The 55,163-nt window shown below is 61.6% G+C and carries 55 protein-coding genes and 1 pseudogene (1 of these 56 running past the window's edge); 18 read left to right on the forward strand and 38 right to left on the reverse strand.

The features are described 5' to 3' along the window. Window positions 1-427 precede the first annotated feature (427 nt). The 3 genes from C5L13_RS24280 to C5L13_RS24290 form a co-directional block, all read right to left on the reverse strand. Window positions 428-1,459 carry a serine hydrolase domain-containing protein gene (locus tag C5L13_RS24280; RefSeq protein WP_105385856.1) on the reverse strand — a complete coding sequence of 344 codons (1,032 nt, stop codon included), beginning with the start codon at window positions 1,457-1,459 and terminating at the stop codon, window positions 428-430. A gap of 171 nt (window positions 1,460-1,630) precedes the next feature. Further along, window positions 1,631-2,641, reverse strand: a complete 1,011-nt coding sequence (locus C5L13_RS24285; RefSeq protein WP_105385857.1) for an NADP-dependent oxidoreductase — start codon at window positions 2,639-2,641, stop codon at window positions 1,631-1,633. Window positions 2,642-2,699: 58 nt separating this feature from the next. Further along, the gene (locus C5L13_RS24290) at window positions 2,700-3,515 is read right to left on the reverse strand and encodes an oxidoreductase (protein ID WP_105385858.1); all 816 of its coding nucleotides are present in this window, start codon (window positions 3,513-3,515) and stop codon (window positions 2,700-2,702) included. A gap of 89 nt (window positions 3,516-3,604) precedes the next feature. Between C5L13_RS24290 and C5L13_RS24295 the strand changes: the two genes are divergently transcribed. Continuing rightward, window positions 3,605-4,036 carry a winged helix-turn-helix transcriptional regulator gene (locus C5L13_RS24295; protein ID WP_105385859.1) on the forward strand — a complete coding sequence of 144 codons (432 nt, stop codon included), beginning with the start codon at window positions 3,605-3,607 and terminating at the stop codon, window positions 4,034-4,036. A gap of 40 nt (window positions 4,037-4,076) precedes the next feature. On the opposite strand, the gene C5L13_RS24300 is transcribed toward C5L13_RS24295, so the two are convergent. Then, window positions 4,077-4,880 (reverse strand): potassium channel family protein, encoded by an 804-nt coding sequence (locus C5L13_RS24300; RefSeq protein ID WP_105385990.1) that lies wholly within the window; start codon window positions 4,878-4,880, stop codon window positions 4,077-4,079. Window positions 4,881-5,058: 178 nt separating this feature from the next. Between C5L13_RS24300 and C5L13_RS24305 the strand changes: the two genes are divergently transcribed. Both C5L13_RS24305 and C5L13_RS24310 read left to right on the forward strand, forming a co-directional pair. Next, window positions 5,059-5,325, forward strand: coding sequence for a hypothetical protein (locus C5L13_RS24305; protein ID WP_105385860.1), 267 nt, complete (start codon window positions 5,059-5,061; stop codon window positions 5,323-5,325). Next, window positions 5,325-5,564, forward strand: a complete 240-nt coding sequence (locus C5L13_RS24310) for a hypothetical protein (RefSeq protein ID WP_105385861.1) — start codon at window positions 5,325-5,327, stop codon at window positions 5,562-5,564. Before C5L13_RS24305 ends, C5L13_RS24310 begins: the two co-directional genes overlap by 1 nt. 72 nt (window positions 5,565-5,636) lie before the next feature. Here C5L13_RS24310 and C5L13_RS24315 read toward each other — a convergent pair whose 3' ends face one another. From C5L13_RS24315 to odc2, 5 genes are all read right to left on the reverse strand, one after another. Next, window positions 5,637-6,170, reverse strand: a complete 534-nt coding sequence (locus tag C5L13_RS24315) for an SRPBCC family protein (RefSeq protein WP_105385862.1) — start codon at window positions 6,168-6,170, stop codon at window positions 5,637-5,639. Then, entirely contained in the window at window positions 6,167-6,535 is a 369-nt protein-coding gene (locus C5L13_RS24320) for an ArsR/SmtB family transcription factor (protein WP_105385863.1), read from the reverse strand. Before C5L13_RS24320 ends, C5L13_RS24315 begins: the two co-directional genes overlap by 4 nt. Before the next feature lie 114 nt (window positions 6,536-6,649). Beyond that, on the reverse strand, window positions 6,650-7,297 hold the full coding sequence (locus C5L13_RS24325; RefSeq protein WP_245571460.1) for an OmpW/AlkL family protein: 648 nt from the start codon (window positions 7,295-7,297) through the stop codon (window positions 6,650-6,652). Window positions 7,298-7,603: 306 nt separating this feature from the next. Then, a complete protein-coding gene (locus C5L13_RS24330; RefSeq protein WP_105385865.1) occupies window positions 7,604-8,173 on the reverse strand; it encodes a GNAT family N-acetyltransferase in 570 nt (189 codons plus the stop codon). Window positions 8,174-8,269: 96 nt separating this feature from the next. After that, a complete protein-coding gene (odc2, locus tag C5L13_RS24335; protein ID WP_105385866.1) occupies window positions 8,270-9,403 on the reverse strand; it encodes an ornithine/lysine decarboxylase in 1,134 nt (377 codons plus the stop codon). A gap of 545 nt (window positions 9,404-9,948) precedes the next feature. On the opposite strand from odc2, the gene C5L13_RS24340 reads away from it, so the two are divergent. The 3 genes from C5L13_RS24340 to C5L13_RS24350 all read left to right on the forward strand — a co-directional run bounded on the left by C5L13_RS24340 (window position 9,949) and on the right by C5L13_RS24350 (window position 12,601). After that, window positions 9,949-10,842: a LysR family transcriptional regulator gene (locus C5L13_RS24340; protein WP_105385867.1), complete on the forward strand. Its 894-nt coding sequence runs from the start codon at window positions 9,949-9,951 to the stop codon at window positions 10,840-10,842. A gap of 92 nt (window positions 10,843-10,934) precedes the next feature. Next, window positions 10,935-11,579, forward strand: coding sequence for a DUF1007 family protein (locus C5L13_RS24345; RefSeq protein WP_105385868.1), 645 nt, complete (start codon window positions 10,935-10,937; stop codon window positions 11,577-11,579). Beyond that, window positions 11,573-12,601 carry a nickel/cobalt transporter gene (locus tag C5L13_RS24350; RefSeq protein WP_105385869.1) on the forward strand — a complete coding sequence of 343 codons (1,029 nt, stop codon included), beginning with the start codon at window positions 11,573-11,575 and terminating at the stop codon, window positions 12,599-12,601. The genes C5L13_RS24345 and C5L13_RS24350 overlap by 7 nt, the downstream gene beginning before the upstream one ends. A 1-nt stretch (window position 12,602) precedes the next feature. Here the strand turns inward: C5L13_RS24350 and C5L13_RS24355 are convergent, their stop codons facing one another. Further along, window positions 12,603-13,592: a zinc-dependent alcohol dehydrogenase family protein gene (locus C5L13_RS24355; protein ID WP_105385870.1), complete on the reverse strand. Its 990-nt coding sequence runs from the start codon at window positions 13,590-13,592 to the stop codon at window positions 12,603-12,605. A gap of 104 nt (window positions 13,593-13,696) precedes the next feature. Between C5L13_RS24355 and C5L13_RS24360 the strand changes: the two genes are divergently transcribed. Further along, window positions 13,697-14,605: a LysR family transcriptional regulator gene (locus C5L13_RS24360; RefSeq protein ID WP_105385871.1), complete on the forward strand. Its 909-nt coding sequence runs from the start codon at window positions 13,697-13,699 to the stop codon at window positions 14,603-14,605. Here the strand turns inward: C5L13_RS24360 and C5L13_RS24365 are convergent, their stop codons facing one another. From C5L13_RS24365 to C5L13_RS24380, 4 genes are all read right to left on the reverse strand, one after another. Continuing rightward, window positions 14,606-14,806: a hypothetical protein gene (locus C5L13_RS24365; protein ID WP_105385872.1), complete on the reverse strand. Its 201-nt coding sequence runs from the start codon at window positions 14,804-14,806 to the stop codon at window positions 14,606-14,608. After that, on the reverse strand, window positions 14,803-15,498 hold the full coding sequence (locus C5L13_RS24370; RefSeq protein WP_105385873.1) for a GNAT family N-acetyltransferase: 696 nt from the start codon (window positions 15,496-15,498) through the stop codon (window positions 14,803-14,805). Before C5L13_RS24370 ends, C5L13_RS24365 begins: the two co-directional genes overlap by 4 nt. A 105-nt stretch (window positions 15,499-15,603) precedes the next feature. Then, window positions 15,604-16,578 (reverse strand): pyridoxamine 5'-phosphate oxidase family protein, encoded by a 975-nt coding sequence (locus C5L13_RS24375; protein WP_105385874.1) that lies wholly within the window; start codon window positions 16,576-16,578, stop codon window positions 15,604-15,606. A 10-nt stretch (window positions 16,579-16,588) separates the two neighbouring features. Then, on the reverse strand, window positions 16,589-17,200 hold the full coding sequence (locus tag C5L13_RS24380; protein ID WP_105385875.1) for a glutathione S-transferase family protein: 612 nt from the start codon (window positions 17,198-17,200) through the stop codon (window positions 16,589-16,591). A gap of 113 nt (window positions 17,201-17,313) precedes the next feature. Between C5L13_RS24380 and C5L13_RS24385 the strand changes: the two genes are divergently transcribed. Beyond that, window positions 17,314-18,222 carry a LysR family transcriptional regulator gene (locus C5L13_RS24385; RefSeq protein WP_105385876.1) on the forward strand — a complete coding sequence of 303 codons (909 nt, stop codon included), beginning with the start codon at window positions 17,314-17,316 and terminating at the stop codon, window positions 18,220-18,222. 30 nt (window positions 18,223-18,252) lie between these two features. Here the strand turns inward: C5L13_RS24385 and C5L13_RS24390 are convergent, their stop codons facing one another. From C5L13_RS24390 to C5L13_RS24400, 3 genes and pseudogenes are all read right to left on the reverse strand, one after another. Beyond that, window positions 18,253-18,966: a tellurite resistance TerB family protein gene (locus C5L13_RS24390; protein WP_105385877.1), complete on the reverse strand. Its 714-nt coding sequence runs from the start codon at window positions 18,964-18,966 to the stop codon at window positions 18,253-18,255. 117 nt (window positions 18,967-19,083) lie between these two features. Further along, window positions 19,084-19,463 (reverse strand): annotated as a pseudogene (locus tag C5L13_RS24395) (GFA family protein). Between the two features lie 44 nt (window positions 19,464-19,507). Beyond that, window positions 19,508-20,158 (reverse strand): 2-dehydro-3-deoxy-phosphogluconate aldolase, encoded by a 651-nt coding sequence (locus tag C5L13_RS24400; protein WP_105385991.1) that lies wholly within the window; start codon window positions 20,156-20,158, stop codon window positions 19,508-19,510. Between the two features lie 168 nt (window positions 20,159-20,326). Between C5L13_RS24400 and C5L13_RS24405 the strand changes: the two genes are divergently transcribed. From C5L13_RS24405 to trhO, 3 genes are read left to right on the forward strand one after another with little or no spacing between them, the layout of a single operon-like run. Beyond that, window positions 20,327-20,824, forward strand: a complete 498-nt coding sequence (locus C5L13_RS24405) for a CYTH domain-containing protein (protein ID WP_105385878.1) — start codon at window positions 20,327-20,329, stop codon at window positions 20,822-20,824. Beyond that, on the forward strand, window positions 20,799-21,779 hold the full coding sequence (locus tag C5L13_RS24410; protein WP_105385879.1) for a CHAD domain-containing protein: 981 nt from the start codon (window positions 20,799-20,801) through the stop codon (window positions 21,777-21,779). Before C5L13_RS24405 ends, C5L13_RS24410 begins: the two co-directional genes overlap by 26 nt. 23 nt (window positions 21,780-21,802) lie before the next feature. Further along, window positions 21,803-22,747 carry an oxygen-dependent tRNA uridine(34) hydroxylase TrhO gene (gene trhO / locus C5L13_RS24415; RefSeq protein WP_105385880.1) on the forward strand — a complete coding sequence of 315 codons (945 nt, stop codon included), beginning with the start codon at window positions 21,803-21,805 and terminating at the stop codon, window positions 22,745-22,747. Between the two features lie 8 nt (window positions 22,748-22,755). On the opposite strand, the gene C5L13_RS24420 is transcribed toward trhO, so the two are convergent. The 7 genes from C5L13_RS24420 to C5L13_RS24450 form a co-directional block, all read right to left on the reverse strand. After that, the gene (locus C5L13_RS24420) at window positions 22,756-23,097 is read right to left on the reverse strand and encodes a nucleoside triphosphate pyrophosphohydrolase family protein (RefSeq protein ID WP_245571458.1); all 342 of its coding nucleotides are present in this window, start codon (window positions 23,095-23,097) and stop codon (window positions 22,756-22,758) included. 87 nt (window positions 23,098-23,184) lie between these two features. After that, a complete protein-coding gene (locus C5L13_RS24425) occupies window positions 23,185-23,577 on the reverse strand; it encodes a GFA family protein (RefSeq protein ID WP_105385881.1) in 393 nt (130 codons plus the stop codon). Window positions 23,578-23,769: 192 nt separating this feature from the next. After that, the gene (locus tag C5L13_RS24430) at window positions 23,770-25,965 is read right to left on the reverse strand and encodes a bifunctional diguanylate cyclase/phosphodiesterase (protein ID WP_105385882.1); all 2,196 of its coding nucleotides are present in this window, start codon (window positions 25,963-25,965) and stop codon (window positions 23,770-23,772) included. Window positions 25,966-26,078: 113 nt separating this feature from the next. Next, the gene (locus C5L13_RS24435; RefSeq protein WP_105385883.1) at window positions 26,079-26,855 is read right to left on the reverse strand and encodes a MetQ/NlpA family ABC transporter substrate-binding protein; all 777 of its coding nucleotides are present in this window, start codon (window positions 26,853-26,855) and stop codon (window positions 26,079-26,081) included. 55 nt (window positions 26,856-26,910) lie between these two features. Beyond that, entirely contained in the window at window positions 26,911-27,579 is a 669-nt protein-coding gene (locus C5L13_RS24440; RefSeq protein ID WP_105385884.1) for a methionine ABC transporter permease, read from the reverse strand. After that, window positions 27,569-28,606 carry a methionine ABC transporter ATP-binding protein gene (locus tag C5L13_RS24445; RefSeq protein ID WP_105385993.1) on the reverse strand — a complete coding sequence of 346 codons (1,038 nt, stop codon included), beginning with the start codon at window positions 28,604-28,606 and terminating at the stop codon, window positions 27,569-27,571. The genes C5L13_RS24440 and C5L13_RS24445 overlap by 11 nt, the downstream gene beginning before the upstream one ends. A gap of 345 nt (window positions 28,607-28,951) precedes the next feature. Next, a complete protein-coding gene (locus C5L13_RS24450) occupies window positions 28,952-30,355 on the reverse strand; it encodes a GH1 family beta-glucosidase (protein WP_105385885.1) in 1,404 nt (467 codons plus the stop codon). Window positions 30,356-30,540: 185 nt separating this feature from the next. On the opposite strand from C5L13_RS24450, the gene C5L13_RS24455 reads away from it, so the two are divergent. Continuing rightward, a complete protein-coding gene (locus C5L13_RS24455) occupies window positions 30,541-31,467 on the forward strand; it encodes an HD-GYP domain-containing protein (RefSeq protein ID WP_105385886.1) in 927 nt (308 codons plus the stop codon). Window positions 31,468-31,480: 13 nt separating this feature from the next. On the opposite strand, the gene C5L13_RS24460 is transcribed toward C5L13_RS24455, so the two are convergent. From C5L13_RS24460 to C5L13_RS24490, 7 genes are all read right to left on the reverse strand, one after another. Then, on the reverse strand, window positions 31,481-32,653 hold the full coding sequence (locus C5L13_RS24460) for a Gfo/Idh/MocA family protein (protein ID WP_105385887.1): 1,173 nt from the start codon (window positions 32,651-32,653) through the stop codon (window positions 31,481-31,483). Between the two features lie 51 nt (window positions 32,654-32,704). Next, a complete protein-coding gene (locus C5L13_RS24465) occupies window positions 32,705-33,118 on the reverse strand; it encodes a DUF2442 domain-containing protein (RefSeq protein WP_105385888.1) in 414 nt (137 codons plus the stop codon). Beyond that, complete coding sequence (locus tag C5L13_RS24470) at window positions 33,111-33,338, reverse strand: DUF4160 domain-containing protein (protein ID WP_105385889.1); 228 nt, start codon at window positions 33,336-33,338, stop codon at window positions 33,111-33,113. Before C5L13_RS24470 ends, C5L13_RS24465 begins: the two co-directional genes overlap by 8 nt. A gap of 67 nt (window positions 33,339-33,405) precedes the next feature. Next, the gene (locus C5L13_RS24475; protein ID WP_105385890.1) at window positions 33,406-34,458 is read right to left on the reverse strand and encodes a sugar phosphate isomerase/epimerase family protein; all 1,053 of its coding nucleotides are present in this window, start codon (window positions 34,456-34,458) and stop codon (window positions 33,406-33,408) included. Between the two features lie 81 nt (window positions 34,459-34,539). After that, entirely contained in the window at window positions 34,540-35,487 is a 948-nt protein-coding gene (locus C5L13_RS24480) for a substrate-binding domain-containing protein (protein ID WP_105385891.1), read from the reverse strand. Between the two features lie 85 nt (window positions 35,488-35,572). Continuing rightward, entirely contained in the window at window positions 35,573-36,574 is a 1,002-nt protein-coding gene (locus tag C5L13_RS24485) for an ABC transporter permease (protein ID WP_105385892.1), read from the reverse strand. Continuing rightward, window positions 36,574-38,097, reverse strand: a complete 1,524-nt coding sequence (locus tag C5L13_RS24490; protein ID WP_105385893.1) for a sugar ABC transporter ATP-binding protein — start codon at window positions 38,095-38,097, stop codon at window positions 36,574-36,576. Before C5L13_RS24490 ends, C5L13_RS24485 begins: the two co-directional genes overlap by 1 nt. Before the next feature lie 325 nt (window positions 38,098-38,422). Here C5L13_RS24490 and C5L13_RS24495 point away from each other — a divergent pair, with 325 nt between their 5' ends. Next, entirely contained in the window at window positions 38,423-39,859 is a 1,437-nt protein-coding gene (locus C5L13_RS24495) for a pyridoxal phosphate-dependent decarboxylase family protein (RefSeq protein ID WP_105385994.1), read from the forward strand. A 119-nt stretch (window positions 39,860-39,978) separates the two neighbouring features. Here C5L13_RS24495 and xylA read toward each other — a convergent pair whose 3' ends face one another. The 5 genes from xylA to C5L13_RS24520 all read right to left on the reverse strand — a co-directional run bounded on the left by xylA (window position 39,979) and on the right by C5L13_RS24520 (window position 46,996). Further along, window positions 39,979-41,289, reverse strand: a complete 1,311-nt coding sequence (xylA, locus tag C5L13_RS24500; RefSeq protein WP_105385995.1) for a xylose isomerase — start codon at window positions 41,287-41,289, stop codon at window positions 39,979-39,981. A gap of 172 nt (window positions 41,290-41,461) precedes the next feature. Continuing rightward, window positions 41,462-42,916, reverse strand: a complete 1,455-nt coding sequence (xylB, locus tag C5L13_RS24505) for a xylulokinase (RefSeq protein WP_105385894.1) — start codon at window positions 42,914-42,916, stop codon at window positions 41,462-41,464. 95 nt (window positions 42,917-43,011) lie between these two features. Beyond that, complete coding sequence (locus tag C5L13_RS24510; RefSeq protein WP_105385895.1) at window positions 43,012-44,034, reverse strand: LacI family DNA-binding transcriptional regulator; 1,023 nt, start codon at window positions 44,032-44,034, stop codon at window positions 43,012-43,014. A 148-nt stretch (window positions 44,035-44,182) separates the two neighbouring features. Continuing rightward, window positions 44,183-45,763, reverse strand: coding sequence for a DHA2 family efflux MFS transporter permease subunit (locus tag C5L13_RS24515; protein WP_170117318.1), 1,581 nt, complete (start codon window positions 45,761-45,763; stop codon window positions 44,183-44,185). 18 nt (window positions 45,764-45,781) lie between these two features. Further along, complete coding sequence (locus C5L13_RS24520; RefSeq protein WP_170117323.1) at window positions 45,782-46,996, reverse strand: HlyD family secretion protein; 1,215 nt, start codon at window positions 46,994-46,996, stop codon at window positions 45,782-45,784. Between the two features lie 133 nt (window positions 46,997-47,129). Between C5L13_RS24520 and C5L13_RS24525 the strand changes: the two genes are divergently transcribed. Together C5L13_RS24525 and C5L13_RS24530 are read left to right on the forward strand one after the other, a co-directional pair. Then, the gene (locus C5L13_RS24525; RefSeq protein WP_105385897.1) at window positions 47,130-47,831 is read left to right on the forward strand and encodes a TetR/AcrR family transcriptional regulator; all 702 of its coding nucleotides are present in this window, start codon (window positions 47,130-47,132) and stop codon (window positions 47,829-47,831) included. Between the two features lie 94 nt (window positions 47,832-47,925). Beyond that, window positions 47,926-48,681, forward strand: coding sequence for a TerC family protein (locus C5L13_RS24530; protein ID WP_105385898.1), 756 nt, complete (start codon window positions 47,926-47,928; stop codon window positions 48,679-48,681). A gap of 36 nt (window positions 48,682-48,717) precedes the next feature. On the opposite strand, the gene C5L13_RS24535 is transcribed toward C5L13_RS24530, so the two are convergent. Further along, entirely contained in the window at window positions 48,718-49,263 is a 546-nt protein-coding gene (locus C5L13_RS24535) for a glutathione peroxidase (protein WP_105385899.1), read from the reverse strand. Window positions 49,264-49,448: 185 nt separating this feature from the next. On the opposite strand from C5L13_RS24535, the gene C5L13_RS24540 reads away from it, so the two are divergent. The 3 genes from C5L13_RS24540 (at window position 49,449) to lysS (ending at window position 54,471) form a co-directional block, all read left to right on the forward strand. After that, window positions 49,449-51,221 carry an SLC13 family permease gene (locus C5L13_RS24540; protein WP_105385997.1) on the forward strand — a complete coding sequence of 591 codons (1,773 nt, stop codon included), beginning with the start codon at window positions 49,449-49,451 and terminating at the stop codon, window positions 51,219-51,221. A gap of 117 nt (window positions 51,222-51,338) precedes the next feature. Continuing rightward, window positions 51,339-52,796 (forward strand): glutamate--tRNA ligase, encoded by a 1,458-nt coding sequence (gene gltX / locus C5L13_RS24545; protein WP_105385900.1) that lies wholly within the window; start codon window positions 51,339-51,341, stop codon window positions 52,794-52,796. A 175-nt stretch (window positions 52,797-52,971) separates the two neighbouring features. Continuing rightward, a complete protein-coding gene (lysS, locus tag C5L13_RS24550) occupies window positions 52,972-54,471 on the forward strand; it encodes a lysine--tRNA ligase (protein WP_105385998.1) in 1,500 nt (499 codons plus the stop codon). Between the two features lie 162 nt (window positions 54,472-54,633). Here the strand turns inward: lysS and C5L13_RS24555 are convergent, their stop codons facing one another. Then, window positions 54,634-55,163, reverse strand: partial view of a hypothetical protein gene (locus tag C5L13_RS24555; protein ID WP_105385901.1) — the end only. Its footprint extends 868 nt past the window's final position; only the last 530 of its 1,398 coding nucleotides appear in the window; the start codon falls outside the window, past its right edge; the stop codon is at window positions 54,634-54,636.

Consider the following 55,163-nt stretch of genomic DNA (forward strand, 5'->3'; position numbering starts at 1 on the left):
CCGAACGGCAGTTCTCACCGGCCACAACCGCCGCCACAACACGCTCGCGAAGATCATTCGAAAGAGCTCGTGTCATCAGATGCTGGCCTCCGCCCAGCCAGCACCTTGAATCACAAAACCGGCCCACGGGAATCCCATCAGATTCAGTCAAGCGATGAAACGCTCTAAAAGAGCGGTTCCGGAGGGTCCAAATTCCGAAACGTCTTCCGGCGGCTGGCGCCCTGACGGCGCTTCCCTTGCCTTTACGACCATCACCGGACGCCGGATTGCTCCCGTGGCAAACCGGTTCGCGAACCCGGCTCCCTGCCCGATGACGCCGTCAAAATAGCGCCGGCATGCACGGCGTGGATGATGGAAGCATGGATTGGACAGAGAGAGACTGAACACAAACGGCTATTTCTCACCGACGCCGCCCAAACATCCCCGCTCATACCTGCCGCACCACCCCGATGATCTCGGCGAGCAGGTTGTGCAGGTCGTCGCGATAGCCGCTGCGGGCGGACGGTCCGGTGTCTGCGGAGGTCATGACGACGGTCAAACCCAGAGACGGGACGATATAGACCATCTGGCCGCCATAACCCCAGCCGAACTTGACCTCCTCGCCGCCGATCGTGCGCAAGAACCAGCCGTAACCGTAGCCATCGCCGGAGAAGCGGGAATTGGTGCGCGGCATCCAGGACTGGTCGATCCAGCCCTTCGAGACGATCTGCCTCCCTTCCCTTGTTTTCCCGCCGTTCCGGTAGAGTTCTCCGAAAGCGAGCAGCGAGCGGGCGGTCATGGCCATCTGATTGCCGCCGAGATAGATGCCCTGAGGATCGCGTTCCCAGGAGCCGATGCGAAAACCTTCGACCGGCGCCAGCCATTCCCGTGCCAGCGCAAGCGTCGACTTCCTGCCGACCCGCGTGAGGATCGCCGAAAGCAGATGTGTCGAGGCGGTGGAATAGAGCATCGAACCGCCTGGCTCTCCGTCAAACGGCTCGGCAAGCGCGAAGCGCACCCAGTTCCGGCTTGAGATCCAGCGGCCGTAGTTCGGCCCGGACATGCGGCTGAGCCCCGCCTGCATGGAAAGGAGATTGCCGATAGTGATGTCGTGGATGCGGGGATCGGGATTGGTCGGCAGGTCGGCCTTCAGGATCGGCGCGATCTTCTGGTCCGGCCCGTCGAGCAGCCGCCTGTCGATCGCAATGCCGACAAGGCAGGAGACGATCGATTTCGAAGCCGACTTGATGTTGGTCGGGGCATTGAGAGAATGGCCGTTGAATGCCCGCTCGGCGAGCATCTCGCCATTTCGGGAAACGAGCACGACCTTCAGCGGCTCCAGTTCCGCAGCCCCTTCGAAGACCGTGTTCAACGTCACCGGCGGCTGGGGCACAGGCAGCTGCGACGCGGTCTGGGCAAAGCCGCGGGCGGCGGAAAGCGCGAAAGGCAGGGATAGCAAAGTGGCGCGACGTGTGATCATGCGGGCAAACTAGAGCAGGATCCTTCGCGGGAATATGGCCGAGGGGCGAGATTCACACGGAGGTGATCAGGCGTGAGCGCCTGCGCGATGTTGGTGATCGTGGCGCGCAACGACCCATATCGGATGAGAAACGACGCCAGTGCCGGGCTTTGTTTGGCACCTCTTCGCTGGCTATGGCACCTGCTTCACCGTGATGACGACCTTCCCCTTCGCACGACCCGTTTCGACATAGTCCATTGCCTCGTTGGTTTTTTCGAACGGGAAAACACGGTCCATTACAGGCCGTATGTGACCCGCCTCGATCAGGGAGGCGATCCTTCCGAGCTGCCCACCGTTGGCTGTCATGAAGAGAAACGAATAGTTGATGCCTTGGCGTTTCGATTTTCTCCTGATGCCGAAACTCAACAGGCGCATGACCTGTCGAAGCAGCCAGCCGAAGCCGTTCTGCCTCGCGAACTGCGGATCGGGCGGGCCGGAAATCGAGATGAGCTTTCCGCCGGGCTTCAGCACCCGAAGGGATTTTTCCAGCGTATCCTTCCCAAGACTGTTCAGCACGACATCATAGTCCCGCAGCACTGTCTCGAAGTCATTCTTCTTGTAATCGACCACAACGTCTGCACCGAGACTTTTCACCAGATCGGTATTTGCCGTGCCGGCAGTGGTAGCCACATAGGCCCCGAGATGCTTGGCAAGCTGGATCGCGATCGCACCCACGCCGCCCGAGCCGGCATGTATCAGCACCTTTTGCCCCTTCTGCAAGTTCGCCCGCTCAACAAGCACCTGCCATGCCGTCAGGGCGACAAGCGGAATGGATGCGGCCTCTTCCATGGTCAGATTGCTCGGCTTCATCGCCAGATCGGCCTCGTCGATGGCGATATACTCCGCAAATGTCCCGATGCGATCCTGGGCCGGGCGTGCATAGACCTCGTCGCCTGGTTTGAACTTCCGGACATTGGCTCCGACCCGGACCACGATGCCCGCGAGATCGTTGCCGAGCACCAGCGGAAGACGGTAGGGCAGGATGAGCTTGAACTCTCCATCCCTGATCTTGTTGTCCAAGGGGTTCACCCCGGCGGCATGAATCTCCACCAGGACGTCGTTTTCCCGCAGCTCCGGCATGGGACTTTCGCCGAGCCGCAGCGCACCACCTTTCGAATAGTGATCGATCAGGAATGACTTCATAGGACTAACTCTCGTTTCTATGGTGTGCCGGCAGCGCCGGCAATGCGGCGATGAAAGCTCAATTGGGGAGCCGGTTGAACTTTCGAAGGTTCCTGTCGACGACGGACTCGGGCAGGAAGCGGCGTATGAAACGGACCTGCCCTGCGGCTTTTCCGGCCGTGTAACGTCGTTTGGGGGATGCCGCATTGGCGGCCTTTACGACTGTTTCGGCGACCACTTCGGGTGCATCGCCCTTCGCGACGATTTCGCGCATCAGCCTCTCCGCGTCGGCGCGTACCGTATCATAGACGGCAAGCGGCTGGTCTGGTCGGGTGATGTTTTCTTCGAAGGACGTGCGGGTCACGCCAGGCTCGACGAGCACGACGCGGATGCCCTGTGTTCGCACCTCATGGTCGAGAGACTCCGAATAGCCCTCGACGGCGTGCTTGGTCGATGCGTAGAGAGCGTTAAAAGGCGCAGGGATCAGCCCGAGTATGGAACTGAGGTTGATAATTCGGCCCCTGCCCTGGCGTCTCATCACGGGCAGGACTGCGTTTGTCATTCGTATCGTGCCGAACACGTTGACGTCGAACACGGCCTTCGCCTGTTCAGTCGTGGATTCCTCAGCCCCGCCAAGCAATCCGATCCCCGCATTGTTTACGAGAAGATCGATCCGCCCGGCGCGATCCAGAACCTCATCGACAACCCTCTGCGCCGATGCGTCATCGGTTACGTCGCATATTAGCATCGTGACCCCGTCCGGGGTGTCTGGCATCGGCTTCCGGCTGGTGCCGAAGACACGATAGCCATCGCGCAGCAACGCTCGTGCCGTTACCAGGCCAATGCCTGAGGAAGCCCCCGTGACGAGTGCTATGCCGCGTTCCGTTTTGCTCATCGGTTAGTGCTTTCATTTTAGCGTGGAATATCGATGAGCGATAAGTTACTATGAAATTAGTAGTTAGTCACTATCAAAAAGATATCGACATGAAAAATCTTTCGAACCAACCATGCCTGATCGCCAGAAGCCTGGCGCTTGTAGGAGACGCATGGAGCATGCTGATCATGCGCGACGCCCATGCGGGGCTGACCCGCTTCGACGAGTTTCGCAAGAGCCTCGGCATTGCGCCGACCATGCTGACCGGACGGCTTTCAGGCCTGACGGAGGAGGGGCTGCTGGAGAAACGCCGCTATTCCGACCGCCCCCCCCGGGATGAATATCTGCTGACTGAAGCCGGTCGCGATTTTCTGCCGGTCCTGTTTGCGATCGGCGCGTGGGGACGCAAGCATCGCGGTGGCGGTAAGGTGACCCGCTTCTTCGATGCCGAGACCGGAACGGAGATCGATCCCGTCACCATCGACCGCGCGACAGGCGCTCCCGTCGGAACACGCACCATCCGTATCGTCGCACCCGAGTGACGCCTGATGGTTGTTGCCGCCAAACGCCGGTGCCAGATTGCTAGTCGCCTTCGTCGGGAATGTTGAGAAGGTGGCCGCAGGCCTTGCAGTGTACGGCGTCCGTATCGTGCCGCTGCAGCCCGCATTGAGGACAGGGGAACTGCACCTTGTAGGGCCGCACCACTGCCTGGGCGAGCCTGACGAAAAGGGAGATGCCGATGATCATGGTGATGACGGATGTCAGCTTGCCGGCGGTGCCGGGCAGCGTGATATCGCCGAAGCCCGTGGTGGTGATGGTCGCCACCGTGAAATAGAGGGCGTCGACGAAACCCTCGCCGCCCTCTTCCCGGTAGAAGAAGGTGGTATAGACGAAGCCCGTCACCATGAAGAGGAAGACAAGGAAATTCAGGGCGGCGCGGACGACATCCTGAAGATGGCCCCAGCCGGCCCAACGCAGGCCTTCGCGCAGGAGCGGGCTTTTGCCGATCGCCCATAGGCGCATCACCCTGAGGAAGGCGAAGTTGAACAGGATCTCGGGAAACAGGAGCGTCGCGAGGATGACCGCGTCGATCCACGTCATCGGCCTTTTGAAAAATGTCCGGAAGGATGGCGCCGCAAGGGCCCGCGCCAAAAGCTCGGCGCCGATCCATACCGCAATCGCATAGTCGATGATCAGGTAGGAGGGCCCGGTCCTCAGATAAGGTCCGAGAAGAAAGAAGGCGAGGATGCTGAGATCGATAAATGCCAGGAGCGCCTGCCAGCGCAGAGCCCAATAATCGCGGCCCCGCTCCAGGCGCTGCAGTGCAAGCCTGAGCGACCTGAAACTTGAGAAGGTGGATTTTGGCTGGGGGTTCGGCGTATCCATGAGCGGGAAATAGGCCTGCCCCATCGCCGATCAAGCGGCTTTCGGCGCGGTGCGATCATGGCGGTCGATCGTCATCATCACAGTGGAGTCCGCGCGGGAAGCGGTGTATTGACGTCTCGGCAGCCCGGTCGTACCGACCGAACGAACCACCCGACGTCTCATGAGAGCCGACATCACCATGGCCAAAGCCCCCAAGACCGAACATTCCGAACTCGCCGGCGAATTCACCGAGGACGGCATCACTGTGCTTGTCGACATTTTCCGCCCTGCAGGCGGCCAAGGCGACTGGATGCTCGAGGTGATCACCGAAGAGGAGGACGTGACGTCGTGGGACGAACCTTTCGCAACCGACCGCGAAGCTTTCGATGAATTCCTTGCGACGGTGGAGCGCGACGGCATCCGGTCTTTCTTCGACGAAACCGCGACCGATCCGTCGGTGCATTGATGAAGAAAGTCGAAGATCTCACCAACTCGGCCAAGGCAGTCCATGATCGCTATGCCGCCGGCCGGATGGAGCGGGAAATCGTTCGTCAATGGGTGCTGGGGCTGAGCATGTACCCGGAACCGCACGGCAAAAGGGTTCAGGAGGCGTCGGCCTGGTTCAAGCCTCTTCGCGACGGCATGGATCCCGTCGAGCTGAAGATTGCCGATCTTGCCAGACTAGAGGCGATTTACCGCGGTTGAGGCAAATGCGAAATCTGCCGGAGCCTCAGCTCCGCCGGACGAAACCGGCGGAGCCTGCATCGTCAAATTCGTTCACGCCGGGATTCGGGGCTCGTATTCCTTCTTGAGGCGATTCCAGCCATCCCAGAAGGGTTCCGTCTTTGCGCCCGTCAACCGGGCGGCGAGGACGTCGAGATGCATATGCCAGCCTGCGCCGATCATCAGCATGTTGTTGCGGTCGGAGATGCGGCGGTGGATGACGGTGAGCAGGACGTCGCCGCCGATGGTTTCCAGTTCGAAGGAGACCTCGCCGTGCTCTCCCCAGGTGAAGGTCATCTTGCGGGGCGGATCGAGTTCCGTGATGCGGCTCTGCATCCTGTGCTCTTCGGCAAAACCCTCGGGGCGATTGCCGGGTGGATCGGTCAGTTCGTCGTTCCGCCAGACAAGCTCGAAGGGAGACCCCACCTTCATTTCCATGTCGCCCGCAGCCAGCCAACGGCGCCGCAGCTCGCTTTGCGTGAGGTAGGCCCATACCCGGTCGATCGAACCGGGAAGCAGGCGCTCGATCTTGATGGTGGCGGGCTCGGTTACCGCGCCATAGGCACTGATGGTTGCAAGGTCGTTCATTTCTCGTCTCCTCTTTCCGTTTTTTTGGGTCTTGCTGCATCCTCCTCGCGGAGAAGTCTTTCGAGCTCATCCAGTCTGTTGTTCCAGAACCGCTCGTAGAAGCTCAGCCATTCGTGGGCGCCGGCGAGCGGCCCGGGAGCAAGGCGGCAGATATGGGTGCGGCCGCGCACCTCGCGGCGGATCAACCCCGCATTTTCCAGCGCCTTGATGTGCTTGGAGGCCGCCGCAAGCGAGATCGCAAAGGGCTCCGCAAGCTGGCTCACGGTGCGCTCGCCGCCCGCAAGGCTGCGAAGCATGTGCCGGCGCGTCGCATCGCCGAGGGCATGAAAGACATTGTCGAGTTCGGGGGTGCGTAATTCAACCATACAGTTGAATATAGAGGTGAGACTCTCGATAGTCAACCATATGGTTGAATATTTCTCCAGACAAAAACGGCGCGGTGATAAGCCGCACCGTTTCCCCTTGTGGGATTACCCGTCCTAGAACCGGTAGGTCACGCCCGCCCCGACCAGCCAGGGATTGATCTTCGCTTTTCCGGAGAGCGGACCGAGAACATCGTGATCGGCCTTCCAGTCAGTTTCCAGGAAGATCTTCTTCACGTCGAAGTTCACCCCCCAATGCTGGTCGATCATGTAGTCGAAACCGACCTGAAGCGCTGCGCCGACATGATTGTCGACGTCGAGGTTGTGAAAGCCCGCCTTCTCCGACTGGTTATAGAAGAACGAATAGTTGACGCCCGCGCCCACGTAGGGCTTGAAGGCGCCGAAATCGGTGAAGTGGTACTGCAACGTCAGCGTCGGCGGCAGGAGCCAGGCGCGGCCGACCGGAACGCCGACGACGCCGTCTTCCTTGATGTTCGCATAGGTCGTACCGAGGATGAGTTCGGCGGCGATGTTGTCGGTGAAGAAGTAGGTGATATCCAGCTCCGGAATAACCGAATCGGAAAAGGACAGATCAGAACCCGGCACACCGTCGACCGAACCGCGATCCTCAGTGATGACGCCCAAACCGCGTACGCGGATCTGCCACGGGCTTTGCCCAGTCGCCATCTCCTCCGCCGCCGGGGCAACGGGAGCCGGCGTGAGGTCCGCGGCCGCTGCCCCGAATGCGAAAAAAGCCGCGCCCATGCCCGCCAGCCATCTCAGATGCCGTGCGCCATTCCTGTTCATTGGTCTCTCCTGGGATCAAAATCTCTTTGCGAAGACCGGTCTACGGTCCTCCTCGAAGAGTGGGATTGATCAGGATCAACCACGGTTGACGGATGTCAGGTGGAGGCGACACAAGGCGAATTTGTCGCATGTTTCCCGTGTCGGTCAGGCGCGCGACCTGCCTTGGACGGGAGGCAAAGAAAACCCCGCGTCTCGTTTCAAAGACGCGGGGTTCGGGCAGATCGGAAAGACGCGCGGCCTGGGCTTGCTAAATGTGTTTTTCGCTCAGGCCAGCTTGCGTCCGTTCGGCACGATCATGCCCGCGGCACCTTCCAGCCAGCCGGCCTTCAGTTCGAGCGCCAGGAAACGAGAGCGCTCGAAGGGGCCGGGCATGACGAGATGCCGGGTCTTGTCGGCAAAAAAGCCGAACCGTTCATAATAGGCCGCATCGCCGACGAGCAGCACCGCACCATGGCCCCGCTTATGGGCCTCGGTAATCGCCGCACGCATCAATGCTCCGCCGATCCCCTTCCCCTCATGGGCGGAATCGACCGCGAGCGGGCCGAGCAGCAGCGCCTCGATCGGCGCACCCTCGGGCGAAATGCCGGCTTCGACATTCCAAAGGCGCACGGTGCCGATCACATGGCCGGCGCCGTCGCGCGCGACGATTGCCAGACCTTCCGCCGGCACGCGGCCGCGGCGGATCTTTTCAGACGACTTCAACCTGCGATCCGAGCCCATGGCGCGATCGAGCAGGGTTTCACGGGCAACCACGTCGGCCGGTGTTTCGGCATCGATGGCAAAGGTGTTGTTCGGCGCGAAAATTGCGCGGACAGAATCAAGAACAGTGGCCATCTTGGCCTCCCGAACCCAAAACCGTTCAAGGCGGTACTGCGGAAAATTGTGAATTTGCCGCCCCGACTGGTTACGGGGCGGGCGGAAACGAACGTCTTAGATGACGTAGGCCTTGAGCGGCTCGAAGCCGTTGAAGGCGACGGCCGAATAGGTCGTCGTGTAGGCGCCGGTGCCTTCGATCAGAACCTCGTCGCCGATCGTCAGAGAGACCGGCAGCGGATACATGTTCTTCTCGTACATCACGTCGGCCGAGTCGCAGGTCGGGCCGGCCAGAACGCAGGGCTCCATCTCGTCCTGATCGCGTGTCGTGCGGATCGGGTAGCGGATCGCCTCGTCCATGGTTTCGGCGAGACCGCCGAACTTGCCGATGTCGAGGAAGACCCAGCGATGGTTGTCGTTGTCCGACTTGCGCGAGACCAGGACGACTTCCGCCTTGATGACGCCCGCATTGCCGACCATGCCGCGACCCGGCTCGATGATCGTCTTCGGCAGGTTGTTGCCGAAATGCTTGCGCAGCGAAGCGAAAATCGCCTTGCCATACTCTTCCGCCTTCGGCACGTCGCGCAGGTACTTGGTCGGGAAACCACCGCCCATGTTGACCATCTGCAGGACGATGCCCTGCTTGGCGAGCGAACCGAAGACGCGCTTGGCATCGGCAAGAGCCGCATCCCAGGCATCGACCTTGGTCATCTGCGAGCCGACATGGAAGGACACGCCGTAGGACTCCAGGCCGAGCTGGTGAGCGTAGACGAGCACGTCGACGGCCATCTGCGGGACGCAGCCGAACTTGCGCGACAGCGGCCATTCGGCGCCTTCGCCATCGGTCAGCACGCGGCAGAATACCTTCGCACCCGGGGCAGCGCGAGAAATCTTCTCGACTTCCTCATGGCTGTCGACGGCATAGAGGCCGACGCCGAGCGCGAAGGCGCGAGCGATGTCGCGTTCCTTCTTGATCGTGTTGCCGAAGGAGATGCGATCAGCCGAAGCGCCGGCGTCGAGAGCCATCTGGATTTCGGCGACCGAGGCGCAATCGAAGTTCGACCCCATCGAAGCGAGAAGCTTCAGAATTGCCGGTTCCGGGTTGGCCTTGACCGCGTAGTAGATCGCGCTGTCCGGCAGGGCATGACGGAAGGCGTTGAAATTGTCGCGCACGACGTCGAGATCGACAACAAGAAACGGTCCTTCGGGACGCTGGGTCTTGATGAAGTCGAGGATGCGAGCAGTGGTCATCGGTCAGTCCCTTCAAAATCTTCAGGCTCCGGCTGCGAACCGGAGGACAAAGGACGGATGAGAATGCGTACGGACCAGTTGGTGGAGACACCGGTACCGTGAACACGCTCAAACGCGCGATATGTGGATCAACGCCCTGCCACGAGCAATGATCCGGCTTTGTCTGCCTTGGATTGGAGGGTTGTCCCTACCGCACTTCCGGCAATGATGGTGTGCCTCTTCAGTATTGCAGGCTGATGGAAAGCCTGCAGAGACTAGAAAGGCCCGCACCGTCGTTGCTTCAAGATGTCCTCGCATTTCCCGGTTGGCCGGAATAGCGACTGGAGGGGTTAGTTCCAGGTACCTTACCGATGACCTCACCTTAGGGATAAAATCCCAATTCGAGGGTCGGCGGACACCCACAGGCACGTGCGACTTTGGGCAAGCCGGGAGATAAGAATATTCGTCGTCATAATCAAGAGATTTTTTGGCCGTCACTGAAAATTCGCATTGCACAATCGCAAACGACATCCCACCTAGGGCTTCACCAAGCAAGGGGGCGACATTTGGACACTCTGACACGCATGCGGGCCTTCATCGATGTGGTTGAGGCGGAAGGCTTTTCGGCCGCCGCACGACGGACCGGCCGATCGAAGGCGCTGCTGTCAAAATATGTGCGCGAACTGGAAGACGATCTGGGGGCGCTGCTGCTCAACCGCACCACCCGCCAGTTCTCGATGACCGAGGCCGGCCATACCTATTACCGCACCGCCGCCGACATCCTGAAGGAGATCGACAACCTCGCCGATCTGGTGCGCGAGAACAACGCGGACCTCAAGGGACGGCTGCGGGTTTCCGTGCCGCGCACCTTCGTCGACGCCGAAGTGGGCCAGTCGCTCATCGATTTCGCCAAGACGCATCCGGAAGTTTCCCTCGAAATCGTCGCGGAAGACCGGTTCGTCGACCTGATCGAGGAGAATTTCGACCTCGCCATCCGAATCACCAAACTGGAAGATTCCGGCCTGATCGCCAAGAAGCTCTCCGATTTCCGGGTCTATACCGTCGCGACCGCGGATTTCGTCGCCCAATACGGTCCGCTCGAACACCCGCAGGACCTCAACCGGGTTCCCTTCATCATCGACACCAATTCGCGCTGGCACAACAATGTGCGCTTCACGAATGCCGAAGGCTCCACCATTTCGGTCGCCGTCAGCGGTCCGATGGAGGTCAACAGCCCGCAGGCAACGCTGCGGGCCGCCCGCGCCGGCATCGGCGTGGCGATCATCCCCGATTTCATTGCCAATGCCTCGATCCAGTCGGGCGAACTCGTCACCCTCTTCGACGACTACATTGCTAGAGATCGCGGCATCTATGCCGTCTATCCGCATCGCCGCTACCTGCCGGCGAAGGTCAGAAGCTTCGTCGATTTTCTCTCCGCCTGGTTCCGCAGGCAGCATTGAGTCGATAGGCTCGCAGGCGCCCCCGAGTCGAAATTCCGTCTCATTTGCGAGGCAAAGCAGGCGCTGGCGAACCGGGGAGATTCAGACGGAATATGCGTTATAAAATCTCGACAATTGCCGCGCTTGCGGCGACCTGCATGCCGCTTCCCGCGCTTGCCCATCCGCATATCTTCGCGGAAGCAAGGCTGGAGGTGGTGGCCGGCAACGACGGCAATCTCGGCGAACTCCACAATGTCTGGCGCTTCGACGAGGTCTTTTCCTCGAGCGTCCTGCTCGACTTCGACAAGAACACCAATCTCAAGCTGGACGAGAACGAGCTTGCCGAACTCGGCGAGGTGATGCGCAAGTCGCTTGCCGACTACCATTATTTCACAACGATCACGATGAACGGGGCCAATATCGGCGTGCAGCAGCCGGACGTGATCCACGTCTCGCTCGAGGGCAGCCAGATCCTCGTCATCTTCGCGATCAAACCGGAAAAACCGGTCCCGCTGAAGGGCAAACTCGCCTTCGGCATCTATGATCCTTCCATGTACACCTCGATCGACTTTCCGACCGATGGCGACCTGGTGGCGCAAGGGACCGGGTTCTCGCATTGCCAGCACAAGGTGGTGCGTCCGGACCCGGATGAAGTGCTTTCGCAAAACAGCGCCTCGCTGACCGACGCCTTCTTCAGCGATCCGACCGGCACCGACATGTCGAAACTGTTCGCCACCAGACTGGAAGTGACATGCTGAAGAGCCGCCGCACTCTGGCGCTGACCGTTCTTGCGGCGCTGGTGATTGCCGGCGCCGCGCATGCACAATCGCCGCTCGGCGTCGGATCGGCCGAACCGGCATTCTCGGTTGGCGGACCACTCGGCCCCTTCTTCGCCTGGATCAACACGCATCAGCAGGCCTTCTATAGGGCGCTGACGGGCGCGCTGCGAGCGATGCGCGAGGACCCGTGGGCGCTTTCCGGCCTGATCGGCCTCTCCTTTGCGTATGGCGTCTTCCATGCGGCCGGCCCCGGGCACGGCAAGGCGGTGATCTCCTCCTACATGATCGCCAACGAGATCGCGCTGAAACGCGGCATCGTCATCTCCTTCATCTCCTCTCTTCTCCAGGGCGCGGTGGCGATCCTTCTGGTCGGAGCGGCCTTCGTGCTGCTGCGCGGCAGCGGCATCTCCATGACTCAGGCGACCCAGGTCATGGAGATCGCCAGTTTCGCGCTGGTGGCGCTTTTCGGAGCCTGGCTTCTTTTCAAGAAGGTCCGTGCGCTCCGCATGCGCGTGGTGAGCTTGCCGATGGCAGCGCCGGCCGGCCCCGGCCGCGGTTCGACGGGCCTCAATTTCCAGGCGATCGAAGTCGACGATCACGAATATCAGGGCCGAGGCGATTACTGCGAGACCTGCGGCGTCAGCCACATGCCTGACCCGGCGATGCTCGAAGCCAGGGATTTCAGCCTGCGGGAAGCCTGGTCGGCCATCATAGCCGTCGGCCTGCGCCCCTGCTCCGGCGCGATCCTGGTGATGAGCTTCGCGCTTCTGAACAGCCTTTATCTCGGCGGGATACTCTCGGTGCTGGCCATGTCGATCGGCACGGCGATCACCGTGACGATCCTGGCGATGATAGCGGTGGGTGCCAAGGACCTCGCGCTGCGGATCGCCGGCCCCGGTTCGCGGACCGGGCGCCGCATCGGCCATGCGATCGAGATCGGCGGCGCGCTTTTCGTGCTGCTGGTGGGCCTGTCCCTGCTTGGTGCGGCACTTCAGGCCTAACTCAGACCGTCACGACGATCTTGCCTAACTGTTGGTTCGATTCGAGAAAGCGGTGCGCCTCGACGATCTCCTCGAACGGAAAGGTCCTGGCAATAACCGGCCTGAGCAAGCCTTTTTCCAGTCCTGCAAGGATAAATGCCTTGGCGGCCTCCAGCCGAACAGGGTTCCCGGTGATCTCGTGGACGAGATAACCGCGCAGCATCAGGCTTTTGGAAAGCGCGGTAAAAAGCGGAAAGGGCGTCGGCTCGGCGCTCAGGCCCCCATATTCCAGAAGAAGTCCGCCGCGCGACATGGCGGCCGTCAGCGGTTCGAAAATCGGGCCGCCGATCGCATCCAGCACCACCCGGACGCCTTCCGCACCGGTGATCTGCTTTAGACGACCTTCCAGATCCTCTTCCGCCGAAACGACGACATGGCTGGCACCTGCCTGCAGCAATGCCTCTTTCTTGGCCGACGTTCTGGTGATGGCGATGGGGGTCGCGCCGACGAGGTTGGCGATCTGGATCGCGGCGAGCCCGACGCTGCTCGAGGCCGCGGTGATGGCGACGAAATCGCCCTTTGCGACCTGAGCGATGCCGATCAGGGCTCCATAGGCGGTGAGATACGACATCCAGAGGGCGGCTGCGGCCTCGAAGCTCAGCGACGGCGGATGCCTGACCAGCAGATTGGCGGGAAAGCTGACCTGGTCGCCATAAGCCGGCCAGCGGATCATCGAGATCGGCGGCACGATGCTTACGGCGTCACCCGGCGCAAACCCTTCCACACCCTCCCCGACCCTGTCGACGATACCAGCCGCTTCAAGCCCGAGGCCCGAAGGCAAGCTTGGCGTTTCGATATAGGTTCCGGCCCGCAACAGGGCCTCGGCACGGTTGAGGCCGAGCGCCTTGACGCGAATGCGTACTTCACCTTCACCAGGCGGCGGAGCATCGACGGTCTCGATGCGCAGAACCTCGGGGCCACCATGCTCATGGAAGCGAACGACACGTGCCATTCCGTTTCAACTCCGAAATAATTGAATTGAATGAGCTATGACATCCGCTATCACCACGATAAATAGCATCCTTGGCGAGACAGAAATAACCAGGGCTTTCGAATATGGATCGACTGACCAGCATGGCCGCATTCGTCAAGGTCGTCGACTTGGGCTCCTTCGCGGCTGCCGCAGCGGCACTTGATCTTTCCGCTCCCATGATCGGCAAGCACGTGCAGTTTCTTGAACATCGGCTGGGTGCGCGCCTCCTCAACAGGACGACGCGCCGCCAGAGCCTCACCGATCTCGGCCGTGCCTATTACGATCGCTGCCGGATGATCCTTGCGGAAGCCGAAGCCGCCGACGCACTGGCGGTCGATCACCAGTCCGAGCCGCGCGGCAGGTTGCGGGTGGCCATGCCTGTCCATTTCGGACGGCATTGCGTGCTTCCCGTGCTGATGGACTTCGCACGGCAATATCCGTCGCTGGAACTGGATCTCGCTTTTGGCGACCGTTTCGTCGATCTTGCCGATGACGGCTATGACCTGGCGATCCGCACCGGCGAACTGGAAAGCCGCGCCGGCGTCATCGCCCGCCGTGTTGCCCGCCAACCCATGGTCGTCTGCGCCTCACCGGCCTATCTGGAAACCCACGGCCGGCCAAATGCGGCCGAGGAACTCGCCAGCCATCGTGCGGTGATCTATCGGCGGTCGGGACCGGTTCCACCCTGGCTCTTTCCGAGAGACGGGCTGCCGCCGCTGGAAGTGACGCCGCTCAATCGCATCCGGCTGGATGACTTGGATGCGATTGCCGATGCCGCCGTGATGGGCATGGGTTTGGCGTGGGTGCCCTATTGGCTAGTGCGCGAGCGGATCGAGGCCGGCGTGCTGGTCGGGCTCCTTCCGGATCAGCCGCCGTTTCTCTACGATTGCCATGCTCTTTGGCTGCAGACGCCGTATCTGCCGTTGAAGGTCCGGCTCGCCGTCGACGCTCTGGCGGCCGCACTGCCGCGGCTCATGAGAGAACGCGCCTGACTACTTCCGCCGCTGGTAGCGCGCCCTTAGCCAGAAGATCAGGAAGAAACCAAGCAACAGCGCCGCGCCGACGGCGAAACCGAGCACCGGCGAATAATTGCCGATCCAGAGCACCAGCGTCGGCAGGAAATAGATCACCAGTCCCACACAAAGCAGGATGACGGCAGCGGCGGTCGCCTGGGAACGGCTCTCGGGGGTCATGCGGCAGCTCCGTCTGCAATCTCGGCGCGGATATCTTCGAGCCGCCGTTTCTGCCTGTCTTCCGCGTCAAAATTCTCCGGCGCCAGCCAGGCCTCGAAAGCGGCCTTGATGATCGGCCATTCCGTATCGATCATCGAGAACCAGGCCGTATCGCGGTTGGCGCCGCGGGAGATGACATGCTGGCGGAAGACGCCCTCGAAAGTGAAGCCGTAGCGCAGCGCCGTCACCTTGCTCGCCTCGTTTTCGTTGTGGCATTTCCACTCGTAGCGACGGTAGTCGAGATCGTCGAAGACGTGCTTTGCCATCAGGTAATGCAGCTCGGTCGACATGGGCGACCGCTTCATTGCCAGGCCATGGGCGACGGAACCGACTTCCACCACGCCGTTCTTCGGATCGGGGCGCATGTAGCTCGCCATGCCGACAATCGCACCGGTGGCGTTTTCGCGGGCGACAAGCGTCACGAAACTGGAATTGATGCGGGCGTTCTCCAGCCACGCCCCCAGTTCTTCAGCCGATCCGTAGTCGTCATTGGGGAAATATTTGAGCAGCGTATTGATGCCTTCCGCGCCACCAAGTGCCTGCCAAAGACCGGAAAGATGCGCTTGCCTGTCATAGGGTTCGAGCGTGACGAAACTGCCCTTCAGTGTAACGGGTGCGGGTGCACCCACTTTGTAATTCTTGAGATCGCGCATGGAAGGCCTCTGTCTTGACGAACAGAGGCTTAGGCCAGCGCAAGGGGAAAGGCAACGGGGCCTCCGATCGCCCGCCGAGCGGCTGGGGCCGAAGGGGAGCGAATTCTACCGCCGCGGTTGATCGAGGCCGCTCCGCCAGCTGCCGGTCGCCAATGCGAAGGGCGACCACTCCTCAAGCTCGTAGCGAATGGGCAGGGCATCGGCCCGCCAGACGAGCCTGCGTGGGCGGAACCGCCAATAGCGTTCGGCGCCTTCAAGCTGTTGGCCTTCCGGATGATCGAAGAGCAATTCGGCGTCGCCGGTCATCTGCAGCAGGCCGCCCGTCGAGAAGTCCGTAAAAACAAGCCCTGCACGCGGATTGATCGCGATATTGCCAAGTGTGTTGAAGAAGCGGTTGCCGACGAAATCGGGTATCGTCAGCCAGCCGTCGTCCCCCACATGCACGAAGCCCGACCGGCCGCCGCGATGGGAGACGTCGACCTGACGCTCGCCCGAAAGATCGGCATAGGTCGCGACGAAAAAGGTATCCGCCTGCCGCACGAGAGCAAGCGCGGCTCCTTCGAGCGTGGAGCTTTCTCGCGGGGGCACGACGGAAGGCTTTTCCGGCTCGCGGACGAACCGGACCTGCCGAAGCTGGATATATTTCGGGCAATTGCCGAAGCTCTGCTGGACAGAAAGATCGAAGCCTCCGGCATGCCGGCGTAGTGTCCCGTTCAACCGGTTGCGGCGGCGGGTGCCGAGATCGATGCCGAGAAGTGCCAGAGACGCCCCGTCATCCATGCCGGTTTCGGCTGGATCGGTAAAATCCCTTTCCAGATCGACGGAAAGCCTGGCGGAATCCGGCGCATGGAGAAAACCCGGCAGACCGGCACGAAGGGTGGCCCAGACGTCGCCGTCCGGATCCACGGCTCCCAACACCGCCATCGGCAGCAGAGGATAAAATTCCCGATGCTGATCGATCAGGTGGCCGCGCAACACGTGGCGCCCGACCTCGTCCATCCGCGCTTCCACGCCAAGCCGCGTCTGGAGAGCGATTTCGCCGTGATGCCATGGCGAGGGAGGCAGGATCGGGCTGTCCATGGGTTACTCCTCAGGCTGCAAGGCCAACCGGCGTCTTCTGGAAATCGACAAAGCCCGGCAGCGCCTCGACACGATCCAGCCAGGCGCGGATATTCGCATAGTCTGCGAGGTCCACGTCCCCTTCCGGAGCGCGCGCCACGTAGCTGTAAAGGGCGATGTCGGCGATGGTCGGGCCTTCGGATGCGATCCAGTATCGGCCGTCCAACTCGGTCTCGATCAGGGCCAGAATGGCGTGGGAACGAGGAATGACCTCCTCCGGGCGATATGGCGCCTTGAATACGGTTATGAGCCGCGCCTGAGCCGGTCCATGGGCGATCTGCCCGGCGGCAACCGACAGCCACCGCTGGACCGCGGCAGCGCCCCTGGCGTCCTCGGGGAGCCAGTCTTTTCGTCCGGCCTTCTTCGCAAGATAGACGAGAATGGCATTGGAATCGCAGACGATGGTACCGTTGTCGTCAAGTACCGGAACCTGGCCGAACGGGTTCAGCTTGAGGAAGTCGGCCTGCTTGTGCTCCCCCTTCGAAAGATCGACGAAGACCAGCTCGTGATCGATGCCGAGCAGCGACAGAAAGAGCCGCGCACGATGCGCATGGCCCGACAGCGGATGGTAGTAGAGCTTCATCAGAGCCTCCTGAATGCAGTGACCTCGCCATAGTGATTGTTAAGCGATTCGTTGGTAAGATAGAAAAACGGCACTGAACAATTTCAAAAACTGAAATAATAAGCGGAGGCTCTATGGACCGGTGGCAGGCGATGCGGGTGTTCGTGCAGGTGGTGGACAGCGGCGGGTTCGCCCCGGCCGCCAAGCTCCTGCATATGAGCCCTCCCTCGGTGACGCGGGCGGTGGCCGGGCTCGAGGACCTGATCGGCACGCGTCTTCTCGTCCGCACGACCCGCTCGTTGAAGCTGACTGCGGCGGGCGAAGGTTATGTCGCCGATTGCCGCCGTATCCTCGCGGAAATCGCGGAGGCGGAAGCCAATGCGGCAGGCAGTTTCACGCAGCCGGCCGGTTTGCTCACCGTCACCGCACCCGCGCTTTTCGGGCGCATTCATGTGCTGCCCATTATTCTGGAGTTCCTGAACCGTTATCCCGCCATGCAGGTGAGAACCGTCTTCGTGGACCGGGTCACCAATCTCGTGGAAGAGGGCCTGGACGTCGCCGTCCGCATCGCCACTCTGCCGGCCTCCGGCCTGATTGCCCGCCGGGTCGGATCGATCAGGCAGGTGCTTTGCGGCTCGCCTGACTATTTCGCCCGCCGTGGCGAACCGGAAAAGCCGGCGGATCTGGCGAGCCACGCCATCATCGGGCGCGACGGACTGTTCGGGCACTCCGAATGGCTGTTCGGCAAGGACAGCAGCATCCGCGTGCCGGTGAGCCCCAGGCTCATCTGCAACACGAACGACGCGGCGATCGCCGCAGCGGTGGCGGGCTGGGGCCTATCCCGGTTCCAGTCCTATCAGGTCGCTCCGGAAATCGAAGCGGGCCGCCTCAGGATCGTGCTTGCGGAATACGAGCGCGAACCGGTGCCGATCCATATCGTGCACGCGGAGGGACGAATGGTTTCGGCCCGCGTGCGGGCCTTCGTCGACTTCGCCGTCGAGCACTTTCGACGGCGGGCCGGCATGGATGCGGGAGCCGCATGAGCAAGGTGAGGTTTGGAGCGGTCCTTCCGCTCAGACCTTCACTTTCGCTGCCGAGACCGTCGCGTCGATATGATCGATCAGCGCATCCGGCAGGCCGAGGCGACCGGCAAGCAGATCGAGATAGCCGCGTTCGGCGCGGGTATCGGGATCGATCGTCACCCGGGTCGCGGTATACAGCTCGACCTTCTGTTCCTCGGTGCCGGCCGCTGCGATCAGATCATCCATGTCGACCGGGTTGGAGAGTTCCTGTTCGATGAAGGCTTCGGCCTCCGAACCGAGGTCGACCGCATGTACCTTGTCCATGATATTGGCCCGCTCGGCCGCATCGATATGGCCGTCCGCTTTGGCGGCGGCGATCATGGCGCGCACCAACGTCAGTGCAAAATCATTGCTGAGCTGCGACGACTGCGGGCTGAACGGCGAGTCGGCCGGCGGCGCAAGCAGAGGCGTTTCGGCCTGCGGTGCCGGCTGCGGAACCGCCTCCGGCGACTGGCCGGACTTGTAGTTCTTGTAGGCGAGATAACCGAGACCGGCGATCGCCGCGATGCCGCCGACGGTCGCGACATTGCCGGCGAGGTTGCGGCCGGTCTTCGTGCCGAGGAGTGCGGCAACGATCGCGCCGGTCGCCATCGGATTGTTCTTCGCAAGCTGGGTCGCCTGCCCTGCCCTGTCCTTCACGCTTCCCGACATGCCGGGTATCTGCGATCCCAGAAATTGGTCCAGAAGCTTTTTCGCGTCGAACATCGTCATCTCCCTGTTTGTGTTCCCGGGAAGATAGGAATGCGATTGTGAAATTACAAAGACGGGTACTGGCGCCAGATGCCGCCGGAGGCCTGCGAATGCCGCAACGGAAGGTGGCCGTTATTGCGCGTGCTGCGGCAATCCGTCGGTGATGTCGTAGTAGTCGCCCTTGTCGGCCACGAAGATATGCATGCGCAACTGCGTCCTCGTCGCCGTGTCGAAAGCGCCCATCGCTACGGCGATCCAGTCCCTCTGCGGCGGGTCCCAGAACAGCGAAGAACCGCAGGTGGTGCAAAAACCCGCCTGACCTTCTCGGAAGACTGATACCAGCCGACATTCTCAGCGCCATGAACCGTCAGTCGATCCTTCGGCACATCGGTGGACGCGAAATAGTGGCCGGAATGCTTGCGGCATTTGGAGCAGTGGCAGGCATCCGGCGCGGAGAGTTCCCCCTCGACCTCGAAGGTCACCGCGCCGCAGAGGCATGAACCCTTGTGCATGCCGGCCCCTCCCGAGCGACACGCCGACCTCGGAATGAAGCCGACTAGGCCTTCAGCGCCGCCGCTTCCGAAGCGAGCTTGGTGATGCCCGCCCAATCGCCGGCCGCGACAAGCTCCTTCGGCGCGACCCACGAACCGCCGACGCAGACGACGTTCGGCAGCGAGAGATAATCGTTGGCGTTTTTCAGCGATACGCCGCCGGTCGGGCAGAAGAGCGTGCCGGCAAGCGGCGAGGACAGCGCCTTGAGGTAAGGCGCACCGCCAGCCTGCTCGGCGGGGAAAAATTTCATGACGCTGTAGCCCGCTTCGCGCAGCGCCATGACTTCGCTCGCGGTCGCCGCACCCGGCAGCAGCGGGACATCGGAAGCATCTGCCGCAGCCGCAATGCCCGGCGTCACGCCGGGGCTGACGATGAAGGTCGAGCCCGCCCTGACGGCCGCATCGAAATCCCTGGCGTTCAGGATGGTGCCTGCGCCGACATTGGCGCCTTCGACTTCGGCGGCGACGGCCTTGACCGCATCAAGGGCGGCGGGCGTGCGCATGGTGATCTCGATCGCCCTGAGGCCACCAGCCACGAGCGCCCGGGCGAGCCCCACGGCCGATTTCACATCGTCGACGATCAGCACCGGCACCACCGGCTGCAGTTTCAGGATGGAAAGCAGCTTTTCGGTCTTGCTTTCGGTCTGGCCGGCCATGGCGATCATCTCCGCTAAAACGATTGAAATCTCGGGGTGGGAGATAACGCCCAAGTCCGTCATTGTCGAGAAAAAATGCCGTGCGCCGGCCAAGTGGGTTTGCCAAAATGCGAGTTTGCACTAGGGTTGCGGAAGGGTTGCAAAAGTTCCCGAGCAAGACAGGCGGCCATGGCCAAGGAAATCGAACGCAAGTTTCTGGTGACCGGCGACGGCTGGCGCTCCGAAGTCTCGTCATCTTCCAATTTTCTGCAGGCCTATATCGCCTCCGGCGACGATCGCTCGGTGCGCATCCGCATCATGGACGGCAAGCGCGCCAAACTCACCATCAAGATCGGCGCGAGCCTGATTGCCCGCGACGAGTTCGAATACGAAATCCCGCTCGCCGATGCCGAGGAGATGGCGAAAACCGCCGTCGGCGTGGTCTTGGAAAAGACCCGGCACGAGGTCAGGCATGCCGGCTATGTCTGGGAGGTGGATGTCTATGACGGTGCCTACAAGGGGCTTGTGGTGGCCGAAGTCGAAATGGAGGACGAGAAGGCGAACCCGGAACTGCCGGACTGGCTGGGAAAAGAAGTCACCGGCGACCGGCGCTATTCCAACCTCGTCATGGCAACCGAAGATCTGAGCGCGGAGCTGGCCGATGGCTTATCGTCTGCAACCCGCTAAACGCTTCACGGCCGAATTTTGCTCGGTGGCGGAAAGCCAGATCACCCGCGCGATCCATCTGCTCGAAGAACAGCCGGGCGGCCCGCACGAGGCGGTACACGATGCCCGCAAACGCTTCAAGCGGGTGCGCGCCCTCTATCGGTTGATCCAGTCCGACGCCAGCGAGTTCCGCCGGCAGGAAAACGCCCGCATCCGCGACATGGCGCAGACACTCTCCGCGGTCCGAGATGCGACCGCGCTGGTCGAAACGGTCAACTACCTCGCGGAACATGCGACCTCGCCGGAAAAACTCGCAGCGCTGACGGTGGCGTCGAAGGCACTGACGGAACGGCGCGACCGGATCGCTTCCGAAGAACACGATCTCCCCGCCAAGATGGCGGCGGCGATCGCGACCTGCAGGGAAGCTATTGCCGCGCTTGGAGAACTCGACCTCGACGACGACCCGCGCAAGACGGCGAAACGCCTTGCCACGGCCTGGAAGAAACAGCGGTTGAGGGCGCTCGCGGCACTTGCCGCCTGCGAGGAACATGCCGACGCCGAAGTCTATCATGACCTGCGCAAAAGCGGGCAGACCTACTGGATGCACCTGTCGCTGCTCGGCCCGATCTGGCCTTCGGCAATGCTTGCCAAGCAGATGCAGGCAAAGGAACTCGTGGACCTGCTCGGCCACGAGCACGATCTTTCGGTGCTGACGGGGCTAGTCAATGAAAGCCCCGAGCTTTTCGGCGACAGCGGCACGCTGGCCCTCGTCCTCGGCGCCATCATCGCCCGCCAGCAGACGCTCCGCCATGAAGCGGTCGAAAGGGCGCACGAGGTCTTCGCCGATGGTGCGGAGACCGAAAGCGCCCTGATCCGCCTCCTTTGGGAGAGAGCGGCAACCGCACCGCGAAAGGCAAAAAGCCACAGGGCGAAATTCAACGGCAAGGTCGACAAAGAAAGCGCGTTGCGCGGATAGTCGCGAAGCTGTATTTCAGCGCCATGACAGACAATCTTGCTTTATCGCGCCCGGAAACATCCGGCGCCTTTCTCGTAGCCGCGCTCTATCATTTTGCGCGCTTCGACCGGTTTGAGAGTTTTCGCGAACCGCTGCAGGCCTTCTGCGACGAGCACGGCATCAGGGGAACGCTGCTTATTGCCCGCGAAGGCATCAACGGCACCGTTGCCGGCTCCGACGAGGCCATCAGGGGTCTCCTCGCCTATCTCCGAGCACAGCCGGAATTTGAAAAGCTGGAGCACAAGGAAAGCCGCGCCTCCAAGATGCCTTTCCTGCGAATGAAGGTGCGGCCGAAAAAGGAAATCGTCACCATGGGCGTCGAGGACATCGACCCCAACCGGATCGTCGGCACCTATGTGGAGCCGAAGGACTGGAATGCCCTGATTTCCGACCCCGAAACGATCATCATCGACACCCGCAACGACTACGAAACGGCGATCGGCATCTTCCAGGGCGCAGTCGATCCCAAGACCAAGACGTTTCGCGAGTTTCCCGACTGGGTGAAAAACAACGAAGGCCTGCACAACAAGCCGAAGATCGCCATGTACTGCACCGGCGGCATCCGCTGCGAAAAGGCGACGGCCTTCATGAAGGAACAGGGCTTCGACGAGGTCTATCACCTCAAGGGTGGCATCCTGAAATATCTCGAGGACGTGCCCGCGGAAGAAAGCCTCTGGGAGGGCGCATGCTTCGTCTTCGACGAGCGCGTCTCGGTGGAGCATGGCCTGAAGGAAGGCAATCACAAGCTCTGCCACGCCTGCCGCAACCCGATCACGGCGGAAGAGGTCACCTCACCCCATTACGAGGAAGGGGTCTCCTGTTCGCACTGCTACGACACCCGCACGGAAGAAGACCGCGAGCGCTACCGGCAACGGCAGCACCAGATCGCCCTCGCCAAGAAGCGCGGCCAGAAGCATATCGGCGGGTGAGGGAGCTACTACTCCTCGATGCTATCAAGCTCCAAGTATCGATCCAGATGTCGTAGCCACTTCCGCTCGACGGCGGCTTCAATGTCGATATCATTCACGCGCAGATAGAGTACAAATTGCCCGAACAAATCGGCCGCTTCGTTTTCCAAAGCTTCGCGGGTGCCGCCCGATCCATCGGCGTTCGCTCGGGCCTGTCCGTTTATGAGCAGATGCTCAGCGGTGAGTTCCCCAAGCTCCTCTGTCAGTTTGAGCAGATACCAATCCGGGGTGCGCGTGATGTTGTGCACCCGTGCGTAAAGCTCTCCGACGCGACCGATGCGATCGCTTAATTCGCCGAATGTCGCAGTCATTCCCTGCCACCCTGATCTTTTCTAAACCCATGCCAAGTGGTTTAGCAGGTGCTTGCGACAGGATCGTTGCGGGGCATTCTCCGAAACCTACTCCTCGAAGCGGCTCTCGGCGTCGCGATCGCGGTCGTATCGTCGTTTGAGCGGAAACGGCGGCAACCAGGATTCGCGACGGATGGTCCAGAGTTCGTAGGTCGGCATCAACTGGTCAGGAGCATCCAGGGAGCCCAGGTTCACTTCGATTTCGTCGGCAGAGCGTGCGAAAACGGACGAGCCGCAATGGGGGCAGAAAAATCGCCCCCCATAGTCGCGCGTTTCGCCATCGATCGTCACCGCATCCTGGGGAAAGATCGCGGACGCGTGGAAAAGGGCTCCATGATGCTTGCGGCAGTCGAGACAGTGGCAAAGGCCGACCCGGTACGGGGAGCCCGACGCCACGATCCGGACTTTGCCGCACAGGCAACCACCCGTAAACCGGTCCATGCTGCGTCTCCTTCAAAATCGGGCGGGCAGATGGCTGCAACGAACAAGGCTGCCCACGCCGCCGGATCACAATATGCGCGCCCGGGATGAACGCAATATCCGCTTCCGGCGGAAAGCATTCCGCTACCATCTCAACCAGCTCGACATCCCTGTGTTGAGGAAGCGAACTTCCCGGCAGGAAATAGGCCGGGCTCAGGCCGCGCTCGCCCCGTCCGGCATCCGGCCGCCGCGATAGATGCTGTCGATCTCTTCCGCCGACATGGGCTTGCCGAACAGATAACCCTGCAGTTCGTCGCAACCGCTGAGCCTCAGCGCCAGCGCCTGGTTCCTCGTCTCGACGCCTTCGGCCGTGACGGGGATGTTGAGCGACCGGGCAAGCGCGACGGTCGCCTGCAGCGTGTCCATCGCGGTACCGCCCTCGTCCAGTGCATGCACCATCGACTTGTCGATCTTCATCCGATGAAAGCCGAACTGACGGAGATATCCGACGCTCGAAAAACCCGCGCCGAAGTCATCGAGCGCGATCTTTACCCCGAGGTGTTTCAGCTTGGCGAGCGCGGCGCGGGCGCGCGACGGGTTCTGGATGAAGTAGCCCTCGGTCATTTCCAGCGTCAGGCGCGACGGATCGGTGCCTGTCTTGCGGAAGACGGAACCGACATGCAGCGCGAAGGCCGGATCGCGGAACTGGCCCGGCGAAATGTTGACGGCGAGTTTCAGCTCCGGCCACTGCGCCAGCGTCTCGCAGGCGCGATGCAGCACGAACAGGCCGAGCTGGTCGATCAGGCCGGTGGACTCGGCGATCGGAATGAAGACGTCCGGCGGAACCGGCCCGTATCCCCTTCGGTTCCAGCGCGCCAGCGCCTCCACCCCGATCAGCCTCCAGGTGGCCGCGTCGACGACGGGCTGGTAGACCACGTGCAGCTCGCGCCGTTCGATGGCAATCCTGAGGTCGACTTCGAGCTGGTTGCGCTCTTCGCGCTCGGCATCCATTTCGGGATGGAAATATTCGGTGCGGCCGCCGCCGCCATCCTTGGCGCGATACATGGCCATATCGGCATGGCGCACCAGTTCCTCTCCCGAAACCTTGCCATTGGGCGACACCGCTACCCCGATGCTCGTGCCGATCGTTGCGACCCGCTCGCCGATCAGGAAGGGTTCGTCGAAGAACCCCAGGATGCGGTCGCTGATCACCTCCACGACCTTGGCGACCTCCCCGGTGGACAGCGCAATGGCAAACTCGTCGCCGCCGACGCGAGCGAGAACCGTGTTCTCTCCCACCAGCGTCTTGAGGCCCGCAGCCACACCGCGGATCAGCTTGTCGCCGGTGGCGTGGCCATAGGCGTCGTTGACCTCCTTGAAGCCATCGAGATCGAGATAGAGCAGCACCACATGGCCGTGCTTGCGGCGGCTCTCCGCCACCAGATCGCCGAGTGCGGCAAAAAAGCCGGCCCGGTTCAAGAGCCCGCTCAACCGGTCGGTCATGGCGAGATGCCGCGCCGCCGCCTCGTCGGTTGCCAGGCGGTTCAACGTCTTGCTGCCGCTGACGAAAAGCAGCAGGAAGAACAGGCCGACCATCACAAGAGCGCCGTAGACAAGCGGCCGTACTTCGGAATAGCCGAGATTTCCCGGCAGGCGCGACTGCCAGACGAGCCGCTGCAGCAGCCTTCCATGCATGTTGCGCAGCTCCACCACATTCGGCGTCGTCTCCCCCGCATCGGCAAAACGCAGGCCGTCGATGACATAGGTCTCGGCAAGCTTCTCGACCTTTGCAGCATCAAGGTGGCGCGCGAAGATGAGGAAACGCCGGCCCTCGTGCGGCTGCTCCAACTGCCCCTCCTTGGGGCGGATCAGAGCCACGCCGACCGCCGCAACACCGGTTTTCGTCTGCACGAAGGCCGAGGCTTCCGGCAGCGTTTCGGGTCCTGCTGAACTTGCCGTGTCGAACATGGTCCATAGGGAGGAATCGAAATAGTCGCGCGGTACCCAGGAAGCAGGCGCCCCGTCCTGATACGACATCACGACGTTCTGATCCTTGTCCATGACGATTGCGACATCGAAGAGATCGCTGTTGGAGGTCATGTCGCCGTAGTTGCTGATGATCCAGCTCTGGTCACCGGCATAGACGAACTGCGCAGCGTCGTCCCAGGCCGCATAATCGTTCAGCGTCGCATGAAGCTGACTGCGGAACGTCTGGATGGCGCCGGAGGTCGTTTCGCGCGAGCGCGCGTCGTCCGCACGGTTGGCGTAGTCGGCGATGCGGTCGAGTGCGGTCAGGATGAAGATCGTCACCAAGACGACGACGATCGCGAATGCGAACAGCATCGACGTCACGGCAGAACGACGGCCGACAGAAACGGTGCGCCGAAAACGTGACGAAAGAAGCGGCATGGAAGACCTCGTTGGGTCCTACATCTTTCGCGGGTATTCCTTCAGATAGCGTTAAAAAGAAAGGCCGGACCTCCTACGGGAGGCCCGGTCCACAAGAATTTTCTGAAATTCAATTACCAGGCGGCGATGACGGCGCCCTTGAACTGGGTGTTGACGAATTCCTTCACCTCGACGCTGTGATAAGCTTCGAGCAGCGTCTTCAACCAGGCAGCATCCTTGTCCTTGGACTTGACGGCGATGACGTTGATGTATGGCGCCTTCTCGCCTTCGCGGGCGATCGGATCCGTCTTCGGGTTGAGGCCGGCCTCGAGCGCATAGTTGGTGTTGATGACGGAAGCATCGACGTCATCCAGCGAGCGCGGAAGCTGGGCGGCGTCCAGTTCGGCGAACTCGATCTTCTTCGGGTTCTCCGTCACATCGGCCGGACCGATCTTCAGACCCTTGGCGGCATTGACCTTGATGAGGCCCTGGTCGGCGAGGATCAGCAGCGCACGGCCGCCATTGGTCGGGTCGTTCGGGATGGCGACGGTTGCGCCTTCCTTCAGTTCGCCGAGGCTTTTGACCTTCTTGGAATAGACGCCCATCGGGAAGTTGACGGTCTGGGCGACGCTGACGATATCGAACTTCCGGTCGGTGACCTGGTTGTCGAGATAGGGTTTGTGCTGGAAGGAGTTGGCATTCAGCTCGCCATCCGCCAGCGCCTGGTTGGGCACGACGTAGTCGGAGAATTCGAGGATCTCGATATTGAGGCCCTTGCCGGCCGCAATTTCCTTCACCTTTTCCATGATCTGGGCATGCGGACCGGGCGTCACGCCGATCTTGATGTCTTCGGCGAGCGCCGGAGCGACGGCGAAGGCGGCAAGTGCCGCGGCGATAATGAGCTTCTTCATGAGTGTCTCCTTTGGTTTGGTCTTTTCCAGTCTTGGGAGGCTGGTATTTCGAAAATCAGGTCTTGCGGTTGCGCTTGTCGAAGCGTCGGGCAAGCGCGTCACCCGCACTTTGCACGAGTTGCACGAGCACGATCAGCACCACCACGACGGCGAGCATCACTTCCGGCATGAAACGCTGGTAACCATAGCGGATGCCGAGATCGCCCAGTCCCCCGCCGCCGACCGCGCCGACCATCGCCGAATAGCCGATCAGGCTGACGATCGTCATGGTGAAGCCGAGCGTGATGCCGGGTTTTGCTTCCGCCAGCAGCACCTTGAAGACGATCTGCAGCGGCGTCGCACCCATGGCGCGCGCAGCCTCGATCAGCCCCTTGTCGATCTCGCGGATCGCTGCCTCGACGAGGCGCGCGAAAAACGGAATGGTAGCAATCGTCAAAGGGACGATCGCCGCATTGGTTCCGATCGAGGTGCCCGTCACGAGCCGCGTGAAGGGAATGATCGCCACGACCAGGATGATGAACGGGGTCGAGCGCGCCGCATTGACGATCGCGCCGATGACGCGGTTGCTGACCGGCGCCGGGAAGAGTTCCCCCTTGCCGCTGGTCGCCAGGAAGACGCCGATCGGCAGGCCGACGAGCGAACCGAGAAGCCCGGCGATCGCCACCATCTGCAGCGTCTGCAGGAGCGACTTCGAAAGCAGGCTGAAGAGCATATCAGGCGACATAGCCGAGCACCTCCGTCTGCAGGCCGGTTGCGGTATAGAAGCGATTGGCGCGTTCCAACACGGCGGGATCGGCCGGATAGGCGACGACCAGCGAACCATAGGGCTCGCCGGCGATCTCCTCGATGGAGCCGGCCAGGATGTTGACGTCGGCGCCGAGTTCGGCGACCAACCGCCCGGTCAGGGGTTGGAAGGCCGTCGAACCGAAGAAGATCAACCGCACCAGAACGCGGTCGCCGATCGACGGCTGCGGCTTCAGCTTCGACCCGACCCATTCCGGCAGCTTGGTGCCGAGTGCGGCGGAAAGAAGCGAGCGCGTCGTCTCGTGCTTTGCGCCGGTGAAGACGTCGAAGGTGCGCCCCGCTTCCACGATCTTGCCGCGGTCGATCACGGCGACGTCGGAGGCGATCGTCTTCACCACCTCCATTTCATGGGTGATGAGCAGCACGGTGAGACCGAGCTCCGCATTGATCCGTTTCAGGAGGTCGAGGATCGACTGGGTGGTTTCCGGGTCGAGCGCCGAGGTCGCTTCGTCGGATAGCAAGAGCTTCGGCGACGTGGCGAGCGCCCGGGCAATGCCGACGCGCTGCTTCTGACCACCGGAAAGTTCCGCCGGATAACGCTTGGACTTGTCGCCGAGGCCAACGAGATCGAGAAGCGGCGTCACCTTGTCACGGATCGACTTGCCGTCAAGGCCGGCGATTTCCAGCGGCAGTGCGACATTTTCGAAAGCCGTGCGCGAGGACAGGAGGTTGAAATGCTGGAAGATCATGCCGACCTGGCGGCGCAGGTCGCGAAGGCCGGTTTCCGAAAGCCCGCCGACCTCGATACCATCGACGACGACGCGGCCCGAGGTTGCCTTTTCGAGGCCGTTGACGAGGCGGATCAGGGTGGATTTGCCGGCGCCGGACCGGCCGATAATGCCGGTGATCGCGCCGCGCGCAACCGAGAGGTCGACGCCGTCAAGCGCGGTGAACTGGTTCTCATCGTCGGTGCCGAAACGCTTCGTCACGGCTTCGAAGGAGACCATTGGCGGAGCAGCATTCGGCAATGGTTCGGGCGGCGCCGATAGGCTGCCCGCCTGCGCTTGCTGCACTGTCTGGTTTGTCGGGTTCATTTGAGAGCTCATTTCAGCCGCGCAAACTGGCGCAGCTCAGGTCACGGAAAAGGATATGCTGCTGCTCAGCAACACATTCGACGTGTGAAGCGCCGATCTACCATTCTCCAGGGCCCTCTTTCAACGACTGATATAGAAGCCTGCCATGCGGCGGCTTGTCGCTTTATCGCATTGCGACGCAGCAAATGCCGAGGAAAGAAATTCTAGCGGATTACTATGCATTAAAAAATGTATGCCGGGGACGCCGGCCCGACCGGTTCAGGCAGAAGACTTGCCTGATTTCGCCGTTCGCACCGCACCAGAATTGCCTTTTGGAAACTCGGCCGCGAGATCGCGATACCACTTGCCGCTTTTCTTGATCGTCCGTTCCTGAGTTTCGTAGTTCACGTGGACGAGCCCGAACCGCATCCGATAACCTTCCGCCCATTCGAAATTGTCCATCAGGCTCCAGGCGAAATAGCCCTTCATCGGATAGCCATCCGCAATCAGATCGGCCACCACCGAAAGATGCTGGACGTAATAGTCGAGACGCGGCTGGTCATCCACCTCACCGTTCACCGGCTCCATGTTGTAGCTCGCGCCGTTTTCGGTGATGTAGCAATCCGGCAGGTCGTAGCGGCGGTAGAGGTCTTCCACCAGCAGCTTCAGGCCCGGCGCATAGACCTCCCAGCCGATGTCGGTCTTGACGTCGCTGGCGCGCTTCGCCTCCACCGTCCAGGGGAAATCGCCCTTGCGTTCCGCATCGTCGTGGACACGCAACGGCGTGTAGTAGTTGAGGCCCCACCAGTCGAGCTTCTGGCTGATGATCTTGAGGTCGCCCTCCTCGACCGCCGGCATGCGGTCCCCGAGCGCTTCCAGGAATTCCTTCGGATATTCGCCCTTGAAAACCGGATCGAAAAAGGCACCGTTGTGGAACTGGTGAGCGCGTTCGCCCGCGGCGAGGTCGGCAGGGCTGTCGGAGCCCGGAATGACGGAATTGGCATTGATGACGATGCCGACGGGCACATTCGGCGAGACCTGGCGGATCGCCTCGACGCCAAGTCCGTGGGCGAGATTGACGTGATGCATGGCGTGAAGGGCGGCCTGCATGTTCTTTTCCCCCGGCGCATGGATGCCGTAGAGATGGCTGAGCCAGACGATGCACCACGGCTCGTTGAAGGTTGCGACCGCGTCCAGACGATCGCCGAACCGGTCCATGACCACCTTGGTATAGCGCTGGAAGGCGTGAGCCGTGGAACGGGCAGCCCAGCCGCCCTCGCCCATCAGCGACAGCGGCAGGTCCCAATGGTAGAGCGTCGCATAGGTCTTGATGCCGCGCGCCTTAGAGCCGTCGATCAGCCGGTCATAGAAATCGAGGCCCTTTTCGTTGATCGGGCCCGTACCCTCCGGAATGATGCGCGGCCAGGCGATCGAGAAACGGTATGCTTCGACGCCCATCTCCTTGATGAGATCGAGATCCTGTTCCCAGCGATTGTAGTGATCGCAGGCGACGTCGCCATTGTGGCCCTGATAGACCCGGCCGGGCATGTTCGAGAACGCATCCCAGATCGACGGCTTGCGGCCATCGGCCTTGGTCGCCCCCTCGACCTGATAGGAGGCGGTTGCCACGCCGAACAGGAAATCGCCGGGAAAACGGGAGGCGAATTTTTTCGGATCGGTCACTGGCGGCCTCCTGTTTTACCGTTGGCGGCACTCGCCGGCCGGGAACTGTGACGTTGCAGTAAATCCCCGGGATGAAATGTCAATACCGATCGCCCGCCGCAAAAGGCAGCGCTCCTCTTAATTAGAGTGATCTTAAGATGTCGTGACTATCGTGATTTTTCCTGGAGAGGAGGAGACATGCGTTAATGCTGCGCATTCCGAAAAGCATGCTTCGAAAGGGAATGTATATCGAGGCAGTGGAATGTCCGACAACGGAGTTCTCACTGCGGCGTTTCCTGCTTCAATCGGATGAAGTCCTGCGGTCGATCCTCAATTCCTCGGCAAGCCACCTTCTGGTCAATTGTGCGAGAAGCACTGTAAAAATCGATAGTTTGGGAGGGCGGCCGGACCTTGCCGATCCCGACCGGCCCGACCCATCGGTCAAAATCGCAGACCGGGTGGCGGTGAGGCAGGAAGTCTCCAAGGCGACAGAGGCGCTGCGGGAAGAATTTCGTCTTATCATTTCCGGAAGGGTCGACTTGAACCGCCTTGGCCCGACAGCCATGGAGATCGGCGCCAGTCTGGAGGCCTCACCCGATATCTTTCTCGAAGTGACGCGGCTCAAGAGCAAAGACGAGGGAACCTATGTGCACTCTCTCGCCGTCAGCGCGCTGATGACGCATCTTGGCCGACTGCTGGAACTGGACGCCAAAACCATCGAAGCGCTCGGAATTGGCGGGCTTATCCATGACGTCGGCAAGATCCATGTTCCCAACGCCGTTCTGCGCAAGCAGGGACCTCTGACGCCGGGGGAGATGAAAGCCATCCGCAGCCATCCCGAGAGTGGTTTTCGGTTTCTCAAAGAGCATGGAGAACAGTCGCAGATCGTCCTCGACATCTGCCGCCATCATCACGAAATGCTCGATGGAAGCGGATATCCCGCCGGACTGGCAGGCGATCAGCTGAGCCTGCCAATCCGGATTTGCACGGTTTGCGATGTGTTCGATGCCCTGACGAGCCCTCGGCCGTACAAACACGCATGGACCAAATCGGATGCCCTCGCCTGGATGTACGAACAAGGGCATCTCTTCGACAGGACGCTGGTTATCCGGCTCTCCTCGATATTCGAGTGAGAGGCGGGTCGCCTCACACCTTCACCCAGGCTCCGTTCTTCCTTGACGAGGCGACGCAGGCCTCGATAAAGGCAACCCCCTTCACACCGTCATCGACGGTCGGATAGATGACATCCTTGTCGATCTTGCCACCCTTCTTCCTCGCGTTGATGGCGCGAGCGGCTTCCGTGTAGATCGTCGCAAAGGCTTCGAGATAACCTTCCGGATGGCCGGATGGGATGCGGCTGACCCGAGCGGCCGCAGCACCGGCACCCGCTCCGGCGCGAGTGAGCAGGCGCTTCGGCTCGCCGAAGGGCGTGAACCAGAGATAGTTCGGATCGGCCTGTACCCATTCGATGCCGCCCTTGCTGCCATAGACGCGGATCTTCAACCCGTTCTCATTGCCCGGGGCGACCTGGCTGCACCAGAGCATGCCCTTGGCGCCGCCTTCGAAGCGCAACATCACATGCGCGTTGTCATCGAGCCGGCGGCCTTCCACGAAACTGTCGAGATCGGCGGCGAGGCTTTCGAGCGTCAACCCGGTGATGAAGCAGGCGAGGTTATAGGCATGCGTGCCGATATCGCCGGTCGAACCGCCGACACCGGACTGGGCGGGGTCCGTACGCCAGACGGCCTGCTTGGCGCCGGTCTGCTCGACCGCCTCCGTCAGCCAGTCCTGCGGATATTCCACCTGCACCACGCGAATTTGTCCGAGATCGCCGTTCTGGATCATCTCGCGGGCTTGGCGCACCATCGGATATCCGGTGTAGTTGTGGGTGAGGATGAAGAGCGCATCGCTCTCGTCCGCCACCTTCTTGAGCTTCCTGGCGTCGGCAAGGTTCGATGTCAGCGGCTTGTCGCAGATCACATGGATGCCGCGACGCAGGAATTCCTTGGCCGCGTCGTAATGGACATGGTTCGGCGTGACGATCGAGACCGCTTCGATGCCGGTCTTCAGCTTGGCCTCGCGGATCGCCATCTCCTTGTAGCTGCCATAGGTGCGGGACGGATCGAGCCCGAGATCACGGCCGGATGCGGCAGTCTTTTCCGGCGTCGACGAGAGCGCGCCCGCGACGAGTTCGAACTGGTCGTCCAGCCGTGCCGCCATGCGATGCACCGCACCGATGAAGGCGCCCGCGCCGCCACCCACCATGCCGAGCCGAATGCGCGGCTCGCGCGCCTGTTCGTCCTTGCCTTCGATTGCCATGATTGTTCTCTCCTCGAAAAGATAATTTCTCTCTCAACGGCAGAAATACCGTCAGTTGGTTTTGGCACTCTTTGGGGGCCGCCCGCCCTTGGCGCCATTGACTCGGCTTGCCGTTGTCTTTGCCAGCGATTTCGATTGCCCGCCCCTGCGCTGAGCATCGATGAAGGCCCGGCTGCCGAAAACACCACTCATGAGGCCGGAAATCGAGTAATCCACATCGAGGCCTTCCCAGTGCAGACCGGTTTCTCCCAGAAGCACCACCTCCGCCAGTTGTTCATCCGTCGCTTCCGTCAGCCCCTCCAGCGAGCGGGCCGGCACCATGAAAGCAGCGCCATTGGCAAATTCCACGACGATACGGCCAGATGGCATATCGAAGCGGACGGAGAGGGGAATTGGCCTCTGCCTCCGTTCGGCCCCCCACCGTTGCTTGGCCTGAGCAAGTTCGGCATCCGTGATTTCAACCATGGTACTTCCTCCAGGTTTGCTGGAATAACTCCCGGTTTTCCTCGATCACCGCGACCGCACGCCGGACATCCGCGTCCGACATGCCGCCTTGGCTCAAAACTTTCAGCGTCGCGATGTCGATGCGCGCTTCGCCGTCACCATAGACATGAACGTGGGGAGGTTCGTGATCTGCCGTGTAGATGACAAACCGCAGCCCATGTTGGCGGAGAATGGTAACCATGCCATCAATAACCCAACAAGTTAGGTTTCTCAAGCATGGATCGCGTCGCCTCTTTTCAGTTTCAGTCTTAAAGCCCCAGCATCCGCCGGTTGGCCGCCTCGTCGGTGCCGCCACTGGCGAAATCGTCGAAGGCCTTTTCGGTGACGCGGATGATATGCGCCTTGACGAACTCGGCGCCTTCACGCGCGCCGTCCTCCGGATGTTTCAGCGCGCACTCCCACTCGACCACGGCCCAGCCGTCGAAATCGTTGGCGGCCATCTTGGAGAAGATCGAGCCGAAATCGACCTGACCGTCGCCCGGCGAGCGGAAACGTCCGGCGCGGCCGACCCAGCCCTGGTAACCGCCATAAACGCCCTGCCGGCCGGTCGGATTGAACTCCGCGTCCTTGACGTGGAACATCTTGATCCGGTCCTTGTAGATGTCGATGTGGTCGAGATAGTCGAGGCACTGCAGCACGTAGTGCGACGGATCGTAGAGCATGTTGGCGCGCCGATGGTTCTTCACCCGCTCCAGGAACATCTCGAAGGTGACGCCGTCATGGAGGTCCTCGCCGGGATGGATTTCGTAACATACGTCGACGCCGCAATCCTCCGCGTGGTCGAGGATCGGCGTCCAGCGCTTCGCAAGCTCATCGAAGGCCGTCTCGATCAGACCGGCCGGCCGCTGCGGCCACGGATACAGGTAGGGCCAGGCAAGCGCGCCGGAAAAGGTCGCATGCGCCTTGATCCCGAGATGCTTCGAGGCCGTCAGCGCCATCTTCACCTGCTCGACAGCCCATTGCTGCCGGGCCTTCGGATTGCCGCGCACTTCGGGTACGGCAAAACCATCGAAGCCCTCGTCATATGCCGGATGGACGGCAACGAGCTGGCCCTGCAGGTGCGTCGAAAGCTCCGTCACCTCGATGCCGTTCTGGCGGGCGATCCCGGCAAATTCGTCGCAGTAGTCTTTGGAGGTCGCGGCTTTCTTCAGATCGATAAGCTGGCCGGCCCAGGTCGGCACCTGCACGCCGATATAGCCCTTCTCCGCCGCCCATTTGGTAATCGCATCCCAGGAATTGAACGGCGCGGCATCCCCCGCGAACTGACCGAGAAAGAGGGCGGGGCCCTTGATCGTCTTCATGATTTTACTCCTGGGAATGGCTGCAAGAATGACGGACATGAAAAAAGGCGCGCCCTTCCGAAGAGCGCGCCTTGGTGATGATCAGAACGGAGAATCCGGGAAGTAGAACTGCTCGGCATTTTCCTTGGTGACGAGCGTCGCATCGAGGATGTATTCGCCGCTGACCGGAACCTGGTCATAGAAATGCGCGGCGGTAAGCTGCATGGCGGTTGCCACCATCGACGGCGGATAGAGCACGTCGACCGGGATCATCTTGTCGCCGTCCATGACGCGCTTGACCATGTCCTTGGAGCCGGCGCCGGCAACGACATACTGGATGTCGGTGCGCTTGGCCTGCTGGATGGCTTCGAGAACGCCGACCGCCATGTCGTCGTCCTGGCACCAGACCACGTCGATCTTCGGATATTTGGTCAGGTAGTCCTGCATGACGCGGAAGGCGTCGTCGCGGTTCCAGTTGCCGTACTGGCGCTCCAGAACCTTGACACCGGAACCGGCGATACCCTTGTCGAAACCGTCCTGGCGCTGCTGATCGATCGGGATCGGCAGACCGCGGATGACGACGACCTGGGCGTTCGGCGTGGTCTTTTTGATATATTCGCCGGCGACCTGGCCAAGCGCCGGGTTGTTGCCGGCCACATAGAGGTCACGAACCGAGTTGTCGTTGTTCGACGGTGCACGGTCGACGAGAGCGACGAAGGCGCCCGAATCCTTGACCTGCTGGATGGCGTTGACGAGCGGATCCGGATCGGTCGGCAGGATGACGAGGCCGTCGATGCCCTGGACTGCAAGATCCTGCACGGCATTGGCCTGGCTTGCCGGATCCGGTGAGGTCTTGACGATGACGTTGAGGCCCTTGTGCTCCTGCATCAGAAGCTTGGCAACGCGTTCGGCATGGAACACGACACCTGCCGTCCAGCCATGGTCGGCCGCCGGAATGGAGACGCCGATCGTCACCTTCTTGTCCTGGGCATAAGCGGTGCCGGCAAAAGCCATCGCAGCTACGGCCAGGCCTAAAATTCCCTTGCGCATGTTTCTCTCTCCCACTGTTATCAGGGTCTCATCCTGGAAGGACGGGCGCGACCCGGTGCCCGGCCAATCTCCTCATCTCACTGCCTCACTTGCGCATCAGCGACCGCTGCACCAGCATGGCGATGATGATGATCGCCCCCTGGATCGCGCCGATCAGATATTCGCTGACGAAATTCGAAAGCAGCATGATATTGCCGACGATTTCGAGAATGAAGGCGCCGCAGACCGTACCCCAGATGCGGCCCACCCCGCCGCGCAGCGCCGTACCGCCTACGACCACCGCTGTGATCGCCTGCAACTCCCACAGAATGCCGGTCGTGGCAGACGTGGAACCGAGGCGCGGGACGTAGAGCAGCACGGCGACTGCGACGCAGAGGCCCTGGATGACATAAGCCACCGTGCGGACCTTGTTGACGGATATGCCGGAATAGCGCGCCACGTCCTCGTTCGACCCGACCGCGATCACATGCCGGCCGTAGCGGGTGCGGTAGAGCACGAAGGCGGCAATGGCCGCGGTGACGAAGATGATGACGATCGGCACGGGCACGCCGGCGACCGAACCGAAATAGACCGGCCGGTAGAGCGCCTGCAGTTCGCGGTCGCGCAGCGTGATGGCGCCGCCCTGGGAGAGCCATGTGGTGAGCCCGCGATAGATGCCCATCGTGCCGAGCGTGGCGATGAACGGTTCAATGCGCCCGATCGTGGTGATCAGCCCGTTTGCCAGCCCACAGGCGGCACCCAGCGCGATCGTCAGCAGCATGCCCGTAATCAGGAGCAGCATCGGATCGGCAATCGTCCCGGAATTCAGAAACAGGATCATCAGGCTCGCCACGAAGGCGACCATCGAGCCGACCGAAAGATCGAGCCCGCCGGACGAGATCACATAGGTGGCGCCGAGCGCGATGATCGCGATGAAGGCACTGCGGGTGATGACGTTGAGGATATTGGCGACGGAAACGAAATTCGGATTGGCGAAATAGCCGAGCACCAGAAGAAGTGCGAGCGCGATGAACGGCGCAATCGCCGCCATATCCCAATCCTTGGATGTCTTCGGTGCCTTTGTCGGTTCGGTTGCAACGGAACTCATCAGGCGGCCTCCCCCGTCTTCACGCCCGTCGCAAGCTGGACGATCTCATTCTCGTTCATGTGTTCTCCCGTCACCTCGCCGACGATCCGGCCGGACCGCATGACGAGGATGCGGTCGCAGATGCCGATCAGTTCCGGCATCTCGGAGGACACGACGATGATCGAACGCCCCTCCTCCGCCAGCCTGGCAATGAATTTGTAGATCTGTTCCTTGTTGCCGATGTCGATACCACGCGTCGGCTCGTCGATGATGACGATCGAAGGGTCGAGCATCATCATCTTGGCAAGCAGAAGCTTCTGCTGATTGCCGCCGGAGAGCTGACCGGCAAGGATATCCTTCCGGCCGGTGCGGATGTCGAAATCCTGGATCGCCCGGTCGAGCGCCTCGCTCTCCCGTTTCCGGTCGATCTGCAGCGCCCCGACGAACTTGCCGAGCGAAGAGAGCGTCAGGTTGACGCGCAGGTCCTTGGTGAGCAGCAGACCCTTTCCTTTCCGGTCTTCGGAAAGGTAGGCGATGCCGGCCTTGAGGCTGGTATGAACGTCGCGGAAATCGACCGGCTGGCCGTTGAGGCGCACGCTACCGCGGCTCGGGCGAAGACCGACCAGGCCTTCCATCAGCTCGGTGCGCCCGGCGCCGACAAGGCCCGCAAAGCCGAGGATTTCACCCTTGCGAAGCTCGAAGGAAGCATCCTGCGCATAGCCGGGGACATTGAGATGTTCGACCTGCAGAACCGCTTCGCGCGCCTGCCCGGCATGCCGGTCGGGATAAAGCTTCGCCACGTCGCGACCGACCATCAGGCGCGCCATGTCGGCCGGCTCGAGTTCGCTCGCCGGATGTGAGGCGACGAGGCGGCCATCCCGCAACACCGTGACGCGGTCGGCGATCTCCTTCACCTCCGGCAGGCGGTGGGAAATGTAGAGCACGCCGACGCCCTTGGCACGGATGTCCTTGATGACCTTCAGGAGCGCCTCGGTCTCGTGCGGTGTCAGGGAGGCGGTCGGCTCGTCGAAGATGACGATACGGTGCGGTACCAGCAGCACGCGGGCAATCTGCACGATCTGGCGCTGGGCGATCGACAGGCGCGAGACGATCGCATTCGGATCGATATCGCCGCCGAGGTCACGGATCGCGCGCGCCGCGCCTTCATTCATGGCGCGATCGTCGATGAAGATGCCCTTGTGCAGTTCACGGCCAAGATAGATGTTCTGCGCGACGGTCAGATCCGGCGCGAGCAGGATTTCCTGATGCACCAGCACGATGCCGCGATTTTCCGCGTCGACCGGGCCAGAAAAGCTCACCACCCCGCCGTCCATGCGGATTTCGCCGCGAGTGGGCGGCTGATTGCCAGCAAGGATTTTCATCAGGGTGGATTTGCCGGCGCCGTTTTCGCCGATGATCGCGTGCACCTCACCGGGACGGACGGTGAGGTTGATGTCCTTCAGGACCTCGACGATACCGAACGTCTTGGAAAGGCCGGTGGCCTCCAGCAACGGCACCGATGGGTTGGCTTCCGGTACCGTCATGGACAGTCACTCGACGAGCCGCAATCCGCGATCCCGCACCGGGTCACGGCCGAACCGCCCGCGCTTTTGAAAACAACGAACTGCACCTAAATTTCCTCCCGAGAGCGACGCTAACCGAGTTTCTGAGGTACGTAAAGCAGGTTTATGCGATTTCACACCATGCCCGCCCGGTCTGCAACCAGTGATGCAGCCGCGACTTGTCCACCACCCTGCAACTACCTCGAATTACTTAGAGAGATCGCGGGCAATTCAACCGGCGAACGAGGGTCCGCAGAGTTTCCCGACGGAGACGACGATCAACGATCGGTGTATGCTTTCCGCAGAAATGGTTTCGGGAGCGACGGCGGTGACGACTGAGAGACTGTTTTCAATGGCGGCACGCCTTGCATCGAATTTTCGAGCATCGGTTCTCAACCGCCCTCACCGGCCCGCACGCGACTATGCGGCATCGGTCGAGGCTTTTTCGGAGGATTTGCCGAAGCTCGGAACCGATATGGAAGACGTTCTGGCGCTGCTTGCCGAAAAGGCGGATCCAGGCCTTCACCTTATGGCCGGGCCACGGTTTTTCGGCTGGGTGATCGGCGGATCCCATCCGATGGGCGTTGCTGCGGATTTCCTTACCAGCGCCTGGGGACAGAATGCCGGAAACCACACCGCCTCGCCCTCGGCCGCTGCCGTCGAAACCATCGCGGCCCGCTGGTTGCTCGACGTTCTTTCCCTTCCGCCGGGATGTTCGGTCGGTTTCGTGACCGGTGCGACGGTTGCCAATTTCACCTGCCTTGCAGCGGCGCGAAGCCAGGTGCTGCGACACGCCGGCTGGGACGCGGATGCAAAAGGCCTGTTCGGAGCGCCGCCGGTCTCCGTGCTGATCGGAGATGACGCCCATACCACGGTCTTCTCCGCCCTCCAGTTTCTGGGGCTCGGGCATGATCGCGTGGTCCGGGTAGCGACCGATGAGCAGGGCAGGATCGACAACGCGTCCTTCGCCCGCTCGATTGCCGAAGTGGACGGCCCGGCGATCGTCATCCTGCAGGCCGGGCAGATCAATACCGGCGCCTTTGACGACTTTGCCTCGCTTATACCGCTGGCGAGGAGCAAGAACGCCTGGATCCATATCGACGGCGCATTCGGTCTCTGGGCGCAGGCCTCGTCGAAAACGCGTCATCTTACTCCTGGAGTGGATCAGGCCGACAGCTGGGCGACCGACGGCCACAAATGGCTGCAGACCCCCTATGACAGCGGCTATGCGATCGTCAGGGACGAAACTGCGCATCGGCGCGCCATGACGATTGCCGCGAGCTACCTGCCGCTCGCAAACGACGAGGAGCGCGACCCATCCCATTATGTGCCGGAGCTTTCCAGGCGGGCTCGAGGGTTTCCCACATGGGCGATGATGAAGCATCTCGGCCGAGACGGTATCACCGCACTTGTCGACAACGCCTGCGACGCGACGGCCCTGCTGGCGGAAAGATTGTCGGGCGAGCCGGGAATAGCCGTCATCAACGAAGTGGTCCTCAATCAGCTCATCCTGCGTTTCGGCAGCGACCTGCCACCCGAACAGGGTGATCACCTGACGAAGAACACGATTTTCAGGCTGCAGCAGGAAGGATCGATGTTTGCCGGCGGGGCGAACTGGCGCGGCAGGCAGGTGATGCGCCTTTCGGTCATCAACTACCAGACGACACCCGATATCGCATCGGAGGTGGCCGAGACGATCATCAGGACCTACCGTGCCGTCAGATCCCGCCAGAACTCCGCGTGAGACATTCGTCAGCAGCAAGCCTGTTCAGGCCCCTCCGCCATTGAGATCCGGATGACCGGTGCGAAAAGGCCCAAGCTCCGGAAAGCCTGGGCCTTGCTGTTCATGAAAGCGGCGAAACGTCAGACGTAGCGGTTGACCACGTTTTCCAGATATTCCTGCCGGCCCGAGACGGGCTCCGGATTGATGTTTTCACGCTCGACCTTGGCGGCGATCTCGTCGAGCTTGTACTCGCCACGCAGCATCTTCTGCGCTTCCGGGCTCTCCCACTTCGAATAACGCGCATCGAGCGGCTTCGAAAGCGCGCCGTCCTCGATCATCTTCGCCGCTGCCTTGAGACCGCGGGCGCAGCAGTCCATGCCGCCGATATGGCCGATCAGGAGATCCTGCGGATCGAGCGACTGACGGCGAAGCTTGGCGTCGAAGTTGGTGCCGCCGTTCTTGAAGCCGCCGCCCGAAAGGACGTGATAGTAAGCGAGCGCCATTTCCGGCACGTTGTTCGGGAACTGGTCCGTATCCCAGCCCGACTGGTAGTCGTTGCGGTTCATGTCGATCGAACCGAAAATGCCGAGCGCATTTGCGAGCGCCAGTTCATGTTCGAAGGAATGGCCGGCCAGGATCGCATGACCCTGCTCGATATTGAGCTTCACCTCGTTTTCCAGGCCGTTCTTCTTGAGGAAGCCATAGACCGTCGCGACGTCGTAATCGTACTGGTGCTTGGTCGGCTCCTGCGGCTTCGGCTCGATCAGGATCGTGCCTTCGAAGCCGATCTTGTGCTTGTATTCGACGACCAGGTTGAGGAAGCGGCCCAGCTGGTCGAGCTCGCGCTTCAGGTCGGTATTCAGCAGCGTCTCGTAGCCTTCACGCCCGCCCCAGAGCACGTAGTTGGCGCCGCCGAGGCGCTTGGTGGCATCGAGGCAGGTCTTCACCGTCGCAGCCGAGTAGGCGAAGACGTCGGGATCGGGATTGGTTGCAGCACCCGACATGAAGCGACGGTTGGAGAAGAGGTTCGCCGTGCCCCAGAGGAGCTTCACGCCGGTGTCGGCCTGCTTTTGTCCGAAATAGTCGACGATCTCGTTGAGGTTCTTGGTGTTTTCCGCGAAAGTCTTGCCTTCCGGGCGCACATCGGCGTCGTGGAAGCAGTAGAACGGCGCGCCGAGCAGCTGATAGAACTCGAACGCGACGTCGGCCTTCAGCTTCGCCGCCTGCATCGTGTCCTCGAACCAGGGCCGCAGGAAGGTCTGACCGCCGAAGGGGTCGCCGCCCGGCCAGGTGAAGGTGTGCCAGTAGGCGACCGCAAAGCGCAGGTGATCTTCCATGCGCTTGCCGCCGACGATCTCCTCGGGATTGTAGTGACGGAAGGCCAGCGGATTGGTGCTTTCCGGTCCCTCGTATTTGATTTTGGCGATATCGCCGAAAAAGCCTGTGCTCATGGTGGTTTCTCCTTGGGTATTCAAATTGTTGTTCATCGGATGGAGGCCCCCTCATCCGCCTGCCGGCACCTTCTCCCCGCTGGGGAGAAGGGATTTGCGGCAACGTCTCCGTCCCCTTCTCCCCTCGGGGAGAAGGTGGCCCGAAGGTTCGGATGAGGGGGCCTCCTCCATCTCATTGCATCAGCGACCGAACCGCCGGATAGGCGGCGCGATAGCGCGCATAGGCAGCCTCATAAGCCTCCGTCAGCCCCGAAACCGGCTCGATGGTCTGGTCGGTCTTGGGCGCCGAGCAGACGGCGAGCGGATCGGCGCCGGTCGCAGCGATCAGGCCGAGGCGGGCGGCCCCGAAGGCGGCGCCGAAATCGCCGTCGGCCGGGATGTCGACCGGCACGCCGAGCGACGTCGCAATCGACGCCAGCCAGTAGCGCGAGCGCGAACCGCCGCCGATCGCCGTCACGCGGGAAATCGAAGTGCCTGCGGATTTCAGCGCTTCGAGATTGTCGCGGATCGCGAAGGTCACGCCTTCCAGCACCGCCTGGGTCAGCGCCGCGCGCCCGCTTTCGTGCCCGAGGCCGATGAAGGAACCGCGGATGACGGCATCGTTGTGCGGGGTGCGCTCGCCGGAAAGATACGGCAGGAAAGTAACGCCGGTCGGTGCCTTCAGCGTGTAGCCCAGCTCCTCGGCAAGCTCGGCGGCGGACCGGCCGGCGATATGCGAATACCAGTTGAGTGCATCGGTGGCGGAAAGGATGACGCCCATCTGGTGCCAGGTCTTCGGCAGCGCGTGGCAGAAGGCATGCACCGCACTTTCCGGTTTCGGCAGATAGGATGCGTTGGCGGCAAAGAGTACGCCTGATGTGCCGAGCGAAACAAACGCGTTGCCGGCCGCGACCGTACCCATGCCGCAGGCGGATGCTGCATTGTCCCCTGCCCCGCCGGCAATCACGACGTCGGTCCCCATGCCCCAGGCCACGGCCAGTTCACCGCGCAGTTTGCCGGCCTGCTCCGTGCCCTCGACCAGCGACGGCATCTGCTTTTCGGAAAGACCGGTGGCCGCAAGAAGCTCCGACGACCACTTGCGTGCGCCGGTATCCAGCCAGGAGGTGCCGGCCGAATCCGACATCTCCGAAATATGCTCGCCCGCCAGCCAGAGGCGGAGATAATCCTTCGGCAGCAGCACCTTGGCGATCTTGGCGAAGATTTCCGGCTCGTTGTTCTTTACCCAGACGAGTTTCGGCGCCGTGAAGCCCGGAAAGACGATATTGCCGGTGATCTTGCGAAAGCGCGGATCTGCGTCGAGCGCCGCGGCTTCTTCATACGAGCGCGTGTCGTTCCAGAGGATGCAGGGCCTGAGCACCTTGTCCTCGGCATCGAGAAGCGTCGCGCCGTGCATCTGGCCGGAAAGACCGATGCCCTTTACCGCCGCGAGCTCCTTCGGGAATTTCTGCTTGAGGCCTGCAACGGCCTCTTCCGTGGCGCGGATCCACTGGGCCGGATCCTGTTCCGACCAGCCGGAATGCGGCCGCGAGACGTCGAGCGAGCCGCTTGCCGAGCCGATGATCTTCTGATCACCGTCGATCAGCATGGCTTTGACGCCGGAGGTGCCGAGATCGAGTCCCAGATACATGGTGTTTCTCCTAAACTCCGCCGCCTTCGCGGCTCTTTTTTTGTTTGCAGCGCATCTTTCCGAAACCGCTTCACGCTTTTCAGATGCGCCGGCGCTCAGGGCAGATTGTCTTTCAAGAAAATGTCGATGCGGATGCGCTCCTGCGCCGCGATCACGGGCAAGCCGTCCGCCTTGGCTTTCAGCACGCGGATGGCGCTGCGGACTTCGTGTCCGGCATCCTGGTTCAGCACGGCGTCGATGACGCCATCGCCAAGCGCGGAACGCGTCGAACCCGTGAGCTCGTGGGCGATCACGACGGGCTGCTTCACATCCGCCTTCTGGATCGCCCGGATCAAGCCGCGATTGCCGCCGCCGAGACTGTAGATGCCTGCGATATCAGGGTGGCGGCGGAGCGTATCGGCGACCATCCTTTCCGCAAGCACCGCATCGTCGCGCCCTTCCAGCACCGGCAGGATGACGATGTTGGAATAGTGGTCGCTGATGACGGCCGAAAAGCCCTCCAGACGCTCCCGATGGTCGCGGACCAGCATGGAGCCCGCCAGCACTGCGACGGTCGCGTCGCGACCGATCAGGAACCGGCCCATCAGGCTACCCGCCGTACGACCGGCGGCGATATTGTCTATCCCCGCATAGTGATCGCGCGACGAATCCGGCAGATCCGAGACCAGGGTGACCATCGGAATGCCTGCCTCGCGGAGGCGTTCGGCCATGGCCCGGACTTCCGGCGCATCGACGGCGATGAAGGCGACGCCGGCCGGCTTTTCGGCCAGCACATTCTCCAGCGCGGCAACGAGGGCCTCAGGATCGAAAGGCGGAACATCGACGATGCGGATACGGGTCCGCTCTGCGCTTGATCGGGCAATGGCCCCGCGCACTTCCTCATGCAGGCCGATCATGAAAGAGTTGTCGTTTTCGGGAAGGATGAAGATGAAGGAGTAGGTTCGACCCTTGGCCAGATTTGCGGCGGCAAGATCGCGCACATAACCAAGCTCAACGATCGCCTCTTCCACCTTGGCGCGCGTTACGCCGCGAACGCCGGGCCGGCTGTTGAGAACCCGGTCGACGGTCGCAAGGCTGACGCCCGCGCTTTTCGCGATGTCATGCACTGTGGGCTTCATGAACTCCTCCGCGAAGAGGTCGTAGCTCAATTTTTGAGGTACGTAAATCAGAATTTCACAAGCGATGTTCGAAGCTCATGGAGTTACTCCGAACGAAAAAGGCCGTCGCTTGCGCGGCGGCCCTTTCCGGCGGTGGAATCTCTGGAACTTAGTGGCCTCCGCCTCCCGCACCGGCAGGGGCGGCAGGCTTGGCGATCAGGAAGACGAAGAAGATCAGGCTGGCGAAAAGACCGGTCAGCAGCAGGAATACGTCCATGAAGGAGAGCAGCCACGATTGCTGCGTGAGGATCCCCGAAATCTTCTGGAGCGCCACCGAGTTGCCGTCGAGCCCATAGGAATTGAAGTTGGCGCCGACGCTCTCCAGCCAGTCGAGAGCTGCCGGATTGGCGTAGTTCACGTGTTCGGCCAGCCGCTGGTAGTGTGCGTCGGAACGCTGGGTCAGCAGGGTGTTGATGATCGCGAGGCCAACCGCACCGCCGAGATTGCGGGTGAGGTTGAACAGGCCGGAGGCTCCCTGGATGCGCGAGGGATGCAGCGTACCGAGCGCGATATTGTTGATCGGCACCATGCACATCATCATCGACGCACCGCGCAGGATCTGCGGCAGGAGCAGTTCGTAGAAATCCCAGTCCGCCGTGATCCCCGTCAGCAGCCAGGTGCCGAGCGCAAATCCACCGAAGCCGATCGCCATCATCACCCGGAGGTCGAGAACGTTCGTGAGGCGCCCGACGATGGGGGCGGAAACGAACATGGCGATGCCCGAAACGAACATGGTCTCGCCGATCATCAGCGAGTCATAGCCCCGGATGCGGCCGAGATAGAGCGGGTAAAGATAGGTCAGCCCGTAGAGGCCGACGCCCATCACGAAGGAAAAGAGCGATCCGAAGGCGAAATTGGCGTTGCCGAAGGCCCTGAGGTCGACCACCGGGAATTCGATCTTGAAAGCCCGCCAGAAGAAGACCACCGCCCCGATGACGATGAACAGGGTGCCGATGACGATATGCTCGTCGCTGAACCAGTCCTTGTTGTTGCCTTCCTCCAGAACGTATTCCAGCGAGCCGAGGAAAAGGGCCATGGAGGCAAGACCCCACCAGTCGAACTTCTTCCAGAGCTGCATCTGCGGCTTGTCGAAATCGATCATGCTCCAGGCGACCGCGGTCACCAGGATGCCGGGAATGACGTTGACGAGGAAGAGCCAGTGCCACGAGAAGGCATGAGAAAGATATCCACCGACCGTCGGGCCGATGGTCGGCGCCAAGGTCGCGACGAGACCGATGATCGGCGAAACGATGCTGCGCTTCGACGGCGGGAAGATCGTGAATGCGGCTGCGAAGACCGAAGGGATCATGCCCCCACCGATGAAGCCCTGCAGCGCGCGGTAGACGATCATCTGTTCGATATTGGTGGCGGTAGCGCAGAGCACGCTGGCAATCGTGAAGCCGCCGGCGCAGATCGAAAAGAGTACCCGCGTCGAGAGGATGCGGGCGAGCGTCCCCGACAGCGGGATCATGATCACCTCGGCGATCAGATAGGACGTCTGCACCCACGCAACCTCGTCCGAGCCGGCGGAAAGACCGGCCTGGATTTCAGCCAGCGACGCCGAGACGATCTGGATGTCGAGGATCGACATGAACATGCCGAAGACCATCGCGAAGAAGGCGATGAGCTTGCGCCTGTCCATAGGTTGATCGGCGGGCATTGCGCCCGCCGCGGCCGTTGCGGTTGCCATGGCCGTTCTCCTTGATGGTTACTTGGCCGCGGCCACGGCGGTGGTGTCAGGTGCGGTACGGGTATCGACATCGACGACGACACTCAGCCCCGCACGCAGATGTTCACGCACCAGATCCTCCTTCGGGATCGAGATGCGCACCGGGACGCGCTGGACGACCTTGGTGAAATTGCCCGTCGCGTTTTCCGGCGGCAGCATTGAGAAGACCGCTCCGGAGGCCGGTGCGATGGATTCGACGGTACCGACGATCGGCTGGTCCTCGTAGGCATCGACATGCACGCGCACCTTCGAGCCGGGCTGCAGATGGCCGATCTGCGTTTCCTTGAAGTTTGCCTCGATATAGAGCTCGGTGAGCGGCACGAGCGACGCGAGCCGCTTGCCGGCGGAAACGAGGTCGCCGGTCTGGACCGCGAGGTTGCCGATCACGCCGTCATAGGGCGCCTTGAGCACGGTGAAGCTCAGGTCGCGGGCCGCCTGATCGCGGGCAAGCTCCTGGGTGCGGACCGTATTGACCGCTTCCTTGCGCTGCGCCTGCAGGAGGCCGATATTCGCGTCCGCGGAAGCGACCGCAGCCTGGCCGGCGACGAGATTGGCGCGGGCCTGTTCGAGAGCGATCTTTGCATTGTCGAGGTCTGCAGTGGTGCCGACGGATTTCGCGGCGAGCTCGCTGGCGCGCTTCTGGGTGATCTCGGCGCCCCGTACTGCCGCTTCCAGTGCGCCCTGCTGCGCCTTGGACTGCTCGAGCGCAGCTTGGGCCCCGACGATCTGGGCATCGATGCGCGCGATCGCCAGATTAGCGGATTCGATGGCGGCTTCAGCTTTTTCCAGGGCCAGTTTATAATCCCCGTTATCAAGGGTGACGAGGGGATCGCCGGCCTTGACGGACTGGTTTTCGACGACGTTTACTTTTGCAACGTAACCGGAGACCTTGGGGGAAATGACGGCGAGGTTGCCTTCCACATAGGCATCGTCGGTCGAGACGAGGAACCGACCGTCTGTCCACCAGTTGTAACCATACCATCCGGCGCCGCTGAGGAGGGCAAGCGCAATGATCGGCAACATATATCCACGCCGCTTCTTCTTTTCTGGCGCCTTCTCGGCAGCCGGCGCGGCGATCGCTTCTGCCGCGGGCTGCTCCGTTGTCGGCCGCTCCTTGAGGGCTTCGGCTTCGTTGGCGCCAATATCGTCCGTCGTTACGGCGCGCAATGCGCCGCCATTTTGAGAGGCCGTCATGTTCATGTACCGTCTTTGGGAGTTCAGCATTCCATCGAACCGTTCGGTTCAGTGAGCTTGACATAGACCTTTCGATGACACATATCAAGGGCAATCGAACCGCTCGGTTCGAAAAGGTTAAAAAAGGCATCAAATGGCCAGACAGATAACGAAACAGGAGAAATCCGATCCGGTTGCAGCCGGACGTTTCGCGGCGGGAGAAGATCCTGCGAAACGGGAACAGATCATCGACGGCGCAAGCCGGGTCTTCATGAAGCTCGGCTTCGACGCGGCGAGCATGAACGATATCACCCGCGAGGCAGGGGTCTCGAAGGGCACGATATACGTCTATTTCCAGAACAAGGAAGACTTGTTCGCGGCCCTCGTCGCCCGCGAGAAGGAGCGCATCACACTGCGGATGCGCGATATTCTTGCCGGCAGCGAGGAGGTCGAGGTCGGACTATATCGGTTCGGGATCAACTTCGTGGCGCATATCACCTCCTTGCAGGTGATCAACGCGATGCGGACCGTGATCGGCGTCGTCGACCGCATGCCGAGCCTTTGTCGGCAGTTCTTCAATTCGCCCTCGATGAACGTCCGCACCGTGCTGGACGACTTCATCAGGCGGCACGTGGCGCTCGGCAATCTGAACGTCGAACATAGCGATCTGGCTGCGCGCCAGTTCATCGACATGACGAGCGGCACGTTCTTCAAGTTGAGGCTGTTCGGCGATCTTTGCGACGCTCCTCCGCAGGCCGAAATCGATGAAGTCGTAAACGGCGCCATCAAGGTGTTCATGGCTGCCTATGGCATTCATGACACATCCGTGATCGCAAAAGAGACCGAGCAGGCCTGATTTCGGCGGTTGTCACGCAACCGCCCCTTGTCTTCCCGCTGCCGATCCTTAAATCGGCAGGCGATCATCTTTTGCGATTGAAAGGGAAGACTGGATGGATATTGCAGCGCTTGTAGCAGACCCGGCGGCCTGGGTAGCGCTCGTTACACTTGTGATCATGGAAGTCGTGCTCGGCATCGACAACCTGATCTTCATCTCCATCCTCACCAACAAGCTTCCGGCAGAGCACCGCGACAGGGCTCGCAAGATCGGCATCGGGCTCGCGCTGATCATGCGCCTCGCCCTGCTCGGCACGATCGCCTGGATCGTCCAGTTGACCAATCCGCTCTTCGAGCTTTTCGGTCATGCCTTCTCGTGGAAGGACATCATCCTGATCGCCGGGGGCCTCTTCCTCGTCTGGAAGGCGACAAAGGAAATCCACCACAACGTCGATCCGGAGGATCACAAGGAGGATATGGTAGGCGGTACGGCCAGCGTGTCTTTCGCAGCCGCCATCGGACAGATCCTCCTCCTCGATCTGGTCTTCTCGATCGACAGCATCATCACCGCCGTCGGAATGACCGAACACCTGCCGATCATGATCGTCGCAGTGGTCGCGGCGGTGACCGTGATGCTGGTGGCGGCAGCACCGCTTGCCAACTTCATCGAGAAGAACCCGACGATCGTGATGCTGGCGCTCGGCTTCCTGCTGATGATCGGCACGACGCTGATCGCCGACGGCATGGGCTTCCATGTGCCCAAGGGCTACGTCTATTCGGCCATGGCCTTCTCGGCGCTGGTCGAAATCTTGAACATGGTCGCCCGCAACGCCCGCCGGAAGAAAAAGGCCGGGCAGCAGACGCTGCACTGAAAAACGCGGATACGAAAGGGCGCCACCTGGCGTCCTTTAATTCTTCGCCAGTTCCCGATCGATCGCCGCAACGAGACGGCTGTCTTCCGCTGTAACGTCGGGGGCGAAACGGGCGACGATCTGGCCATTGCGGCCGATCAGGAATTTCTCGAAGTTCCAGAGGATCTCGGCATCGTCTAGAACCTCCATGGCGAAGCCGCGCAGGCGCTCTTTCATCGGACCATCGCCGGTGGTCGCCACGCCCGAGCCCGTAAGCTCCTTGTAGAGGGGGTGCTTGCCTTCGCCCTTCACCAAGATTTTCGAAAAGATCGGAAACTTGACGTCATAGGTCAGCGTGCAGAATTCGACGATCTCTGCGTCGGTGCCTGGCTCCTGTCCCTTGAAATTGTTGGCCGGAAAGGCGGCGATAACGAAACCCCGCTCCCGCTTGTCCTCATAGAGATTTTCGAGCCCTTCATACTGCTTGGTCAGACCGCATTTGGAGGCGACGTTGACGATCAGAATGACTTTGCCTTTGTGCTCCGCAAGCGTCGTTTCCCGGCCGTCGGCCAGTTTGACTGGAACATGCAGTACCTGCGTCATTGATCGACCTCCTTCACACGGCTGTTCGCTGCCGCCAAACTATCTTCCCGGTCCGGGTTGTCCAGGGCATAAACCTGCTTTATCGGAACCTTGGGAAGCGGACGGAATTGATGCGCTACGAGAGAGGGCGACTCCTTTTGGGGAGCGGACGCTCGCAGCCCGGCCTCTCGAAGCTGCGGAGCCGCATGACCACACAGCAGATCCTCGCCTTCACCGTGATTGCCATCATGATGGCGGTCTTCATCTGGGATCGGTTCCGCTACGACGTGGTGGCCTGCTGTGCCCTCATATTGGCCGTGTCTCTCGGCGTCGTACCGGTCGACCGGGCATTTTCCGGCTTCTCCGATGACATCGTCATCATCGTCGGCAGTGCGCTGGTCGTCAGCGCCGGGGTGGCGCGGTCCGGCATCGTCGATACGGCGATCAAGAAGTTCTTCCCGAACCTCGACACGCTTCATACGCAGCTCGCGCTGCTGATGATTGTCGTGGCGGTGCTTTCCGCGTTCATCAAGAACATCGGCGCACTTGCGATCATGATGCCGGTCGCCTTTCAGTTTGCGAAGAAATCCGGAGCCTCGCCATCGAAATACCTGATGCCGATGGCGTTCTCGGCTTTGCTCGGAGGGCTGATGACTCAGATCGGCACATCGCCGAACATCGTCGTCTCGCGGCTGCGGGAAGAGCTGACCGGCACCTCCTTCACCATGTTCGACTTCACGCCGATGGGCGTGATCCTGACGCTGGTGGGCGTCACCTTCCTCCTCTTCTTCCACTGGCTTGTGCCGAGCCGGACAAAACAGAACAGCTCGATCGAGGAAGCTATCGAAATCAAGAACTATACATCGGAAGTCTCGGTGACCGGACAGTCGACGGTTCTGGAGAAGTCCATCGGGGATCTCCTGAAGCTCGGAGACGGCGAGGCGATCGCAACTGCGGTTCTGCGGGGTACGACGCGCATGTCGCCCTTTCCCGATCTCGCATTGCGGGAAGGAGATATCGTGCTTCTGGAAGGGCCATCCACGGCGCTCGACAGGATCGTCTCCAGCGGCAGGCTCAAGCTCTCGGGCAAGCCGCTGACGCAGAAGGGCCAGATACAGCCGGACGTCATTTCCGTAGAGGCAATCGTCAGCCAGGAATCCCCGCTGACGGGACTTTCGGCAAAGGAAATGGCGCTGTCCTACACGCGCGGGGTTAACCTGCTGGCAATCAGCCGTCGCGGCGAACGGTTGAAGGAGCGGCTCGGGCAGTTGACGCTGATGGCGGGCGACGTGCTGGTGCTGCAAGGGAGCCGCAAGAATCTTCCGGCGGTGCTGCAGGATTTCTCCCTCCTGCCGCTTGCCCAGAGAGAAGTGCTGCTGGGGACGCATCGTCACCCCTTTGTTCCGCTCATCATACTGGCGCTCGCCATGGCGGCCACGGCCGTCGGGATCGCGCCGGTGCCGGTCGCATTTTTCGCGGCCGCGCTGGGAATGGTGGTCTTTCGAGCCATCCCGCTGACCGATTTCTACAAGGCTGTCGATGGCCCGATCCTCGTCATGCTGGCGGCACTCATCCCCGTCTCCGATTCCCTGCGCACGACCGGCGGCAGTGAGCTGATTGCGGGCTGGCTGGGTAATGTCGCAGCAAGTCTTCCGGCCTGGGGCGCCCTCGGCCTGATCCTGGTTACCGCCATGGCGGTTACGCCTTTCCTGAACAATGCGGCAACCGTGCTGGTCATGGGACCGATCGCCGCGAGCTTTGCCACCAACCTCGGCTTCAGGCCGGAGGCCTTCCTGATGGCGGTGGCGATCGGTGCCGGCTGCGATTTTCTGACGCCCGTCGGCCATCAGTGCAACACCTTGGTCTTCGGTCCGGGCGGCTACAGGTTCTCCGACTATCCGCGGCTGGGCCTGCCGCTTTCGTTCCTCATCGTGCTCGTCAGCGTGCCGGCACTGCTCTATGTCTGGCCGGTAGGATAGGATTGCGGCCAAAAACCTTGACGCCTGCGACTGAATATGCGCTAAGGCCTGCCTCAAATCCGTGATCCCCGATAAGCAGGTTCGCGCCGCCACAGGCGCCAAGATCGAGCAATATTCATGACAACGACCGGCCCCCGCGTCCGCATCGCTCCCTCGCCCACCGGCGAGCCGCATGTCGGCACCGCCTATATCGCGCTCTTCAATTATCTCTTCGCCAAGAAGCACGGCGGCACCTTCATCCTGCGCATCGAGGATACCGACGCGACGCGCTCGACGCTGGAATTCGAACAGAAGGTTCTGGATGCGCTGAAATGGACCGGCCTCAGCTGGTCGGAAGGTCCCGATGTCGGCGGCCCCTATGGCCCCTATCGCCAGTCGGACCGCAAGGCGATGTACCAGCCCTACGGCCAGGAGCTTCTGGACAAGGGCCACGCCTTCCGCTGCTTTTGCACGCCGGAACGCCTGGAACAGATGCGCGAGGCGCAGCGCGCCGCCGGCAAGCCGCCGAAATACGACGGCCTCTGCCTGAACCTCAAGGCCGAGGAAGTGACTTCGCGCATGGCGGCCGGCGAAGCCACCGTCATCCGCATGAAGATCCCCACCGACGGCAATTGCGAATTCCACGACGGCGTCTATGGCGACGTGTCGATCCCGTGGGATTCCGTCGACATGCAGGTGCTGATCAAGGCCGACGGCATGCCGACCTATCACATGGCGAACGTCATCGACGACCATCTGATGAAGATCACCCATGTGGCGCGCGGCGAGGAATGGCTGGCATCCGTGCCCAAACACATCCTGCTCTATCGCTATTTCGGCTGGGAGCAGCCGGTGTTCATGCATCTCTCGCTGATGCGCAACGCCGACAAGTCGAAGCTGTCGAAGCGCAAGAACCCGACCTCGATCTCCTATTATTCGGCACTCGGCTATCTGCCGGAAGCGCTGATGAACTTCCTTGGCCTGTTCTTTGTGCAGATCCCGGAAGGCGAGGAAATGCTGACCATGGACGAGCTCACCGAAAAGTTCGATCCGGACAACCTTTCCAAGGCCGGCGCGATCTTCGACATCCAGAAGCTCGACTGGCTGAACGGCCGCTGGATCCGCGAGAAGCTGTCGCCGGAAGACTTTATTGCCCGCACGCTCGAATGGGCCTCGGAAAACAGCCGCCTGACGGAAGGCCTGAAGCTCTCGCAGAGCCGCATCTCCAAGCTCGGCGAACTGCCGGGCCTCGCAGGCTTCCTGCTGTCGAGCGATGTCGGCCTGACGCCCGCTTCCTTCGCTGGCCTCAAAACCACCCCGGCCGAGACGCTTGAAATCCTGCAGACCGTTCAGGCCGATCTGGAAAAGATGATCGAATGGAATGTCGAGTCGATCGATGCCGAGCTGCGCGCGATCTCCGACAAGCTCGGCAAGAAGCTCCGCGTCGTCACCCCGCCGCTTTTCGTTGCAGTTTCCGGATCCTCCCGCTCGCTTCCGCTGTTTGACTCGATGGCGCTCCTCGGCCGCTCGGTGGTACGCCAGAGGTTGAAGATCGCCGCGACGGTGGTGGCTTCCATGGTAGGAAGCGGGACGTAAGGGGTGTAGCCCCCTCATCTGCCTGCCGGCACCTTCTCCCCGAGGGGAGAAGAGGATTGTGGCATCGGCAGCGCACTCCAGTCCCCTCTCCCCTCGGGGAGAGGGTAGGGTGAGGGGGCCAAGGGCTCCGGATTATCAATTTATCTGCGGCGGTGCCGCCGAAAAGGCAAACGAGATGACCGACAACAACACGACCGAAACCGCCCTCTCCTCCGACGCGACGCAGGTGCGCGCGCAGAAGCTCGCAATCCTTCGCGAAAAGGTGGGCGACGTCTATCCGGCGCATTTCCACCGCACCATGACCAACGGGGAACTGGCCGAGAAGTACAAGAATCTCGAAGCCGACGTCGAGACGCAGGACATCGTGACCGTCGCCGGCCGGGTGTATTCCTCGCGCAATTCCGGCATGTTCATGGATATCCATGACGCCTCCGGAAAGCTGCAGATCTTCTCCCACAAGGACACCACCCCGGAGGACGCCCGCGCGCTTCTCTCGCTGATTGATATCGGCGATATCATCGGGGTGACCGGCGTCGTGCGTCGCACCAAGCGCGGCGAGTTGACGATCAACGCCCAGTCGATCGTCATGCTCACCAAGTCGCTGCTGCCGATGCCGGAAAAGTGGCACGGCCTGTCGGATGTCGAGTTGCGCTACCGCAAGCGGCATCTCGACATCATGACCAATGAGGAATCCAAGCTCCGCTTCCAGCAGAGAAGCCGCATCGTCTCCGGCATCCGCCGTTTCATGGAGAACGACGGCTTCATGGAAGTCGAGACCCCGATGCTGCATTCGGTCTATGGCGGTGCCACCGCCGAGCCGTTCAAGACGCATCACAACACGCTGAAGCTCGACATGTACCTGCGCATCGCGCCGGAACTGTTCCTGAAGCGCACGCTGGTGTCGGGCCTCACCGACAAGGTGTTCGAGATCAACCGCAACTTCCGCAATGAAGGCGTTTCCACCCGGCACAATCCTGAATTCACGATGATGGAATGCTACTGGGCCTATGCCGACTACGAGGACATCATGGACCTCGTGGAGCGCATGTTCTCGACGCTCGCCATGACCATTCACGGCTCGACCGAAGTGAAGTTCGGCGACAAGGAACTGTCGTTCAAGGGCCCGTTCAAGCGCGTGCCCATGCCCGACGCCGTGAAGGAAGCGACCGGCATCGATTTCCTTGCGATGAAGACCGACGAAGAAGCCCGCACCGCCGCCAAGGCCGCCGGCTTCGCGGTCGAGAAGGACTGGACCTGGGGCGAATGCCTCGCCTTCATCTTCGAGGAAAAGGTCGAGCCGACGCTGATCCAGCCGAGCCACGTTACCCATTTCCCGAAGGACATCTCGCCCTTCGCCAAGGAAGTGCCGGGCGAACCGCGCCTCGTCGAGCGCTTCGAGACCTATTGCAACACCTGGGAACTCGGCAACGCGTTTTCCGAACTCAACGATCCGGAAGAACAGCGCCGCCGCATGGTGGAGCAGCTCGAGCAGGCGCATGCCCGCGGCGAGAAGGAAAAGCAGCTGGACGAGGAATTCCTCGACGCCATGGACCAGGGCATGCCGCCCGCCGGCGGTTTGGGCATCGGCGTCGACCGCCTGGTCATGCTGCTGACGGATTCGCCCTCCATCCGCGACGTGATCCTCTTCCCGGCACGGCGCGCAAAGGCGGATTGATCGGAGTTATCTTCTTGATGGGGAGAAGGAGGCGTTCCGCGCCTCCGAAGTCTCCCATGAGGAGATAGAACGCCCGCCACCGCGAGTCTGCCTCCCCCGCTGTGGGAGAGGCTTGCAATATGGCCGAAGGCGACGCCCGATCTCACGGCCGCTGCTGCAATATCAATGCATCGTCTTCGCGGGTTTTGCCGACGCTTCCTCATCCGCCTTGGCGGGCTTCGTTGCCGGCCCGGCGGCCGGCGTTTCAGCTTTTGCCGGGGCCAGAGGGGTTTCCCCTCGCATCTTCGCTAGCCATGCAGCGCCGGCGGCATCCGCACCGTTCGAACCGTCGGTCGGCGGCGTAGCCACCTCGGCATGTGCTGCCTCGGCGGGAGTGGGCTCGGAGCGTTTCGCGTCGGCATCGGTTGACTTCGACCAGCGCTTGCCGCCTTCCGCGGCAGTCCTGGGTTCCGGAGCAGGCTGTTCAGGAGGAGCTTTGACAGCTGGAGCCGAAACCACCTTTTCGACGGGTTTCTCAGCCCCGCCGCTGCCGAAGATCATTCCTTTCACAGAAGCCAGGAAACCACCATCGTCCGCCTTCGTAGCCTGTTTTGACGCGGCCGGTTCGGCAGCGTGCTCCTTCACTGCAGCCTCTTTGCCGCCGGGCTTCTGATCGCGGTGATCTTCGGTGGCCGCCTGGTCGCTTGCAGGCG

This window comes from Neorhizobium alkalisoli, assembly GCF_002968635.1.
Taxonomy (GTDB): domain Bacteria; phylum Pseudomonadota; class Alphaproteobacteria; order Rhizobiales; family Rhizobiaceae; genus Neorhizobium; species Neorhizobium alkalisoli.

What these genes read in the sequence shown, in the direction of transcription:
- C5L13_RS24480 (WP_105385891.1), bottom strand. Translation starts at nt 35,487, where the DNA reads ATGCGCAAGGGAATTTTAGGCCTGGCCGTAGCTGCGATGGCTTTTGCC.
- C5L13_RS24535 (WP_105385899.1), bottom strand. Translation starts at nt 49,263, where the DNA reads ATGACGCAGGTACTGCATGTTCCAGTCAAACTGGCCGACGGCCGGGAA.
- C5L13_RS24320 (WP_105385863.1), bottom strand. Translation starts at nt 6,535, where the DNA reads ATGGTTGAATTACGCACCCCCGAACTCGACAATGTCTTTCATGCCCTC.
- C5L13_RS24315 (WP_105385862.1), bottom strand. Translation starts at nt 6,170, where the DNA reads ATGAACGACCTTGCAACCATCAGTGCCTATGGCGCGGTAACCGAGCCC.
- C5L13_RS24375 (WP_105385874.1), bottom strand. Translation starts at nt 16,578, where the DNA reads ATGGACAGCCCGATCCTGCCTCCCTCGCCATGGCATCACGGCGAAATC.
- C5L13_RS24305 (WP_105385860.1), top strand. Translation starts at nt 5,059, where the DNA reads ATGGCCAAAGCCCCCAAGACCGAACATTCCGAACTCGCCGGCGAATTC.
- C5L13_RS24495 (WP_105385994.1), top strand. Translation starts at nt 38,423, where the DNA reads ATGGTTTCGGGAGCGACGGCGGTGACGACTGAGAGACTGTTTTCAATG.
- trhO (WP_105385880.1), top strand. Translation starts at nt 21,803, where the DNA reads ATGACAGACAATCTTGCTTTATCGCGCCCGGAAACATCCGGCGCCTTT.
- C5L13_RS24285 (WP_105385857.1), bottom strand. Translation starts at nt 2,641, where the DNA reads ATGAAGTCATTCCTGATCGATCACTATTCGAAAGGTGGTGCGCTGCGG.
- odc2 (WP_105385866.1), bottom strand. Translation starts at nt 9,403, where the DNA reads ATGACCACTGCTCGCATCCTCGACTTCATCAAGACCCAGCGTCCCGAA.
- C5L13_RS24300 (WP_105385990.1), bottom strand. Translation starts at nt 4,880, where the DNA reads ATGGATACGCCGAACCCCCAGCCAAAATCCACCTTCTCAAGTTTCAGG.
- C5L13_RS24425 (WP_105385881.1), bottom strand. Translation starts at nt 23,577, where the DNA reads ATGGACCGGTTTACGGGTGGTTGCCTGTGCGGCAAAGTCCGGATCGTG.
- C5L13_RS24515 (WP_170117318.1), bottom strand. Translation starts at nt 45,763, where the DNA reads ATGGCAACCGCAACGGCCGCGGCGGGCGCAATGCCCGCCGATCAACCT.
- C5L13_RS24470 (WP_105385889.1), bottom strand. Translation starts at nt 33,338, where the DNA reads ATGGTTACCATTCTCCGCCAACATGGGCTGCGGTTTGTCATCTACACG.
- C5L13_RS24430 (WP_105385882.1), bottom strand. Translation starts at nt 25,965, where the DNA reads ATGCCGCTTCTTTCGTCACGTTTTCGGCGCACCGTTTCTGTCGGCCGT.
- xylA (WP_105385995.1), bottom strand. Translation starts at nt 41,289, where the DNA reads ATGAGCACAGGCTTTTTCGGCGATATCGCCAAAATCAAATACGAGGGA.
- C5L13_RS24280 (WP_105385856.1), bottom strand. Translation starts at nt 1,459, where the DNA reads ATGATCACACGTCGCGCCACTTTGCTATCCCTGCCTTTCGCGCTTTCC.
- C5L13_RS24405 (WP_105385878.1), top strand. Translation starts at nt 20,327, where the DNA reads ATGGCCAAGGAAATCGAACGCAAGTTTCTGGTGACCGGCGACGGCTGG.
- C5L13_RS24385 (WP_105385876.1), top strand. Translation starts at nt 17,314, where the DNA reads ATGGACCGGTGGCAGGCGATGCGGGTGTTCGTGCAGGTGGTGGACAGC.
- C5L13_RS24290 (WP_105385858.1), bottom strand. Translation starts at nt 3,515, where the DNA reads ATGAGCAAAACGGAACGCGGCATAGCACTCGTCACGGGGGCTTCCTCA.
- C5L13_RS24330 (WP_105385865.1), bottom strand. Translation starts at nt 8,173, where the DNA reads ATGGCCACTGTTCTTGATTCTGTCCGCGCAATTTTCGCGCCGAACAAC.
- C5L13_RS24310 (WP_105385861.1), top strand. Translation starts at nt 5,325, where the DNA reads ATGAAGAAAGTCGAAGATCTCACCAACTCGGCCAAGGCAGTCCATGAT.
- C5L13_RS24295 (WP_105385859.1), top strand. Translation starts at nt 3,605, where the DNA reads ATGAAAAATCTTTCGAACCAACCATGCCTGATCGCCAGAAGCCTGGCG.
- C5L13_RS24420 (WP_245571458.1), bottom strand. Translation starts at nt 23,097, where the DNA reads ATGACTGCGACATTCGGCGAATTAAGCGATCGCATCGGTCGCGTCGGA.
- C5L13_RS24380 (WP_105385875.1), bottom strand. Translation starts at nt 17,200, where the DNA reads ATGAAGCTCTACTACCATCCGCTGTCGGGCCATGCGCATCGTGCGCGG.
- C5L13_RS24345 (WP_105385868.1), top strand. Translation starts at nt 10,935, where the DNA reads ATGCGTTATAAAATCTCGACAATTGCCGCGCTTGCGGCGACCTGCATG.
- C5L13_RS24485 (WP_105385892.1), bottom strand. Translation starts at nt 36,574, where the DNA reads ATGAGTTCCGTTGCAACCGAACCGACAAAGGCACCGAAGACATCCAAG.
- C5L13_RS24435 (WP_105385883.1), bottom strand. Translation starts at nt 26,855, where the DNA reads ATGAAGAAGCTCATTATCGCCGCGGCACTTGCCGCCTTCGCCGTCGCT.
- C5L13_RS24355 (WP_105385870.1), bottom strand. Translation starts at nt 13,592, where the DNA reads ATGGCACGTGTCGTTCGCTTCCATGAGCATGGTGGCCCCGAGGTTCTG.
- C5L13_RS24360 (WP_105385871.1), top strand. Translation starts at nt 13,697, where the DNA reads ATGGATCGACTGACCAGCATGGCCGCATTCGTCAAGGTCGTCGACTTG.
- C5L13_RS24400 (WP_105385991.1), bottom strand. Translation starts at nt 20,158, where the DNA reads ATGGCCGGCCAGACCGAAAGCAAGACCGAAAAGCTGCTTTCCATCCTG.
- C5L13_RS24530 (WP_105385898.1), top strand. Translation starts at nt 47,926, where the DNA reads ATGGATATTGCAGCGCTTGTAGCAGACCCGGCGGCCTGGGTAGCGCTC.
- lysS (WP_105385998.1), top strand. Translation starts at nt 52,972, where the DNA reads ATGACCGACAACAACACGACCGAAACCGCCCTCTCCTCCGACGCGACG.
- C5L13_RS24445 (WP_105385993.1), bottom strand. Translation starts at nt 28,606, where the DNA reads ATGGTCTCCTTCGAAGCCGTGACGAAGCGTTTCGGCACCGACGATGAG.
- C5L13_RS24465 (WP_105385888.1), bottom strand. Translation starts at nt 33,118, where the DNA reads ATGGTTGAAATCACGGATGCCGAACTTGCTCAGGCCAAGCAACGGTGG.
- C5L13_RS24325 (WP_245571460.1), bottom strand. Translation starts at nt 7,297, where the DNA reads ATGGGCGCGGCTTTTTTCGCATTCGGGGCAGCGGCCGCGGACCTCACG.
- C5L13_RS24455 (WP_105385886.1), top strand. Translation starts at nt 30,541, where the DNA reads ATGCTGCGCATTCCGAAAAGCATGCTTCGAAAGGGAATGTATATCGAG.
- C5L13_RS24525 (WP_105385897.1), top strand. Translation starts at nt 47,130, where the DNA reads ATGGCCAGACAGATAACGAAACAGGAGAAATCCGATCCGGTTGCAGCC.
- C5L13_RS24460 (WP_105385887.1), bottom strand. Translation starts at nt 32,653, where the DNA reads ATGGCAATCGAAGGCAAGGACGAACAGGCGCGCGAGCCGCGCATTCGG.
- C5L13_RS24390 (WP_105385877.1), bottom strand. Translation starts at nt 18,966, where the DNA reads ATGTTCGACGCGAAAAAGCTTCTGGACCAATTTCTGGGATCGCAGATA.
- C5L13_RS24365 (WP_105385872.1), bottom strand. Translation starts at nt 14,806, where the DNA reads ATGACCCCCGAGAGCCGTTCCCAGGCGACCGCCGCTGCCGTCATCCTG.
- gltX (WP_105385900.1), top strand. Translation starts at nt 51,339, where the DNA reads ATGACAACGACCGGCCCCCGCGTCCGCATCGCTCCCTCGCCCACCGGC.
- C5L13_RS24350 (WP_105385869.1), top strand. Translation starts at nt 11,573, where the DNA reads ATGCTGAAGAGCCGCCGCACTCTGGCGCTGACCGTTCTTGCGGCGCTG.
- C5L13_RS24490 (WP_105385893.1), bottom strand. Translation starts at nt 38,097, where the DNA reads ATGACGGTACCGGAAGCCAACCCATCGGTGCCGTTGCTGGAGGCCACC.
- C5L13_RS24440 (WP_105385884.1), bottom strand. Translation starts at nt 27,579, where the DNA reads ATGTCGCCTGATATGCTCTTCAGCCTGCTTTCGAAGTCGCTCCTGCAG.
- C5L13_RS24540 (WP_105385997.1), top strand. Translation starts at nt 49,449, where the DNA reads ATGACCACACAGCAGATCCTCGCCTTCACCGTGATTGCCATCATGATG.
- C5L13_RS24520 (WP_170117323.1), bottom strand. Translation starts at nt 46,996, where the DNA reads ATGACGGCCTCTCAAAATGGCGGCGCATTGCGCGCCGTAACGACGGAC.
- C5L13_RS24410 (WP_105385879.1), top strand. Translation starts at nt 20,799, where the DNA reads ATGGCTTATCGTCTGCAACCCGCTAAACGCTTCACGGCCGAATTTTGC.
- xylB (WP_105385894.1), bottom strand. Translation starts at nt 42,916, where the DNA reads ATGTATCTGGGACTCGATCTCGGCACCTCCGGCGTCAAAGCCATGCTG.
- C5L13_RS24475 (WP_105385890.1), bottom strand. Translation starts at nt 34,458, where the DNA reads ATGAAGACGATCAAGGGCCCCGCCCTCTTTCTCGGTCAGTTCGCGGGG.
- C5L13_RS24370 (WP_105385873.1), bottom strand. Translation starts at nt 15,498, where the DNA reads ATGCGCGATCTCAAGAATTACAAAGTGGGTGCACCCGCACCCGTTACA.
- C5L13_RS24510 (WP_105385895.1), bottom strand. Translation starts at nt 44,034, where the DNA reads ATGAAGCCCACAGTGCATGACATCGCGAAAAGCGCGGGCGTCAGCCTT.